At 62.0% G+C, this 55,098-nt stretch carries 56 protein-coding genes and 2 pseudogenes (2 of these 58 only partly in view); 24 read left to right on the top strand and 34 right to left on the bottom strand.

Annotation, left to right across the window (positions count from 1 at the left end):
- On the bottom strand, positions 1-716 hold the 5' portion of the coding sequence (locus tag N2A41_RS18310; protein WP_260109422.1) for a lytic murein transglycosylase. It extends 508 nt beyond the left edge of the window; 716 of the gene's 1,224 nt are visible here — the first part of the coding sequence; its start codon is at positions 714-716; its stop codon lies beyond the left edge, outside the window.
- A 204-nt stretch (positions 717-920) separates the two neighbouring features.
- Here N2A41_RS18310 and galU point away from each other — a divergent pair, with 204 nt between their 5' ends.
- Complete coding sequence (gene galU, locus N2A41_RS18305; protein WP_003542870.1) at positions 921-1,808, top strand: UTP--glucose-1-phosphate uridylyltransferase GalU; 888 nt, start codon at positions 921-923, stop codon at positions 1,806-1,808.
- A 215-nt stretch (positions 1,809-2,023) separates the two neighbouring features.
- On the opposite strand, the gene N2A41_RS18300 is transcribed toward galU, so the two are convergent.
- A complete protein-coding gene (locus tag N2A41_RS18300) occupies positions 2,024-3,565 on the bottom strand; it encodes an outer membrane beta-barrel protein (protein ID WP_260109421.1) in 1,542 nt (513 codons plus the stop codon).
- Between the two features lie 191 nt (positions 3,566-3,756).
- Here N2A41_RS18300 and N2A41_RS18295 point away from each other — a divergent pair, with 191 nt between their 5' ends.
- Positions 3,757-4,752, top strand: coding sequence for a KpsF/GutQ family sugar-phosphate isomerase (locus tag N2A41_RS18295; RefSeq protein ID WP_162116981.1), 996 nt, complete (start codon positions 3,757-3,759; stop codon positions 4,750-4,752).
- A gap of 14 nt (positions 4,753-4,766) precedes the next feature.
- Here the strand turns inward: N2A41_RS18295 and N2A41_RS18290 are convergent, their stop codons facing one another.
- The 12 genes and pseudogenes from N2A41_RS18290 to N2A41_RS18235 all read right to left on the bottom strand — a co-directional run bounded on the left by N2A41_RS18290 (position 4,767) and on the right by N2A41_RS18235 (position 16,423).
- Positions 4,767-5,222 (bottom strand): NfeD family protein, encoded by a 456-nt coding sequence (locus N2A41_RS18290; protein ID WP_017967853.1) that lies wholly within the window; start codon positions 5,220-5,222, stop codon positions 4,767-4,769.
- 3 nt (positions 5,223-5,225) lie between these two features.
- On the bottom strand, positions 5,226-6,266 hold the full coding sequence (locus N2A41_RS18285; RefSeq protein WP_260109420.1) for an SPFH domain-containing protein: 1,041 nt from the start codon (positions 6,264-6,266) through the stop codon (positions 5,226-5,228).
- Positions 6,267-6,551: 285 nt separating this feature from the next.
- On the bottom strand, positions 6,552-7,586 hold the full coding sequence (hemH, locus tag N2A41_RS18280; protein ID WP_260109419.1) for a ferrochelatase: 1,035 nt from the start codon (positions 7,584-7,586) through the stop codon (positions 6,552-6,554).
- A gap of 124 nt (positions 7,587-7,710) precedes the next feature.
- Positions 7,711-9,693 (bottom strand): 5'-nucleotidase C-terminal domain-containing protein, encoded by a 1,983-nt coding sequence (locus tag N2A41_RS18275; RefSeq protein WP_260111070.1) that lies wholly within the window; start codon positions 9,691-9,693, stop codon positions 7,711-7,713.
- A 186-nt stretch (positions 9,694-9,879) separates the two neighbouring features.
- Positions 9,880-10,070, bottom strand: a pseudogene (locus N2A41_RS18270) (hypothetical protein); the annotation flags it as partial.
- A gap of 64 nt (positions 10,071-10,134) precedes the next feature.
- Positions 10,135-10,503 carry an outer membrane lipoprotein Omp10 gene (gene omp10 / locus N2A41_RS18265; protein WP_017967851.1) on the bottom strand — a complete coding sequence of 123 codons (369 nt, stop codon included), beginning with the start codon at positions 10,501-10,503 and terminating at the stop codon, positions 10,135-10,137.
- A 171-nt stretch (positions 10,504-10,674) separates the two neighbouring features.
- Positions 10,675-12,126: a homospermidine synthase gene (locus N2A41_RS18260; protein WP_260109418.1), complete on the bottom strand. Its 1,452-nt coding sequence runs from the start codon at positions 12,124-12,126 to the stop codon at positions 10,675-10,677.
- An 84-nt stretch (positions 12,127-12,210) separates the two neighbouring features.
- On the bottom strand, positions 12,211-12,354 hold the full coding sequence (locus tag N2A41_RS18255) for a hypothetical protein (RefSeq protein ID WP_260109417.1): 144 nt from the start codon (positions 12,352-12,354) through the stop codon (positions 12,211-12,213).
- A gap of 17 nt (positions 12,355-12,371) precedes the next feature.
- Positions 12,372-12,656: a YciI family protein gene (locus N2A41_RS18250; RefSeq protein ID WP_260109416.1), complete on the bottom strand. Its 285-nt coding sequence runs from the start codon at positions 12,654-12,656 to the stop codon at positions 12,372-12,374.
- Between the two features lie 2 nt (positions 12,657-12,658).
- Complete coding sequence (locus tag N2A41_RS18245) at positions 12,659-13,288, bottom strand: aminotransferase class IV family protein (RefSeq protein WP_260109415.1); 630 nt, start codon at positions 13,286-13,288, stop codon at positions 12,659-12,661.
- Positions 13,285-14,472 (bottom strand): aminodeoxychorismate synthase component I, encoded by a 1,188-nt coding sequence (locus N2A41_RS18240; RefSeq protein WP_441005713.1) that lies wholly within the window; start codon positions 14,470-14,472, stop codon positions 13,285-13,287. The genes N2A41_RS18245 and N2A41_RS18240 overlap by 4 nt, the downstream gene beginning before the upstream one ends.
- A 97-nt stretch (positions 14,473-14,569) precedes the next feature.
- Positions 14,570-16,423 carry a M3 family oligoendopeptidase gene (locus N2A41_RS18235; RefSeq protein WP_260109413.1) on the bottom strand — a complete coding sequence of 618 codons (1,854 nt, stop codon included), beginning with the start codon at positions 16,421-16,423 and terminating at the stop codon, positions 14,570-14,572.
- A gap of 310 nt (positions 16,424-16,733) precedes the next feature.
- Between N2A41_RS18235 and N2A41_RS18230 the strand changes: the two genes are divergently transcribed.
- Together N2A41_RS18230 and N2A41_RS18225 are read left to right on the top strand one after the other, a co-directional pair.
- Positions 16,734-18,278 (top strand): sigma-54-dependent transcriptional regulator, encoded by a 1,545-nt coding sequence (locus N2A41_RS18230; protein ID WP_130701470.1) that lies wholly within the window; start codon positions 16,734-16,736, stop codon positions 18,276-18,278.
- A 178-nt stretch (positions 18,279-18,456) separates the two neighbouring features.
- Positions 18,457-20,298: a DUF882 domain-containing protein gene (locus N2A41_RS18225; RefSeq protein ID WP_162116987.1), complete on the top strand. Its 1,842-nt coding sequence runs from the start codon at positions 18,457-18,459 to the stop codon at positions 20,296-20,298.
- 161 nt (positions 20,299-20,459) lie between these two features.
- Here the strand turns inward: N2A41_RS18225 and N2A41_RS18220 are convergent, their stop codons facing one another.
- The 3 genes from N2A41_RS18220 to N2A41_RS18210 all read right to left on the bottom strand — a co-directional run bounded on the left by N2A41_RS18220 (position 20,460) and on the right by N2A41_RS18210 (position 21,941).
- The gene (locus N2A41_RS18220; protein WP_007631616.1) at positions 20,460-20,723 is read right to left on the bottom strand and encodes a DUF2312 domain-containing protein; all 264 of its coding nucleotides are present in this window, start codon (positions 20,721-20,723) and stop codon (positions 20,460-20,462) included.
- A 91-nt stretch (positions 20,724-20,814) separates the two neighbouring features.
- Positions 20,815-21,120 (bottom strand): DUF1244 domain-containing protein, encoded by a 306-nt coding sequence (locus tag N2A41_RS18215; protein ID WP_260109412.1) that lies wholly within the window; start codon positions 21,118-21,120, stop codon positions 20,815-20,817.
- Positions 21,121-21,152: 32 nt separating this feature from the next.
- On the bottom strand, positions 21,153-21,941 hold the full coding sequence (locus N2A41_RS18210; RefSeq protein ID WP_260111069.1) for an N-formylglutamate amidohydrolase: 789 nt from the start codon (positions 21,939-21,941) through the stop codon (positions 21,153-21,155).
- Positions 21,942-22,142: 201 nt separating this feature from the next.
- Here N2A41_RS18210 and N2A41_RS18205 point away from each other — a divergent pair, with 201 nt between their 5' ends.
- From N2A41_RS18205 to N2A41_RS18195, 3 genes are all read left to right on the top strand, one after another.
- The gene (locus tag N2A41_RS18205; protein WP_222384573.1) at positions 22,143-22,628 is read left to right on the top strand and encodes a DUF1036 domain-containing protein; all 486 of its coding nucleotides are present in this window, start codon (positions 22,143-22,145) and stop codon (positions 22,626-22,628) included.
- On the top strand, positions 22,628-24,067 hold the full coding sequence (pyk, locus tag N2A41_RS18200; protein WP_162116990.1) for a pyruvate kinase: 1,440 nt from the start codon (positions 22,628-22,630) through the stop codon (positions 24,065-24,067). Before N2A41_RS18205 ends, pyk begins: the two co-directional genes overlap by 1 nt.
- A gap of 123 nt (positions 24,068-24,190) precedes the next feature.
- A complete protein-coding gene (locus tag N2A41_RS18195) occupies positions 24,191-24,826 on the top strand; it encodes a LysE family translocator (protein WP_162116991.1) in 636 nt (211 codons plus the stop codon).
- A gap of 2 nt (positions 24,827-24,828) precedes the next feature.
- On the opposite strand, the gene N2A41_RS18190 is transcribed toward N2A41_RS18195, so the two are convergent.
- From N2A41_RS18190 to N2A41_RS18180, 3 genes are read right to left on the bottom strand one after another with little or no spacing between them, the layout of a single operon-like run.
- Complete coding sequence (locus N2A41_RS18190) at positions 24,829-25,380, bottom strand: DUF4865 family protein (protein WP_260109411.1); 552 nt, start codon at positions 25,378-25,380, stop codon at positions 24,829-24,831.
- On the bottom strand, positions 25,377-25,781 hold the full coding sequence (locus tag N2A41_RS18185) for a cupin domain-containing protein (RefSeq protein WP_222384575.1): 405 nt from the start codon (positions 25,779-25,781) through the stop codon (positions 25,377-25,379). Before N2A41_RS18185 ends, N2A41_RS18190 begins: the two co-directional genes overlap by 4 nt.
- On the bottom strand, positions 25,778-26,197 hold the full coding sequence (locus N2A41_RS18180; protein ID WP_162116994.1) for a tautomerase family protein: 420 nt from the start codon (positions 26,195-26,197) through the stop codon (positions 25,778-25,780). Before N2A41_RS18180 ends, N2A41_RS18185 begins: the two co-directional genes overlap by 4 nt.
- A 117-nt stretch (positions 26,198-26,314) precedes the next feature.
- Here N2A41_RS18180 and N2A41_RS18175 point away from each other — a divergent pair, with 117 nt between their 5' ends.
- Together N2A41_RS18175 and N2A41_RS18170 are read left to right on the top strand one after the other, a co-directional pair.
- Positions 26,315-27,247, top strand: a complete 933-nt coding sequence (locus N2A41_RS18175; protein WP_222384576.1) for a LysR substrate-binding domain-containing protein — start codon at positions 26,315-26,317, stop codon at positions 27,245-27,247.
- Positions 27,248-27,443: 196 nt separating this feature from the next.
- Positions 27,444-28,255: pseudogene (locus N2A41_RS18170) on the top strand (phytanoyl-CoA dioxygenase family protein).
- Between the two features lie 63 nt (positions 28,256-28,318).
- Here N2A41_RS18170 and N2A41_RS18165 read toward each other — a convergent pair.
- The 3 genes from N2A41_RS18165 to N2A41_RS18155 form a co-directional block, all read right to left on the bottom strand.
- Positions 28,319-29,293 carry a threonine ammonia-lyase gene (locus N2A41_RS18165; protein ID WP_260109410.1) on the bottom strand — a complete coding sequence of 325 codons (975 nt, stop codon included), beginning with the start codon at positions 29,291-29,293 and terminating at the stop codon, positions 28,319-28,321.
- Between the two features lie 155 nt (positions 29,294-29,448).
- Positions 29,449-31,185, bottom strand: coding sequence for a gamma-glutamyltransferase (gene ggt, locus N2A41_RS18160; protein ID WP_222280429.1), 1,737 nt, complete (start codon positions 31,183-31,185; stop codon positions 29,449-29,451).
- Between the two features lie 75 nt (positions 31,186-31,260).
- Positions 31,261-32,115, bottom strand: coding sequence for a helix-turn-helix transcriptional regulator (locus N2A41_RS18155; RefSeq protein ID WP_222280430.1), 855 nt, complete (start codon positions 32,113-32,115; stop codon positions 31,261-31,263).
- A gap of 116 nt (positions 32,116-32,231) precedes the next feature.
- On the opposite strand from N2A41_RS18155, the gene N2A41_RS18150 reads away from it, so the two are divergent.
- Positions 32,232-32,948 carry an SDR family oxidoreductase gene (locus tag N2A41_RS18150; RefSeq protein ID WP_170259793.1) on the top strand — a complete coding sequence of 239 codons (717 nt, stop codon included), beginning with the start codon at positions 32,232-32,234 and terminating at the stop codon, positions 32,946-32,948.
- A 50-nt stretch (positions 32,949-32,998) separates the two neighbouring features.
- Here the strand turns inward: N2A41_RS18150 and N2A41_RS18145 are convergent, their stop codons facing one another.
- The 6 genes from N2A41_RS18145 to N2A41_RS18120 form a co-directional block, all read right to left on the bottom strand.
- Complete coding sequence (locus tag N2A41_RS18145) at positions 32,999-34,075, bottom strand: alpha/beta fold hydrolase (protein ID WP_026154570.1); 1,077 nt, start codon at positions 34,073-34,075, stop codon at positions 32,999-33,001.
- Between the two features lie 114 nt (positions 34,076-34,189).
- A complete protein-coding gene (locus tag N2A41_RS18140) occupies positions 34,190-34,825 on the bottom strand; it encodes a tetratricopeptide repeat protein (protein WP_260109409.1) in 636 nt (211 codons plus the stop codon).
- Between the two features lie 112 nt (positions 34,826-34,937).
- The gene (ykgO, locus tag N2A41_RS18135) at positions 34,938-35,063 is read right to left on the bottom strand and encodes a type B 50S ribosomal protein L36 (protein ID WP_003566454.1); all 126 of its coding nucleotides are present in this window, start codon (positions 35,061-35,063) and stop codon (positions 34,938-34,940) included.
- A 164-nt stretch (positions 35,064-35,227) separates the two neighbouring features.
- Positions 35,228-36,304, bottom strand: a complete 1,077-nt coding sequence (locus N2A41_RS18130; protein ID WP_260109408.1) for a 5-(carboxyamino)imidazole ribonucleotide synthase — start codon at positions 36,302-36,304, stop codon at positions 35,228-35,230.
- Positions 36,301-36,795: a 5-(carboxyamino)imidazole ribonucleotide mutase gene (gene purE, locus N2A41_RS18125; RefSeq protein WP_017968169.1), complete on the bottom strand. Its 495-nt coding sequence runs from the start codon at positions 36,793-36,795 to the stop codon at positions 36,301-36,303. Before purE ends, N2A41_RS18130 begins: the two co-directional genes overlap by 4 nt.
- Positions 36,796-36,813: 18 nt before the next feature.
- Positions 36,814-37,017, bottom strand: coding sequence for a YdcH family protein (locus N2A41_RS18120; RefSeq protein WP_017968168.1), 204 nt, complete (start codon positions 37,015-37,017; stop codon positions 36,814-36,816).
- 227 nt (positions 37,018-37,244) lie between these two features.
- Here N2A41_RS18120 and N2A41_RS18115 point away from each other — a divergent pair, with 227 nt between their 5' ends.
- A complete protein-coding gene (locus tag N2A41_RS18115; RefSeq protein WP_003542831.1) occupies positions 37,245-37,418 on the top strand; it encodes a YdcH family protein in 174 nt (57 codons plus the stop codon).
- Positions 37,419-37,623: 205 nt separating this feature from the next.
- Here the strand turns inward: N2A41_RS18115 and N2A41_RS18110 are convergent, their stop codons facing one another.
- Both N2A41_RS18110 and N2A41_RS18105 read right to left on the bottom strand, forming a co-directional pair.
- A complete protein-coding gene (locus tag N2A41_RS18110) occupies positions 37,624-37,884 on the bottom strand; it encodes an ArsR/SmtB family transcription factor (RefSeq protein ID WP_003542830.1) in 261 nt (86 codons plus the stop codon).
- A gap of 137 nt (positions 37,885-38,021) precedes the next feature.
- Positions 38,022-38,786 carry a sulfite exporter TauE/SafE family protein gene (locus N2A41_RS18105; RefSeq protein WP_260109407.1) on the bottom strand — a complete coding sequence of 255 codons (765 nt, stop codon included), beginning with the start codon at positions 38,784-38,786 and terminating at the stop codon, positions 38,022-38,024.
- 107 nt (positions 38,787-38,893) lie between these two features.
- Here N2A41_RS18105 and N2A41_RS18100 point away from each other — a divergent pair, with 107 nt between their 5' ends.
- Complete coding sequence (locus N2A41_RS18100) at positions 38,894-39,547, top strand: thiamine phosphate synthase (protein ID WP_260109406.1); 654 nt, start codon at positions 38,894-38,896, stop codon at positions 39,545-39,547.
- Positions 39,548-39,557: 10 nt separating this feature from the next.
- Positions 39,558-40,640 carry a tetratricopeptide repeat protein gene (locus N2A41_RS18095; protein WP_260109405.1) on the top strand — a complete coding sequence of 361 codons (1,083 nt, stop codon included), beginning with the start codon at positions 39,558-39,560 and terminating at the stop codon, positions 40,638-40,640.
- A gap of 60 nt (positions 40,641-40,700) precedes the next feature.
- Here N2A41_RS18095 and N2A41_RS18090 read toward each other — a convergent pair whose 3' ends face one another.
- Positions 40,701-42,443, bottom strand: a complete 1,743-nt coding sequence (locus N2A41_RS18090; RefSeq protein WP_260109404.1) for a chemotaxis protein — start codon at positions 42,441-42,443, stop codon at positions 40,701-40,703.
- A gap of 340 nt (positions 42,444-42,783) precedes the next feature.
- Between N2A41_RS18090 and N2A41_RS18085 the strand changes: the two genes are divergently transcribed.
- The 11 genes from N2A41_RS18085 to N2A41_RS18035 all read left to right on the top strand — a co-directional run bounded on the left by N2A41_RS18085 (position 42,784) and on the right by N2A41_RS18035 (position 53,514).
- On the top strand, positions 42,784-43,113 hold the full coding sequence (locus tag N2A41_RS18085) for an STAS domain-containing protein (protein WP_260109403.1): 330 nt from the start codon (positions 42,784-42,786) through the stop codon (positions 43,111-43,113).
- Entirely contained in the window at positions 43,110-43,478 is a 369-nt protein-coding gene (locus N2A41_RS18080) for a response regulator (RefSeq protein WP_003552634.1), read from the top strand. The genes N2A41_RS18085 and N2A41_RS18080 overlap by 4 nt, the downstream gene beginning before the upstream one ends.
- Positions 43,475-45,517 carry a chemotaxis protein CheA gene (locus N2A41_RS18075; protein ID WP_260109402.1) on the top strand — a complete coding sequence of 681 codons (2,043 nt, stop codon included), beginning with the start codon at positions 43,475-43,477 and terminating at the stop codon, positions 45,515-45,517. The genes N2A41_RS18080 and N2A41_RS18075 overlap by 4 nt, the downstream gene beginning before the upstream one ends.
- Positions 45,514-46,023: a chemotaxis protein CheW gene (locus tag N2A41_RS18070; protein WP_260109401.1), complete on the top strand. Its 510-nt coding sequence runs from the start codon at positions 45,514-45,516 to the stop codon at positions 46,021-46,023. Before N2A41_RS18075 ends, N2A41_RS18070 begins: the two co-directional genes overlap by 4 nt.
- A gap of 31 nt (positions 46,024-46,054) precedes the next feature.
- Positions 46,055-47,743 (top strand): methyl-accepting chemotaxis protein, encoded by a 1,689-nt coding sequence (locus tag N2A41_RS18065; protein ID WP_260109400.1) that lies wholly within the window; start codon positions 46,055-46,057, stop codon positions 47,741-47,743.
- A complete protein-coding gene (locus N2A41_RS18060; RefSeq protein WP_017968158.1) occupies positions 47,740-48,222 on the top strand; it encodes a chemotaxis protein CheW in 483 nt (160 codons plus the stop codon). Before N2A41_RS18065 ends, N2A41_RS18060 begins: the two co-directional genes overlap by 4 nt.
- 27 nt (positions 48,223-48,249) lie before the next feature.
- Positions 48,250-49,104 carry a CheR family methyltransferase gene (locus N2A41_RS18055; RefSeq protein WP_260109399.1) on the top strand — a complete coding sequence of 285 codons (855 nt, stop codon included), beginning with the start codon at positions 48,250-48,252 and terminating at the stop codon, positions 49,102-49,104.
- A 61-nt stretch (positions 49,105-49,165) separates the two neighbouring features.
- Complete coding sequence (locus tag N2A41_RS18050; RefSeq protein ID WP_260109398.1) at positions 49,166-50,263, top strand: protein-glutamate methylesterase/protein-glutamine glutaminase; 1,098 nt, start codon at positions 49,166-49,168, stop codon at positions 50,261-50,263.
- Positions 50,264-50,460: 197 nt separating this feature from the next.
- Positions 50,461-51,261, top strand: a complete 801-nt coding sequence (locus tag N2A41_RS18045) for an inositol monophosphatase family protein (RefSeq protein ID WP_017968155.1) — start codon at positions 50,461-50,463, stop codon at positions 51,259-51,261.
- A gap of 111 nt (positions 51,262-51,372) precedes the next feature.
- On the top strand, positions 51,373-52,479 hold the full coding sequence (locus N2A41_RS18040; protein ID WP_260109397.1) for a flagellar motor protein MotA: 1,107 nt from the start codon (positions 51,373-51,375) through the stop codon (positions 52,477-52,479).
- A gap of 3 nt (positions 52,480-52,482) precedes the next feature.
- The gene (locus N2A41_RS18035; RefSeq protein ID WP_017968153.1) at positions 52,483-53,514 is read left to right on the top strand and encodes a peptidoglycan -binding protein; all 1,032 of its coding nucleotides are present in this window, start codon (positions 52,483-52,485) and stop codon (positions 53,512-53,514) included.
- 110 nt (positions 53,515-53,624) lie between these two features.
- Here the strand turns inward: N2A41_RS18035 and N2A41_RS18030 are convergent, their stop codons facing one another.
- Complete coding sequence (locus N2A41_RS18030; RefSeq protein ID WP_260109396.1) at positions 53,625-54,863, bottom strand: RNA polymerase sigma factor; 1,239 nt, start codon at positions 54,861-54,863, stop codon at positions 53,625-53,627.
- Between the two features lie 7 nt (positions 54,864-54,870).
- On the bottom strand, positions 54,871-55,098 hold the 3' portion of the coding sequence (locus N2A41_RS18025) for a YciI family protein (protein ID WP_222384593.1). It continues 111 nt past the right edge of the window; the window shows 228 of its 339 coding nt (coding positions 112-339); its start codon lies off the right edge, out of view — the gene reads right to left on this strand; its stop codon occupies positions 54,871-54,873.

The following is a 55,098-nucleotide window of genomic DNA, read 5'->3' as shown; positions in this document are numbered from 1 at the left end:
CCGTTTTTCATCAGGAGGTTGGCCGAGGTCGCCAGCGCGTCGGGGATCGAGTTCCAGATGTCGCGATGGCCGTTGCCGTCGGCATCGACGGCATAAAGCAGGTAGCTTGTCGGAATGAACTGGGTGTGGCCCATGGCGCCGGCCCAGGAGCCGGTCATCTCGCGTGCCGGCACATCGCCGTTCTGCAGGATCTTCAGCGCGGCGACCAGCTGCTTCTTGGCGAATTTGGCCCGGCTCGGATCGGCATAGGCAAGTGTTGCCAGGGCGCGCGGCACGTAATGCAGCCGGTCGTCCTTGTCGAGGACCGCGCCGTAATTCGATTCCATCGACCAGATGGCCAGCAATATGGTCTTGTCGACGCCGAACCGCTGCTCGATCGCAGCGAGCGTTCTTGCGTGCTTGACGGCCATTTCGCGGCCGATCTTGACCGTATAGGGATTGACGCGGGAATCGATATAGTCCCAGATCTTCGAGGTGAATTCCGGCTGGTAGGCCGCCTTTTCGAGCACGGTCGGATCGGGCTCGCTCACCCCGGAAAAGGCCTTTTGATAGGTTGCCTTACTGATGCCACTCTGAGCGGCAGTCTGGTAAAAATCCGCGATCCATTTCTGGAAGCGGGAATCAGCTTTCGCGTTGTCGGGGACCAGTGCCACCTGGGCGGCGACAACGAGGGCGAGAGCAAGACCACGAAGGGAGTTTTTGTGATTCTGGGTCATCGACAGTCGTATCCGTCATCTTCAGTTTCCGGTGCAGCGGGGCATCATGTCCGCCCAGACCCGAGACTACAGGAACGGAGTCAACAAATTCTTTACCATGGCGACCCGCTGCGGTCACCATTTGCAAAACAGTAGCAATTCTATACTAGTTAAAGCTAAAAAACTCCATTTCCAAAGCGATATGATCGAAGCAGGAGGCCGGGTGTGGCTCAACACAACAAAGTTCGTAAAGCAGTATTTCCGGTTGCCGGGTTGGGAACGCGATTCCTTCCGGCGACAAAGGCTGTTCCGAAGGAAATGTTGACCGTCGTCGACAAGCCAATCATTCAATATGTCGTCGATGAGGCGATCGAGGCCGGGATCGAACATCTGGTCTTCGTCACCGGACGCAACAAGCACGTCATCGAAGATTATTTCGACATTCATTTCGAGCTGGAACAGACGCTGCGCGAGCGCGCCAAGAAGGCGGAAATTACCCTTCTCGCCCAGCAATTGCCGAAGGCCGGGACGGTGAGCTTCACTCGCCAGCAAGAGCCTCTCGGCCTCGGCCACGCCGTGTGGTGCGCCCGCGAGATCGTCGGCGACGAGCCCTTCGCACTGCTGCTGCCCGATATGATCATGAAGGGCGACAAGGGCTGCATGAAGGGCATGATCGACCTCTATGCCCAGAGCGGCGGCAATATCATCGCCGTCGAGGAATGCGCGCCGGACCAGGCGCATAAATACGGCATCGTCGGCGTCGGCGAGGCGATCGGCGACGGCTTCCGCATCACCGGCATGGTGGAAAAGCCTGCCAAGGGCACAGCGCCTTCCAACTTCTTCATCAACGGCCGCTATATCCTGCAGCCGGAGATCTTCAAGATCCTCGAAACCCAGGAGCGCGGCGCCGGCAACGAGATCCAGCTCACCGACGGCATGCTGAAGCTGCTGAAGGAACAGGATTTCGCCGGCTACCACTTCCGCGGCGCGACCTATGACTGCGGCGCCAAGGACGGCTTCATCCTGGCAAACGTCGCCTTCGCTCTCGAACGCGCCGATATCCGCCCCTCCGTCGAAGGCGGCTTCAGGGAACTGCTGGCTGGCCTGAAGTAAGGTTGCTGCTCAGCGCAGATTCAAAGTGATAGAGCGCCGCGCTTCCTATCGGACGCGCGGCGCTTCCATTTTCCCGATGCAAACCGTTCCCGCACTTTTGCTGGAGTTGCTCTAAAACGCGTCGCGATCTTTCAGATTCGCTCCTCGCGATTTAGCTCTTTGTTTTTCCGCATGTCGTTGTCGCAAAACCGCGGCATACTTTTGCGCGACACGCTCTAGCGTTTCAGCTTGAGACCGACGCCGGCACGCCATTGCTGCGAATTGGTGCCTTCCTCGCGCGTCGTCAGCTCGTAGCCGAGCGTGCTGGTTAGATCGAGATAGCGGTTGATATTCCAGGTCAGGCCGGTTGCGGCGGTATAGACGAGCTCGTCGTTGATGGTGCTGTCGGTGGGATAATCGCGCCATATCACCCCGCCGATCATCGTCCCCACCAGATTGTCGCGCAGCTGGTGGGTGACCGTCGTCGTCAGCGCGTGCGAGACGTAGCCGCTTTCGCCTGCCGTGGTCGAGGGCTGGATGCTGGTCTGCAGGTCGAGATCGACATCGGTGCCGCGGATCGGCGACCAGAGCAGGCTCGCATCGAGCGTGGCGGTATCGATCGAGGACAGGCGGCTGTCTTCGAAATCCGCCATCTCGTAGCCGACGCCGACTTCACCTTTCAGCTTTTCACCGAGATCGACCTCGACGCCTGCCTTGGCGCCATAGCTATGGCCGGAACGCTCGTAGCCGGCGGAATCTTGCGTTTCGTCATAGACCGTGCGGCCGATGTTGGCCTCGATGAAGGGGATGAGCGCGGGCGACAGCTCGTAGCCGACACGGCCACGCAACGTGCCCGTCGTCTGATTGCGGTCGCTGAGGGAGACGGTCGTGCCGTTCGAAAGTTTAGCGTCCGAATAGATCGAGCGTGTCAGCGCAAGTGCAGTCGTGCCGCGCAGGATCCCGAAATCGCGCTGGACGGAGGCGCCGGCCGAAAATTCCTGGACGTCCGACTGCTGCGCGGCGTTGGTGATCGCGTCGGGATCATCGGTGTCCTCGCGGTAGAAATTATAGCCGGCGATGAGGTGCGCCGTGGTGTCGTCGGGAAGATCGAGCCTGAGATCGCTGTTGATCTTGAAGGAGGGCTGTTCCTCACCCTCGCCGCTGACATTCTTCTGCCAGGCGCCTTCCGAGGTCACGGTCAACTGATGCCGGCCCCAGTCCGAGGTCAGGGTCGCTGCTGCGTCCGTTTCAAGAAAGGCGCGCCGTTGCGTGGTATTGCCGTCCTTGGTGGTTTCAGTGTTGATGCTCTGGGTGACGCTCGGGCGGAGCACGAACGTGCCGATCGGGATTCCCGGCGTTTCCTCTTTCGAGGCGCTTTCGGCAGCCCTGCGGCGTGGCAGTGTCTCGTCGAGCGGCGCTTCACGGGTGTTCAGCCGGCGTATGTCCTCGTCGAGGATGGAACCGGTAATGTCGTCGCCCGCTTGTGCATCGGGTATGGCGGGCCGCTGCTGGGTATCGTCCGCGTTTGCGGTCGTGCCGTTTGCCGCGGGAGCGGCGGTATCGTCGGTCGCGTCATCGAAACCGGCGACGGATGCGGCGCTGTACGTGGTGCGATTGTCCTGGGAGGCGGCGGAGCGGCTGCTTGCCGGTTGCGCCGAGGCGGATTGCGCGAAGGCTGCCGTCTGACTGAGAAGCAAGCAGCCGAACGCAACAAAAGAGACGGCACGGCTCATGGCGCGGAGCGGCGTCACACTGCTCGTCTGGTTTGGCTGGGCCATGCAATTCGCGCCTGACATGCTTTCGGTTCTTACCCAAAGGTAAAGCCTCGTGGTTAATCATTCGTTGCTGTCGGCGGGTACTGTTCACAGTTCGGAAAGAGTGCGGGTCGGAAAGAGTGCGGGTCGGAAAGAGTGCGGGTCGGAAAGAGTGCGGGGTGGACTTGGAAAGTGAAAAGGTCTAACGCAACTTCATGAACAGTAGAGCGATAAACCTCGTTGAAAACAGCGTGCTCGAATCGGCAAAACGCACGATAGAGTCCGAAAGACGCGGTCTTGAAGCGCTCGAACAGGCCTTTGACAAGGGATTGGCCGGTCCTTTCACACGGGCCGTCGAAGTCATCGGCGACATCTCCGGACGGGTGATCGTCACCGGCGTCGGCAAGAGCGGGCATATCGGCGCCAAGCTCGCGGCGACATTCGCTTCGACCGGAACGCCTGCCTTTTTCGTGCATGCGGCGGAGGCCAATCACGGGGATCTCGGCATGATCGCGCGCGACGACGTCGTGCTGGCGATTTCCAAGGGTGGTGAGAGCGCCGAACTCAAGAGCATCATTTCCTTCACGCGGCGCTTCTCCATTCCGCTTATCGCGATCACCTGCAGCGAAGGGTCCTCGCTCGCGGCCGCCGCCGATATCGTCCTTCTGATGCCGAACGAGCAGGAGGCCTGCCCCAATGGGCTGGCGCCGACCACCTCGACGCTGATGCAGCTTGCCATCGGCGACGCGTTGGCGGTGGCGCTCCTGGAGGCGCGCGGCTTTACCGCCACGGATTTCCACGTCTTCCATCCCGGCGGCAAGCTGGGCGCGAGCCTGATGCATGTCGCCGACATCATGCATACCGGCGAGCGGCTGCCGCTCGTTGCCAAGGGCACACCGATGCCGGAGGCGATCACGGTGCTGTCGCGCAAACATTTCGGCTGCGTCGGCGTGCTGGACGAGGATGGGCGGCTCTGCGGCATCGTCACCGAAGGCGACATGGCGCGCAATCTGACACGCAATCTTTCAGAGCTTGCCGTCGATGACATCATGACGAAGACGCCGAAGACGGTGAAGCAGACGGTGCTGGCGACCACAGCCCTGGCGCTGCTTAACCAGCATCACATCGGCGCGCTGATCGTCATCGACGACGACTGCCGGCCGGTCGGGCTGGTGCATTTCCACGACCTGCTGCGGATCGGCGTCGCCTGATCAGGCTCGTTTGATCAGACGGGCTCGACCGTCAGGTCGCGGCCGTTGCTCGAAACCACCTTCACTTGCGTTCCGGCGGGCAAGTCGGGTCCCATCACCTGCCATAGCGTATCGTCGAGACGAATGCGGCCGCGGCCTTCGCGGATCGGTTCGTGCAGCGTCGCCGTGCGGCCGACGAGGCTCGCACCGCGCTGATTGAGGAAGGGCTCGTCGGTCGTCGCATTGCGCAGCGTCAGCCGGCGGCCGGCGAAGGTCGTGGCAACGGCGAGAAGCGCAAAAAGGATCGCCTGCAACTCCCAGACCCAGAAGGCGCTGTCCCAGAAGAGCAGCGACAGTGCACCGACGATCAAGGCAGCAAGTCCGATCCAGACCAGGAAGAAGCCGGGAACGATCAATTCCGCGGCGAGCAGCACGAGGCCTGCGACCCACCAGCTCCACGGACCGAGTTCGGCGACGATCTTCGCCAGCATGGCTTATCGCTCCTGCTCGGGGTTGAAAGGATTGGGGGTCGACGGATTGATCGGCGGCGCCGAGCGCGCCGGTGCGGGACGCGGACGCGGCGGTACCGGCAGCGGCGTTGACGGGCTGTTGCCGGCATCGCCGAAGACTTCGCGGGCAATGGCGCCGATGCCACCGAGCGAGCTCAGGATGGAAGAGGCTTCCATCGGCATCATCACGATCTTGGAATTGGGCGCCGAACCGATCGAGGTGAGCGCCTCGGTATATTTCTGGGCGACGAAATAATTGATCGCCTGAATGTCGCCGGCGGCGATCGCCTCGGAGACCATCTTCGTCGCCTTGGCTTCGGCCTCGGCCAGACGTTCGCGGGCTTCAGCGTTGCGGAAGGCGGCTTCGCGCTGGCCTTCGGCCTGCAGGATGGCGGATTGCTTGGCGCCTTCGGCCCTGAGGATCTGCGCATTGCGCGAGCCTTCGGCCTCCAGCACCTGGGCGCGCTTTTCGCGCTCGGCCTTCATCTGGCGGGCCATCGCATCGACGAGGTCGCGCGGGGGTTGGATGTCTTTGATCTCGACGCGGGTGACCTTGATGCCCCAGGGATGCACGGCCTCGTCGACGACGCGCAGCAGCCGGTCGTTGATCGCATCGCGGTTGGAGAGCAGTTCGTCGAGATCCATCGAACCCATGACCGAGCGGATGTTGGTCATGGTCAGATTGAGGATGGCGTTTTCGAGGTTGGAGACCTGATAGGCAGCTTGGGCGGCGTTCAGCACCTGATAGAAGGAGACGGCATCGGCCGAAACCGAGGCGTTGTCCTTGGTGATCACCTCCTGGGTCGGCACGTTCAGCACCTGCTCCATCACGTTCAATTTGGCGCCGACGCGCTCGATGAAGGGGGTGATGAGGTTGAGGCCTGGCTCCAGCGTGCGGGTATAACGCCCGAAGCGCTCGATCGTATAGCGGTAGCCCTGCGGCACGGTCTTGATCCCGGCAAAGAGCACCAGGATGACGAAGATGACCAGCACGATCACGACGATGTCGAAGCCGCCGAACAGCATGAAAATTCCTCCTATCGGCGCATGCGCGCCTGCCCAACTCATGTGGTGAGTTAGCACGTTCTTTGCGAAGAAGAAATGATGGCACAACCGGCTGACCTCCAAGCGAAAAGGAGGTTCCGTTTCGTCTAAGTCATTGGGCTGTCGCTAAAGCGCGTCGCGATCTTTCAGATTCGCTCCCGCGCTTTAAGTCTTTGTTTATACGCATGTCGTTATCGCAAAACCGCCTCACACTTTTGCGCGACATGCTTTAGCTCCTCGTCGGATGCCGCTTTCTGAGGGAGGCCCTCAGACCCAGCCCTGCAATTCGCGGCGGACGACCTTTTCCAGCACGTTCATTCCGTCCTCGCCGTCGTTGAGGCAGGGAATATGCGCGAACTTCTCGCCGCCATTCTCGTGGAAGGAGTGGGCGGCCTGTTCGGCAATCTCCTCCAGCGTTTCCAGACAGTCGGAGACGAATCCGGGATTGATGACGGCGATGCGCTTGACGCCGCCCCTGGCGAGCTTCTCCACCGTCTTGTCGGTGTAGGGCTGCAGCCATTCCTCCGGCCCGAAGCGGGACTGGAAGGTGACCATGAAGTTTTCCGCGTTCAACCCGAGCCGCTCGCGCAGCAGCCGGCCGGTCTTCTGGCATTGGCAGTAGTAGGGGTCGCCTTGCTTGAAATAGGACATCGGTATGCCGTGGAAGGAGGCAAGCAGCATCTCGGGCTTCCAGTCGAGGGTCGAAAGATGCCTTTCGACTGACGCGGCGAGCGCCTCGATATAGGTCTCGTCGTCATGATAGGCGGGAACGGTGCGCAGCGCCGGCTGCCAGCGCATCGAGAGCAGTTTCTGGAAGGCCTTGTCGTTGACAGTGGCGGTCGTCGCCGCCGCATATTGCGGATAGAGCGGGAAGAGCACGATCCGGTCGCAGCCCTCTTCTTTCAGCGCGTCGATGCGCGAGGCGATCGACGGCGTGCCATAACGCATGGCCCAGTCGACCTTGACGTTATCAAGATCCTTCAAGCGCTCGGCCATCAGCTGCGACTGGTTGCGGGTATAGGTTCGCAGATAACTTTCGTTCCTCTCCTTGTTCCAGATCAGCTGATAGGCCTTGCCGACCTTCTGCGGGCGGGTGTTGAGCACGATGCCGAACAGGATCGGATACCACTTCCAGGGCGACCATTCGATGACGCGGCGATCGGTCAGGAATTCCCTGAGATAGCGGCGCATCGAGGTATAGTCGGTGCCATCAGGCGTGCCGAGATTGACTAGCAGGACACCGATCTTGCCTGACTTGACGGCCGGATGGTCCGTCGGGCGGAGTGAAATATCTGCTGTCATTCTGGCCCCAACACTCTTTGGTCCCGTCGGCTCATACGCAGCCTCGAGATCGTGGTTCACCCTATAGAAAGAAAAACCGGCCCGGGAAACCCCGGACCGGCCAGTGGCATCGGGACAAATCGTCTTACTTGGCGGGGACCTCGATCTCCTTGCCAACCGACAAGCGACGCGGGTTCGGCTTGCCATTGGCATCCGAAAGCTTCCGCCACATCGTGCCGTCGCCATAGAACGTCACGGCGAGATCCCAGAAGGTGTCGCCCGCGGCGATGACGTGGGTGGACGGCGTCGCTGCGGCAGGTGCGGAGGCTGCCGGTGCCGGCGCTGGTTCAGTAGTGGGTGCCGGGGCAGCAGGTGCCGGTGCAGCGGGTGCCGGTGCAGTGGGTGCAGGAGCCGGCTCGGTGGATGGAGCAGGAGCAGCGGGCGCGGGGCTGGGTTCGGCAGAGGGGGCCGGAGCAGCCGGTGCGGCAGGCGCCGGCTCGGAAGCGGAGGGAGCAGGCGCTGCCTGCGCCAGTTCGGTGACGCGGCCATCCGTGTAGGGCTTGTAGGGCGAATGCGCGGCGACATATTCGGCGGTCACGTCGGCAAGGTCCGGACCGTAATCATAGGCGTTCTTGCCGTCCTTGAAGATCGAATAGCCGTCGCCGCCTGATCGCATGAAGTTGTTGGTGACGACTTTGTAGGTCTTGGCGGGATCGATTGGAGCGAAATTGTCGCCCTCCTTCACCTGGACCTCGACGACGCGGCTGCCGACAGGCTTCGACTGGTCGAAGGAGAACTTCAGGCCGGCGACCTGCGGGAAGCGCCCGGCGCCCTGGTCGATCTGGCTGACACCATTTTCGAGCGCTTTAACGACATCTGCGCCGGTCGCCTCAAACGTGGCGAGCGTGTTCTGGAAAGGCAGGACGGTGATGACCTCGCCCTGGGTGACCTCGCCGCCGTCGATCGAAGCACGCAGGCCGCCGCCGTTCTGGACGGCGATGGTGACGCCCTGGTTCCTGGTGCGATCGAGCATGGCGTCGGCCACCAGATTGCCCATGGAGCATTCCTTGACGCGGCAGACCTTGCGGTCGCCTTCGATCGGGCTTTCGGAGGAGCCGATCACCTTCTTGCGCAGTTCTTCGATCGGTTTTGCCAGTTCGGCAATGCGGGCAATGAGGGCAGGATCGGGCGTAAAGGTGGAATCGATCAGGATCGGATCGCCCTTGGCATCTTTGACGACACCACTATCGTCGAAATTGACGACGAGATCGCCGAGATACTTGCTGTAGGAGGCAGCCTGGACGACCGGCACTTTATAGCCGCCGGGATTGTCGACCATGGTCGGATAGGGGCCTTCGGCCTTGGGGTCAGTGTTGGAGAGCAGGCTATGGGAATGGCCGCCGACGACGACGTCGACATCCGGGATCTTGGCGATCAGGGCGAGATCCCGGGGGTAACCGACGTGGGTCAACGCGATGATCTTGTTGACGCCCTGGCCCTTCAGATCCTGAACGGCCGCGGTAATGCTCTGGACGTCATCGGCGATCGTGACGTTCGGGCCGGGGGAGGAAAGCTCTGGCGTGTCATTTGTGACGGCGCCGACGATACCGATCTTCTGGCCGGCGACATCGAGCACCAGCGAGGGCTTGATGCGGTCGCCGAGCTTGGAGGCGGCTGTCGCCTTGACATTTGCCGTCACGACAGGGAACTGCACCTTGTCGAGGAAGGTCGCAAGCCCGTCCTCGCTGTCGTCGAATTCATGATTGCCGACGGTCATGGCGTCGAACTTCATCAGGTTCAGGAACTCGGCTTCGGCTGCTCCCTTGTAGGTCGTGTAGAAGAGCGAGCCCTGGAAATTGTCGCCGGCATTCAAGAGGAGGACGTTCTTGCCGGATAGCGCCTGGCGGCGCTGATCGATCGCGGTCTTCAGGCGGCCAGCACCCCCGAAGCATTCCTTCTTGCCTTCCTCTTCGGCCGAGCAGGTGGAGTCGAACTTGTTGATCGATTCGATGCGCGAGTGGAAATCGTTGATATGAAGAATATTGAGTTCGTAATCCGCAAAGGCGGCGCCCGTGCTCAGCGCCAGCATGGACGCGGTCAAAAGACCGAAGCTGAAAGACTTCGTCATCGCTATTCTCCTGATTGAGGCGAAAGATCCCCCTGATCCCTCGCTGATCCCTTTCATCGTGCGCCGGGGCGGTTTCCCGGCCTGCGGATGTTCCATCAGACGATGCACGACCGCAAGAGAAAGCTGGGCCAGGCGAGGCGCTTTCCAAGGGGGCAGGGCAAAAAAGCCGGGTTGCTTATCCCCGGCATTCGCGGCGTTTCGGTAGAGTTCGTGCACGGCCTCTGCAATATTCGGGACCGTGGCGAGCGCGATGGTCAAGCAGAGAAGGGAGACGAGGCGATGAAAGCGCCGGCCGACCCGTCGCAATCGGGAGCGGCGATGCCCTGGGCACGATATTCGTTGGCCGGCGAAACGACCGCAAATGCGGCAAGCGGCATGGCGAGCAGCAGGACGAGGTATGAGGCGAGGCCCGTATGCTGTGCTTAGCCTACCGCCTCATCTTCAGCCGCGGCGGGAGAGCGTGAACTGTGCGCCGGAATCGGAGGTGCAATTGAGCTGGCTCGGGTTGACGAGGGCGCAATTGACCTTGGACTGCGTCTTGCGCACCAGTGAGGTCATGTTGATCTCCACCAGGGTCGGTGAGGTGTTGATATAGGTGCCCGAGGCAAGAAGTTGGTTGCTGTCGGTCGTGCGGGTGGTGAAAGTACCGCCCTGGAAGGTCGAAACGATGCCATTCGGATCGCTCCAGTTGCCTTCGACACCAGTGGCGGCGGGCGCGGTCGCAATCGGCAGGCGACGCGGCTCAGATGAAACGCAGGCGGCTAGAGCGGCCGCTGCACCGACAAGAACGAGACCAGTTCTGATTTTCATAAGGCTTCTCCCGGCGAATCGGCGCGGCGGACAGCCGCCAAGTTCGGGCAAAACATGCCGCGCGCCCGGCATGAAGGCAAGCCTTGGTGGGGTGGCGTGCGGCATTTAGACAGCCGGCGTTACAAAAATGCCCGCCTTGCGGCGGGCATTGTCAAAGCCGTGCAGGCGTCCTCAGCGAACCAGAACGTTCCTGAACTGCCACGGATCCTTGGTGTCGATATCCTCGGGGAAGAGGCCCGGACGGCCGTCGAGCGGGGTCCAGTCGGTGTAGTGGCCCTCGACCGGGCCGAGATAGGGCATCTGCACTTCGAGGCAGCGCTTGTAATCGATCTCGTCGGCTTCGACGATGCCGGCATTCGGGTTTTCCAGCGCCCAGACCATGCCGGCGAGGACGGCTGATGTGACCTGCAGGCCCGTGGCGTTCTGATAGGGCGCGATACGGCGGGTTTCTTCCAGCGACAGGCGCGAGCCATACCAATAGGCATTCTTCTCGTGGCCGTAGAGCAGGACGCCGAGTTCGTCGATGCCGTCCTCCAGCTCGTCCTCGTCGAGAACGTGATGGACTGGTTGCGAGGTGCCGCCATTGCCGAACATTTCATGCAGAGAGAGCACGGCGTCGTTGGCCGGATGGTAGGCATAGTGGCAGGTCGGGCGGAAGGTCACTTCGCCGTCCTTGTCGCGAACGGTGAAGAAATCGGCGATCGAGATCGACTCGTTGTGGGTGACGAGGAAGCCATATTGCGGGCCGGGCGTCGGGCACCAGGTGCGCACACGGGTGTTGGCGCCCGGCTGTTCCAGGTAGATCGCCGCCTTGTTGCCCTTCTTGTGTTTCTTGGCGTTCTTCGGCATCCATTCTTCATGCGTGCCCCAGCCGAGTTCGGCCGGCTGCAGGCCTTCGGAGATGAAGCCTTCGACGGACCAGGTGTTCCAGAAGACGTTGAGCGGCTTCGGATGCTTGGTGCGCTGGGTGTCGCGCTCGGCAATGTGGACGCCCTTGACGCCGAGCTTCTTCATGAGCTTTGCCCAGCCTTCGCGATCGTGCTGGCCCGGTTCCTCGAATTTAAGGCCGGTATCGTTGGCGAGGTTGACGAGCGCCTGCTTGACCAACCAGGAGACCATGCCCGGATTGGCGCCGCAAGTGGAGACGGCGGTAGCGCCGCCGGGGTTCTTCGCCTTTTCCTTGCGCATGGTTTCGCGTAGCGCATAGTTGGTGCGGTCGGCATTGCTCATGCTCTTGTCGAAATAGAAGCCGAGCCAGGGTTCGACGACGGTGTCGATATAGGGAACGTCGAGTTTGCGGCAGAGCTTGATGATGTCGAGCGAGGAGGTGTCGACCGAGAGGTTGACGCAGAAGCCCTGGCCTTCGCCTTCCGTCAGCAGCGGCTTCAGCAGTTCCTTGTAGTTGTCTTTGGTGACATATTCCCGGATGTGGCGAACGCCGTGCTTCTTCAGGATCTCCATGTCGGAGGGCTCATCCCGCGGATCGATGACGACCATCCGGCTCTTGTCGAATTTGAAATGGCGCTCGATCAGGGGCAGGGTGCCGCGACCGATGGAGCCAAAGCCGATCATCACGATCGGACCGGTAATTTCGGCATATACCGGATAGTGTTGTTCCGTCATTCTTTTCTCCTGTGGAAGGCGACGAAGGCGTTCAGCCCGAAGAATTAATTTGAAATTGCCGCAGAAAGTGCGAGGTGACCGGCTCTAATCATAAAACGGCGTCACAATAAAGAGCGTTGACGGGGAAAGGCCAGATATCGAGCGGCAATAGAGGCCGGCGAAGCTGTCCTGGGGATCGGCAGCCCGCCTGGATTCGAGCTCTTTCAGATGGGCTGCGAGATCATCCATGATCGGCTCCTCTAAAATCAGCCCTTCAGGATTTCCAGTCCTTCGACCGCCGTCGTGACGGCAAGCTCGGTGATTTTGTATTCAGCAACGCCATTGAGGGTGAAGGGATCGGCGGCGACATAGGCCTCAATCGCGGTGCGATCGCCGATCGCGAAGATGACGCCGCCGGTGCGCGGCACCTTGCGGCCGGACGCCAGAAACCAGCCCTTGGCATAACCCTCCTTCACCCATGCCATGTGCGGCTCCATGTGCCTGTCGGCTTCGTCGTTGGGTTTCACATAGGTGAGGGAGAGGATGAACATCGTCAGTTCCTGATGAGGTTTGCGCGGATCAGGCCGCGCAGCGAGTTGCCGATATAAAACGTGCCGGCATCGAGATCGGCAAGCGTGATGCGGCCGACACGGGCTTGGCGCCGGCAGATGAGCTCGGTGCGCAGCACGCCGGCGAGCAGGCCGCAGGAGATCGGCGGGGTGCGCAGAATGCCGGTTCCATCGTCCAGAAAGATCGAGGTGATGGTGCCCTCGCAGACTTCATCGCGTTCGTTCAAAAGGATGACTTCATCGGCCTGATCAGGCCTGTATTCGGCCCGTGCGGCCTCGTAGGCGGCACGGCGCGTGGTTTTGACGCGCAGCAGCTTGTCGGCGGAATTCAGACGGGTTTCGGCGAGACGGACAGTCCAGGTAGTGTCGGGTGTCAGGGGCACGAAAGCGGCGCTCGTCACCTCTATACGGCCTTGCGCATCGAGGGTGAGGCGGATGCGCAGCGGACCGGCAGCGCCTGCAACGGCTTCGTCGAGTTTGGCCGCCGCCGCGATCGGTTGCGGGAAGCCAAGGCGACGGGCGGAGCGGGAAAGCCGGGCGAGATGCAGCCGCAGCCGGATGAAGCCCTCGCCGGGCTGCCAGCGCAGCGTCTCGATCAGCGAAAAATCGATCATCGCGCAATCCATTGGTCGCCGACGGCGAAGCGGGCCTTGAGCAGGCATTCCTCATATTCGGCCTCGGCTGTGGAATCAAAGACGATGCCGCCGCCGACGTTGAAGACGGCCCTGCCGCCCTCAAAAAGAGTAATCGTGCGGATGGCGACGGAAAAACGCATGGCGCCGGTCGGCGAGATCATGCCGATCGCGCCGCAATAGGCGTCGCGCGGGACATCCTCGAGCGCATGGAGGATTTCCATTGCCCGTATCTTCGGCGCGCCGGTGATCGAACCGCAGGGGAAGAGCGCGGAGAAGATGTCGCGGACCGAAATATCGGGGCGGAGCCTCGCCTGGACATGGCTCACCATCTGGTGGACGGTCGGATAGGTCTCGACGTCGAAGAGCTTCGGGACGTCGAGCGTGCCGACTTCGGTGATGCGGGAGATATCGTTACGCAGGAGATCGACGATCATGCGGTTTTCCGCCTGCGTCTTGATATCGCTGCGCATCGCCTCGATGATCTCGGCATCCTCGGCGGCAGTGGCGCCGCGTCTTGCCGTGCCCTTCATCGGATGGGTCTCGATCCAGCCCTGTTCATCGGTGCGGAAGAAAAGTTCGGGCGACCGCGAAAGGATGACCGGGCCGCCAAGATCGACCAGCGCGCCGTATTTGACCGGCTGGCGTTCGATCAGCGACCAGAAGGCGGCACTGGGATCGCCGTTCCAGCGGGCTTCGATCGGCATGGTGAGGTTCGCCTGATAGGCGTCGCCGAGCCGCAGGTGCTGGTGGAGGCGATCGAAGCGCTCTTTATATATTCGGAAATCCCAGGCGGCTTTCGGAGCGGTGAGGAATTCCTCGTTTTCGAGACGCTGTTTTGGCTGGGCAAGCGGATGCGTATCGGCCTGCGGAGCGTCGAAGACGCCGAAACAGATGAGCGGCGTGTCGCGATGTTCCCCGGCGAAGGGAGCGAGTTTTTCCTCGAAGAGGTATCCGGCCTCATAGGCCATGTAGCCGGCAAGCCATTTGCCTGCGGCCTTGGCTTCTTCCATCCGGGCAAGGCCTGCAAAGAACTCGGCGCGCGTCCTGGCAACGATGATCTCTGCCGGCTCGGCGAAAAGCATCACCTGTCCGGTCGTGTCGTCGCGGAAGAGGATGTAGGGTTGGTCAGCCACGCCACGCTTTCGGTTTGTTCTGTTCCTCATTGCTCAAAATCTGATTGGGAGCGTGAAGCATTTTCCCGCTTCTCCCCGAGGGGAGAAGTGACCCGTTGCGGCCCGTCCGCCTTTGGAGGAGAGGCTCTCAGCCCCTATCCAACGCTTCCAACTCGTCGATCAGCCCTTCGATCATCGACAGGCCCTGGCTCCAGAACGACGGATCGGTGGCGTCGAGGCCGAAAGGCTTCAGCAGTTCCGAGTGATGCTTGGTGCCGCCCGCCCTCAGCAGCTCGAAATACTTCTCCTGGAAGCCTTTCTCGGCTTTCTGATAGACGGCATAAAGCGAATTCACCAGGCAATCGCCGAAGGCATAGGCGTAGACATAGAAGGGCGAGTGGATGAAGTGGGGGATATAGGCCCAGTAGGTCTCGTATCCTTCCGAAATGCTGATCGCCGGCCCGAGGCTTTCCGACTGGACGGAGAGCCAGAGTTCGCCAATGTCGTCAGCTGTCAGTTCTCCTGATTTGCGGGCGGTGTGCAGCTTGCGCTCGAATTCGTAAAAGGCGATCTGGCGCACGACCGTGTTGATCATGTCCTCGACCTTCTGGGCGAGCATCGCCTTGCGCTCGCGTTTGTCGGTGGTCTTTTCCAGCAGCGCGCGGAAGGTCAGCATCTCGCCGAAGACGGACGCGGTTTCGGCAAGCGTCAGCGGCGTCTGGCACATCAGCGCCCCTTGCGCACCGGCGAGAACCTGATGCACGCCGTGGCCGAGTTCATGGGCAAGCGTCATCACATCGCGCGGCTTGCCCATATAATTGACGAGCACATAGGGATGGGCCGAAGGAACCGTCGGATGGGCGAAGGCGCCCGGCGCCTTGCCGGGACGAACCGGGGCATCGATCCATTGTTCGTCGAAGAAGCGCCTGGCGATATCCGCCATCTCAGGGGCAAAATTGCCATAGGCCGACAGCACCGTATCCTTCGCCTCCGGCCAGGAGATGATGGCGCTGGAGGTTTCCGGAAGGGGCGCGTTGCGGTCCCAGAAATTCATCTGCTCCATGCCGAGCCATTTCGCCTTCATCTTGTAATAGCGATGCGAAAGGCGGGGATAGGCTTCGCGAACGGCCGCGGCCAGCGCGTCGACGACCTCGCGCTCGACACGGTTTGCCAGGTGGCGGCTGTCGGCGATGTCCTCGAAGCCGCGCCAACGGTCGGCGATCTCCTTGTCCTTGGCAAGGGTGTTGGTGATCAGCGTGAAGGTGCGGATATTTGCCTTGAAGGTTTCAGCGAGCGCCATGGCTGCCTTGCGGCGCACTTCAGGATCTTTTTCCTGCAGCCTGTTCAGCGCCACTTCGAGCGGCACTTTCTCGCCATCGATGTCGTAGCGAAGTTCCGCCATGGTTTCGTCGAAGAGGCGGTTGAAGGCAGCGGCCGATGTCATCGACTTCTCGAGGAAGAGCTGTTCCAGTCTGTCGTCGAGCTGGTAGGGCTTGTCCTTCCTGAGGTCGAGCAGCCAAGGGCGATAGTGCCCGGCGGGGGGATCATTCACCATGCAGGCGTCGATCACCGTGTCGTCGATGCGATTCAGTTCCAGCGCAAAGAACAGGAGATGGCCGGAAAATTCGGTGATCTTAGCCTGCACGTCGCCGTAGAGCTTGCCGTTTGTCGGGTTGGTGGTGTCGGAGAAATAGGTGAGGCCGGCAAAGGAGCCGAGGCGGCCGACGACGTCGTCCAACGCCTCATATTCCTTCAGCGCCGCGCCGATGCCCTCAGGGCCCGTCTTCGCTGCCGCCTCCGTGAGTTTGCCCTTCCACTTTTCTTCAAAGGCGATTGCGGCCTTGCCGGCTTTTTCCATGTCGGCGACAAAGGCGGTGGAGGTTGCGGAGGGATAAAGATCCTGCAGCTTCCAGACCGGCAGATCGCCGAGCGCCGGGTCGGCGGCCCCAGCTGGCACTGCTGGAGATAAAAGAAGACCGACGTGCGGGAGCTTGATTTTCATGAGCGCAATTCCTCTCCACTTTCATAACAGGTCTGATTGTCTAGCGCATCGGCCCGAAAATCGGAATCGATTTTCGGAAAGCACGATGCGAGGATTGAAAGTGTTACAGCGTCCTTTGCGCGCCTGAAAAGACGCGCGGCGCTGTAAGCGTGCGAAGGCCTCGCATCAAGGTTTTTCGGCGCATGAAAGGCGTCGCTTCGGCACGAAAATGACCCGTTCCAATCGTTAAAATGCAATTGTTTCTCAAAACTGGATGTTCAAGCCTTCCTGTCAGAGTGCGCTTTATGGTTTCGCATGAAGTGAGGCGACAATGACCGGTTACAATGAGCTCAAGGGAGCAGGGCAAATCCTCGTGGTCGAAGATGACCCCGTGCAGCGCCGCCTGCTCAAGAACGCAATCGAGCGTCACGGCCATGTCGTGCACCAGGCGGAAAACGGCCGCATCGGCCTGGAAATGGTCAAACGCGACAGCGGCCTTTTCAACGTCATCGTCCTCGACCTGATGATGCCGGAGATGACCGGCCTCGAATTCCTCGATGCGCTTCACGAATTCGGCACGCAGATCCCGGTCATTGTGCAGACGGGGCAGGGCGGGATTGAAACGGTGGTGCAGGCAATGCGCGCCGGCGCCTTCGATTTCGTCGTCAAGCCGGTCTCGCCCGAACGCATCGCCACTTCGATCTCGAACGCGATGAAGCTCGACCAGCGCGAAGTCAAGGCGCGAGCCGGACGGCGGTCGCGCTCAGGGTCGGTCGGCTTCGACGATATCGTCTCGGCAAGCCCGGCGATGCTCCGCGTCATCGATCTCGCCCAGCGGGCGGCTCAGTCCAACATTCCCGTCGTGCTCGAAGGCGAATCCGGCGTCGGCAAGGAGCTGGTGGCGCGCGCCATCCAATCCGGCGGCGACCGCTCGAACAAGCCCTTCGTCACCGTCAATTGCGGGGCGATCCCGCATAATCTGGTCGAGAGCATTCTCTTCGGTCACGAGAAGGGCGCGTTTACCGGCGCGACCGAGCGCCATATCGGCAAATTCATGGAAGCCGATGGCGGCACCATCTTCCTCGACGAGATCGGCGACCTGCCGCTCGAGGTGCAAGTGAAGCTCTTGCGTGCCGTGCAGCAGGGCGAGATCGAGACCGTCGGTGCACGTACCGCACACAAGGTCAATGTCCGACTGATTTCGGCGACCAACAAGGATCTGATCGAGGAGGTCAAGAACGGCCATTTCCGCGAGGATCTCTATTATCGCCTCAACGTCTTCCCGATCACCATTCCGGCGCTGCGCAAACGCAAAGAAGACATTCCCAATCTGGTGCGCGTCTTTGCCGAGCGCTTCTCCAGCGAGCAGAAGAGTGGTCGCCGCATGACGGTGAATGCCGGCGCGCTGGCGTTGCTGACCGCCTATGACTGGCCGGGCAATATCCGCCAGCTTGAAAACGCCATCTTCCGTGCGGTCGTTCTGGCCGAAGGGCCGGAGCTGACCGAGGCGGATTTCCCGCAGATCGCCGCCCAGCTTCCTGAATACGATGTGGTGGATCACCTGGCGCTCGTTGCCGACAATACCGGCCTCGATCCCGACGATGGCTATGGCGAGGATTTCAGGGCGTCGATGTCGGGAGAGGTGCACCACCGCCTGTCCGAGGCCCCGGAAAACGCGATTGCCAGCGTCAATCCTGCCGGAGACGTGCGCAGGCTTGCCGATGTCGAGGAGGAGCTCATCCGATTCGCGCTCAAATTCTATCGCGGACAGATGAGTCAAGTCGCGCGCAAGCTCGGTATCGGCCGGTCCACACTTTATCGCAAGCTCAAGGATTACGGCATAGACCCTGACAATCCCCAGAAAGATGCGGCTTAAGCGCTTTTCGTTAAGATTAAGGCAACCACGTTTTGTTACTAGTCATAAACCACTTGTTAGTGGCGCGTTCACTATGTAAAGAAAAGGTTGATCATGTGTGGCATTTTTGCCATCGTGTGACCGCATTTGACAGTCATCTGAGGCAGTACGGGACATTGTCTGTCTGACGGGGATCGAGTTGCCGAATCTGAATGGGAATTCCAAGCCTTCGCGCTTGAGCTGGCGCTTGTTGTGCGCCGACATCTGCGGAAAGGCAATAAGGACGGTAGCGGCCGCCCTTCTTGCACTCGCGGTTTCCTCACCGGTATTCGTTAGTACGCCTTCGCAGGCAGCGGGCGACACCCGCAGCCTCAAGCTCTACTTCATTCATACCGGCGAAAAAGCCGTCATCACCTACAAGCGCAATGGCAAGTTCGACCCGAAGGGTCTGGAGCAGCTGAATCGCTTCCTGCGCGACTGGCGCAAGAACCAGCCGACGAAAATGGACCCGCGGCTGTTCGACCTGATCTGGGAAGTCTATCGCCAGAGCGGTTCGAGGGACTACATCAATGTCGTCTGCGGTTTCCGTTCGCCGGGAACCAACGAGATGCTGCGTGGCCGCTCGCGCAATTCCGGCGTCGCCGAAAAGAGCCAGCATATGCTCGGCAAGGCGATGGACTTCTTCATTCCCGACGTCAAGCTGGCGACGCTGCGCGGCATCGGCATGAAGATGCAGGTCGGCGGCGTCGGCTTCTATCCGAAGTCGGGCTCGCCCTTCGTGCACATGGATGTCGGCGGCGTTCGCGCCTGGCCGCGCATGAGCCGCGACGAGCTGGTTCGGCTCTTCCCGAACGGCAATACCATCCATATTCCGGCCGACGGCAAGCCGTTGCCGGGCTACCAGCAGGCGATGGCCGATTATAAGCGCCGCGTCAGCGGCACGCAGATCCAGATCGCCAGCGCTTCCGAATCGGCGCCGAAGCACAAGACGCTGTTTGCCGCGCTCTTTGGCGGCGGGGCCGACGAGCAGGAAGACGAGACCGACGATTCCACCCCTGTTGCCGTTGCCAAGGCGACGCCGCCGAAGGCCGAGCCTGCTCCTGTCGAGCCGCAGCAGACCGAAGTCGCCGATCTGAACGCGCCGGTGCCGCAGGTTCGCCCGGCGTTCAGCAACCAGCCCGCCGGCAGCGAAGTCGCGAGCGCGCTCGTAGCGCCGCCTTCGGGTAATGCCGCACAGCAGGCTCTTACGGCCCTTCCGGTCGATCAGGCCCAGCCGCAGCAGTTCGCCGACCTCAGCGCCTACAGCATTCCGGTTCCCTCGCTTCTCGGCCAGCGCCGTGCGCCTGGTGACGCCGAGGTCGCGTCGACCGATCCCATGCTGACGGGCGCAAATGGGCTGCCGGTTCCGACGCCGATCGAACGCCCTGCCGTTGCCGAGAACCTTCTTGCTGCGGCCGAGGCCGATCCGGAGGCAGAAGCCGACGAAGCCGATCAGGACGCGCTGTCTCCTGCCGTGGCCGACGCACTCGACCAGCAGCGGAACGATGGGGAAAGCCAGATCGCGTCGAAGGCTCCGCCGCAGACGGTTGAGCAGGCGATCAACGCCGCGATGACGCAAAAGGCGCCTGCCGCAAAGCCGCCGCTCGAACTCGCGGCATTGGCACCGATGACCAAATCGGCAAGCTTTGGCGATAGTTTCGACGAACCGGCCGCCGAAAGCGCCGTGGCGCAGGGCCTTCCTGCCAAGGGTGGTCGCCCGACGCAGAAGGAAGCCGCCGCAGCGGATGCCAGCCGCACGACGGTGCGCACCGAGCCGAAGCTGACGGAAAAGATGATCTCGCAATGGGCGCTCACCAATGCCCGCCTGGAAATGGCCTCCAGGCAGGTCAAGGCGCCGCGGTTCGTCAGCCAGACGATGCGCGCCCAGCCGACCGCCGTCTATGCCGAGGGCTTCAACGTCAAGACCGCTTCGGTCGACCCGGCCCGCTTCAGCGGCACGGCTGTGAACTTCATGGAAGTGCGCAAGTTCAACACGAACTGAGCCTGCCGATCACGTAATATCGAAAACCGCCGGAGCGATCCGGCGGTTTTTCTTTGGCCGCTTCGACAGGTAAGGCCGCTGTTTAACCCGGCACGTTCTCCGCAAAAGAAAAGCCGCCGGAGCGGCCCGGCGGCTTGTCGATATCGGGCGGTGTGGACGGATCAGCCTTCCGGCGGCGATTCGATCATGCCGAGCGCAAGCAGGTAGGTGTCGAGGATTGCTTCCTCTTCCATGCGCTCCTGCTCGTCCTTCTTGCGCAGCGCCACGACCTTCTTCAGGATCTTGGTATCGAAGCCCGTTCCCTTGGCTTCGCCATAGACGTCCTTGATATCGTCGGCGATGGTCTTCTTTTCTTCTTCCAGCCGTTCAATGCGCTCGATGAAAGCGCGAAGCTGATCGCGGGCGACGCCGTGAGCATCAGACATCGTGTTCTCCTGGTTTTTCGGTGATCGATTTTGGATGCCAGTGACTGCCGCGAAGCGGCGTCACGGTCAAGCCTGTTCGCGGCCAGCCAAGCTATTTGTGTGGATTGTTCAGTTCAAAAGCAGCCTTTTGCACAGGCGAGGCCTCGTTCTGGTGAAGATTCTTCCAGTCCTCATAGGGCATGCCATAGACCATCTCGCGCGATTCTTCCCTGGTCACCGGGACACCCTCGGCCTCGGCGGCTTCGCGATACCAGTTCGACAGGCAGTTGCGGCAGAAGCCGGCCAGATTCATCAGGTCAATGTTCTGAACGTCGCTGCGTTCGCGAAGATGTGCAACGAGGCGGCGAAAGGCGGCAGCTTCGAATTCGATCTGTTGTTCCTTGCTGAGCGCGGTCATCTCGCTTCCTTTCGTTAAAGTGGGGCCTTCGTTCAATAGGGGCCGGTACGCGACGGGTGAACGTCATATTCGTGCAAGGCGGGATCGGCATTCATCGCCGCGAAGATCGGCGCCAGGCGTTCGGCCCAGGCCGATATGCCGGTCTCGTCTCCGATCAGATCCTGGCGCACTTCGAGCAGCGCATGCGGAATGCCTGTGATCATGCAATGGCGGTACATGGTATCGCCCTTCAGCGCGCCGTCATAGGGTTCGTTGTCGCCAACGGCGAGATCCGGATCGGTGCGCAGCATGTCAAGCAGCGGACCGACGGCGCGATGGTCGCTGTCCCAGAGGACGGCAGCGTGCCAGGGACGGGGAATACCTTTCCAGGCCGGCGTGAAGGAGTGCAGCGACAGCACCAGCGGTGCCCTGCCGGTGGCATTTGCCACGCTGTCGATCGTTGTGGCCACGGCATGGTGATAGGGGCGATGGAAGGTTTCGATGCGGTAGTCCCATTCCTGCGGCGTGATCGGATGATTGCCTGATATGACGGCGCCGTCGGAGATCTTCATGATCAGCGTCGGATCGTCTTCGCCGCGATTGGGGTCGATCAGCAGGCGCGAAAAGCCGCCAAGCACGGCGGGAACGCTGAGCCTTGCCGAAAGCTGCCGCGTCAGGCCCTCGATGCCGATGTCATAGGCGATATGTCGGGCGAAGGCCGCGTCGGGAAGTCCGAGCCGGCCATATCGCGCGGGAAGGCGGTTCATCGCGTGATCTGCGAGGATCACCATGCCTTTGTCATGTTTGCCGGATAGGATTTCGAAGGATTGGAAGTCGTCCATCAAGGAATTGCCGTTCGTCATTGCGCCATCGGGCGCAGTGATCGCATGCGGCTACGGCGGGTTCAAGCGCGACAGGCGGCGAGAGGTTGAGCCGGACCCTCGACGGGTGGTTATGAAAGGAAATATAATCGATTAGCATTGCGTTGACTTTCGCTTGACGGCGGCGCAAGAAGACACGGATACGAATAACCGTGGAGCTATTTGGGAGCCGTGTTGATCCAAGCCGCGCCAAGTTTCCTCACGCGGTCCGGGCCGCTGGTCCGTCTCGCTCTATTCGCCCTTGCAGCCGCCATGCCGTTTTTCATCGCAGATGCTGCACGCGCCGATTTTCGCGTCTGCAACGGAACGCAGAACCTCGTCGGCGTCGCGATCGGATACCGGGCCAAGGATGGCTGGGTGACGGAGGGCTGGTGGCAGGTGCCGGCAACGACCTGCGCCGTGTTGATCGAGGGAGAGTTGCAGTCGCGTTATTATTACCTCTACGCAGAGGACGCCGCCCGGGGAGGCCGATGGACGGGTGACGTGCAGATGTGCGTGGCGGAAAACGAATTCAAGATCACGGGTGTGCAGGATTGTTATGCCCGCGGTTACCAGAAGATGGGATTCAAGGAATATGATACGGGCCGCCAGGGTAGCTGGATGGTTCAACTCTCCGACACCCCAGGGACGCAAGAAAGCCAGAATTGATGAAGCGTAATCGCAAAATTAAAATCCTCGCCACCCTCGGGCCAGCCTCCTCCGAGGAATCGATGATCGAGAAGCTGCACCAGGCCGGTGCCGATGTCTTCCGCATCAATATGAGCCATGCGAGCCACGACATGATGCGTACGCTGATCCAGCGCATCCGCTCGGTCGAAGCGCGCTCCGGCCGGCCGATCGGCATTCTCGCCGACCTGCAGGGACCGAAACTGCGTGTCGGCAAGTTCGTCGACGGCAAGGTGGACCTGAAGCCCGGCCAAACGTTCACGCTCGACAACAACGAAGCGCTCGGCGACCAGAGCCGCGTCTACCTGCCGCACCCCGAGATCCTGGAATCGGTGCAGCCTGGCCACCGCCTGCTGATCGATGACGGCAAGCTCGCCCTGCGCGCAGAAAAATGCGACGGCAAGAGCATCGTCACGACTGTTATTTCGGGCACGCGCATCTCCGACCGCAAGGGCGTCAGCCTTCCCGACACGCTGCTCGGCGTCGGCGCGCTGACGGACAAGGACCGCGCCGATCTCGACGCAGTGCTTGCCACCGACGATGTCGACTGGGTGGCGCTTTCCTTCGTCCAGCGTCCCGACGACCTCGCCGAAGTGCGCAAGATCGCCCGCGGCCGCGTCGGCCTGATGTCGAAGATCGAGAAGCCGCAGGCTCTCGAGCGCATCGAGGAAATCATCGAACTGTCGGACGCATTGATGGTCGCCCGCGGCGATCTCGGCGTCGAAATGCCGCTCGAATCGGTTCCCGGCATCCAGAAGCAGCTGATCCGCGCCTGCCGCCGTTCGGGCAAGCCGGTGGTCGTTGCCACGCAGATGCTGGAATCGATGATCTCCGCGCCGGTGCCGACACGCGCCGAAGTTTCCGACGTCGCGACCGCCGTTTTCGAAGGTGCGGATGCCGTCATGCTTTCGGCCGAATCGGCCTCGGGTGACTATCCAGTCGAAGCTGTCACGACGATGGCGTCAATTGCCACCGCCATCGAGCGCGAGCCGCATTATCCCGGTATCATCTATGCCCAGCGTGCCCAGCCGGAAGCGACCGGTGCCGATGCGATCTCGCTGGCCGCCCGTCAGATCGCCGAAACGCTGAAGCTGTCGGCGATCGTCTGTTACACTTCGTCGGGCACGACGGGCCTTCGCGCCTCGCGCGAGCGTCCGCAAGTGCCGATCCTGGCGCTGTCGCCGATCATCAAGACGGCGCGCCGTCTTGCCGTCGTCTGGGGCCTGCACTGCGTCGTCACCCATGACGCGACCGATCTCGACGACATGGTCAACCGCGCCTGCCGTATCGTCGCGGACGAAGGTTTCGGCAAGCCGGGCGACCGCATCATCATCTCGGCCGGCGTACCGCTCGGCACGCCCGGCGCCACCAACATGATCCGCATCGCCTATATCGGTTCCGACGGCCAGAGCGGCATCTGATCCGATCGCATGCATCCGAAAGCCCGCTGCCTGAGAAGGCGGCGGGCTTTTTTCGTTGATGGGCCGGCATTGCCAATGGCAATGGCGCATGCAAGTTTCGATCTCTGGATGGGGAGGATCGTCATGGATTTCGTCACGCTTCTGGCTTTTGCAGCGGTTTCCTTCGTTGGTATCGCGACACCGGGGCCGACAGTGCTGCTGGCGCTGACTAACGGTTCGCGGCACGGCCTGCGCCGGGCGGTTGCCGGCATGATCGGCGCGGTGCTGTCCGATTTCGTGCTGATCGGCGCCGTGGCGATCGGGCTCGGTGCGCTGCTCGCCGCATCGGAATTCTGGTTCTCGATGCTGAAATGGGCGGGTGCCGCCTATCTCGCTTTTCTCGGTATCATGCTGCTGCGTTCGAAGGGCACGATCGATGCGGCGTTGAAGTCCGGAGCGCCTGCGGGCGCGACATCGCCCCTCTCGATCGGACTGAAGAGCTTCATGGTCGCGGCGACCAATCCGAAGGGTTATCTCTTCTTCTCGGCTTTCCTGCCCCAGTTCATCGACCCGATCCTGCCGCAGGCGATGCAATATATGCTGCTCGCCCTTGTCTTTGCCGCGCTCGATTTCCTCATCATGTTCGGATACGCCTTCTTCGGCTCGCAGGCGGTGCGTTTCCTGAAAACCTCAGGCGCCATGTGGCTGGAGCGAGCCTGCGGTGGCGCGCTGCTGGCGCTTGCCGGCTCGCTGGCCTTCTATCGCCGGGCAACCGTCTGAGCTCAGGGCAGGGATAGGTGGCCGACGCGATAGGCCTGGGTGTGCTCGCCGATCTCGGGAATCTCTCGCCATAGCCTGAAGCGTACCCGCGTCCAGCTCGTCGGTTCGAAGCCGGAAATGGAGGCGAGTGCGCCGCCTGCCGCCAGGTCTGCTTCGGCCGCCGCGCTTTCGGCGCGGCGAATGTCGGAGAGCGGCGCATAAGGCTCCGTCTGCAGGACATCGCGTGTGGCGAACCTGGCTGCGGCGATGTCGGATGAGACTTCCGACCGCCAGACGATCCAGCTCCTCACCTGCGGCCAGCCGAAGGCGCGGGTGAGCGTCTCAAACCCCGGACCGCAGAGGAAGTCGCTTGCCCCTTGCGGCGTCTGCCAGAGATAGAAGGGCGCATAGAGATTGTCGTGGCTGCCGAACTCTCCCTTGCGGGCGCTGAGATAGGCTTTGACGCCGAGATTGGGAAAGCCGTCGAGCAGTGGACCCTTGTCGCGGATGCGGCGGTCGATGATCGACATGTCGTAATCGGCAGGCAGGGTGAAGCTGTATTGCATGGTGATCATGACTGTGCCTCCACCGGTTGCAGCCATTCGACGATGCTGCCGTTTTCGGTCGGCTGGACGCTGATATAGCTGAAGGTGCTGTCATCGGCCGCTCCATGCCAGTGACGCTCGCCGGGCGCAAACCAAGCGGCATCGCCGGGACGCAATGTTTCAACCGGGCCGCGCTCGTTCTGCGCCAGCCCATAGCCCGAAAGTACATAAAGTAGCTGGCCTCTGGGATGCGTGTGCCAGCGGGTGATGGTGCCGGGATCGAGCATGGCGCGCATTGCGGTGTTCTCGCCATCGGCGCTGCCTTCGAGCAGCATCTCGACCCAGAAAGGCGAAGTTGCGACGCCCTCAGGCGAGCGGACTGCCCTGCCGGGGCGCCTGATGGTCATGGTCTTCGGGTTCGAGGCACTCATCGCCGGGCTCCAGCCAGACGAAGCCGCCAGTCTGGGTCGGTCATCTGGGCAATACCATTACCGAAGGACCAGTCTTCCGGTGCGCTGGTGCTGATGACGATCATCACGTTCTCGGGCCGAAGGCCCGGCGATTGCGCAAGGAGTTCGGCGAGCCGCCGATAGAGTGCTGCCTTCATCTCGCCGGTGCGAGGCCTGCCGATGGTGACCGAGATATAGACGAAATCGTCGGAGCGCGGGCCGGCGAGATAGCTGCGGTCGAAGATCAGCTCGTTGTCGTCGTGCTGGTGAATGGTCTGGAAGCGGTCGTTTTCGGGCACGTCGAAGGTCTCGACCAGGGCGCGCTGGATGTTGTCGGCCAGCGCCGCGAGGTAGTCCGCCGACTTGCCTTTGCGAAGGGAAATGCGAACGAAGGGCATCGGGATCTCCATGGTTCAGGCCGTCCGTCGGCCTTGACAGCAGAAGCATCGCACGGCACCATGATGCTGAAAATCAGAATTTTATGGATTAATGATCCTGAAAAATGGGATTATCTAATGCGACGGACGATCTTCGATCTCGATGTGCTTCGAACCTTTTCGACCGGCATGGAGCTTGGCAATTTCGCCAAGGCGGCCGAGCGGCTCGGGCGTTCGACCTCGGCAGTGAGTGCGCAGCTGAAGAAGCTGGAGGAACAGGCGGGCACGCCGATCTTCCGCAAGGTGGGTCGCGGGCTGGCGCTGACCGATGCCGGCGAGACGATGCTCGGTTATGCCAGGCGGCTGCTGGAACTCAACGACGAGGCGGCTGCCGCCGTCAACAGCGTCGAGCTGGAAGGCTGGGTGCGGCTCGGCCTGCAGGAGGACTTCGGCGAGACCCTGCTGCCGGATGTGCTCGGCCGCTTTGCGCGCGCGCACCCGAAGGTCCGAATCGAAGCGCGGGTGGTGCGCAATGCCGAGCTGCTTGAGCGCGTCACATCGGGCAAGCTCGATCTGGCGCTTGCCTGGAGCGATGGCACGCTGACGGCGCATTGCGAGCGGATCGGCGAAGTGCCGATGCGCTGGATCGGACCTGCCGAGGGGCAGCCGGGCTGGCAAGCGGCAAGCGGCGAGCCGATGCCGCTCGCTTCGTTAGAGGCGCCGTGTCTGTTGCGGAGCGCGGCGACCAAGGCGCTTGATGAGGCGGGGATCTCCTGGCGGCTCGCCTTCGTCAGTCCCAGTCTCGGCGGTCTCTGGGCCGCGACGGCGGCGGGCCTCGGCCTTACCATCCGCACGCCGATCGGCCTGCCGGCGAAGGTCCGGCCGCTGGCGCCGGGAGCAATCGGCCTGCCTGATTTGCCGAAGCTCGGCCTGGTCCTGCATCGGGCGGAAGCCGAACAGCAACCGGCTGCGGCGCGGCTTGCCGAACTCGTGCTTCAGTCGGTGCATGGCGCGTTGCATGGGGTGGTGGCCCGAGATCTCAGCATTGACCGTTCGGACGCGTGGCTGTAGCTTTCGGCCGCTATGAAGATGATCACTCTCAATATCGCTATGGCCTTCTTCTTGAGCCTCTAAGGCTCCGCCTTCGGGCATCAGAGGATGCGGTCGCTAACCAGCCTTTGCGGCTGGCCCGTTGCCGTGGACCGTAATGACCCTGCGTCTGGCCAAAGACAGAGCCGGCAGGATTGGCGATAGAGAGTGATATATCATGACATCAGATGTTTATCCGGCAGCGCTGCGTGCTGCGCAGATCGAGCGATTCATCGAGAATGGTTTCGTCAGGATCGACGACGCTTTTCCCCGCGAATTGGCCAGGGAAGCCCGTGCCATCATGTGGCGCGACATTCCCTTCGCTGCCGATGATCCAAGCACGTGGACGGAGCCGGTCGTGCGGCTTGCCGGCTATGGCGGCGGGCCGTTCGAGAAAGCCGTCAACACGCCGGTATTGCATTCGGTCTTCGACCAGCTCGTCGGCAAAGGGCGCTGGGAGCCGCGCAATGGACTTGGCAGTTTCCTGTCCGCTTTCCCCATCCCGATGATCCCGGCGATGCCGGTTGGCATGTCGATCTGAGCTTTCCCGGCGAGGATTCCGATCCGGATGAGCAGCGGGACTTTTCCGCCTGGCGGGTGAATATCAACTCGCGCGGGCGGGCGTTGCTCATGCTCTTCCTGTTCTCGGATGTCGGGGAGGAAGATGCGCCGACCCGTATCCGTGTCGGTTCGCACAAGGATATCGCTCGCCTTCTGGCGCCGGCGGGCGAAGCGGGAATGGCGCATCTCTGGCTGGAGCATGTCGGGGAAGAGCGGCCGCTGGCGTTGGCAACAGGGCAGGCGGGCACAGTCTATCTATGCCATCCATTCCTCATCCATGCGGCGCAGATGCATCGCGGCCAGGAGCCTCGTTTTATGGCGCAGCCCGGCCTTGTGCCTTCCGAACCTCTTCGGCTTGAACGGCAGGACGGCGCCTATTCGCCGGTCGAGATCGCAATCCGCCGGGCGCTTCACGATCACTCTATCTGATCGCTGATCTGGCATCCGGCTCGATGAGCCGGATGCCTCACGAAGACGCGCCGGCGTGACGTCTCAGCCGAACCGTTCCAGAGCCATGGCGAAGATATCGGCATCGACATTGCCGCCGGAGGTGACGGCGATGACCGTGTCGCTTTCCAGAGCATCGCCATGGAAGAGGGCGGCGGCAAGTGCCACCGCGCCGCCGGGCTCGACGACGATCTTCAACCGCGAGAAGGCGAGTGCCATGGCGCGCAGCGCCTCCTCGTCGGTAACAACAATGCCGGCGCCGGCGAGGCGCTTGAGGATCGGGAAGGTGATGTTGCCCGGCTGCGGCGTAACGATCGCATCGCAGATCGAGCCCGATACCGCCTCGTTGCGTTCGATCTTGCCGGAGGCCAACGAGCGGGTGGTGTCGTCGAAATCCCTGGGCTCGCAGGGACGGACGCGAAAGCCGGGAGAACTGGCTTCAAGGGCGAGCGCGATGCCGGAGGTCAATCCGCCGCCGCCGCAGGGAACCAGGACTTCGGCTGATGTCACGCCTTCCTCTTCCGCCTGCTCGGAGATTTCAAGACCAGTCGTGCCCTGACCGGCAATGACAAGCGGTTCGTCAAAGGGCTTGATCAGCGTCAGCCCACGCTCGGCCGAAAGTCTCGCGCCGATCTCGTCGCGATCCTCGGTGACGCGGTCGTAAAGCACCACTTCGGCGCCGAAGGCGCGGGTGTTGGCGATCTTCAGCTTCGGCGCATCGCTCGGCATGATGATGACAGAGGGGACATTGTGCAGCTTGGCCGCAAGCGCAACACCCTGGGCGTGGTTGCCGGAGGAGAAGGCGATAACGCCTTTCGAGCGCACGGCCGGATCGAGGCCGGAGACGGCCGACCAGCCGCCGCGAAACTTGAACGAGCCGGAATGCTGCAGACATTCCGCCTTCACGAACAGGCGCCGGCCGGCGATCTCATTGAGGAAAGGGGAGGAGAGAAGCGGCGTACGCCTGATATGACCGCGCAGACGGGCGCGGGCTGCGACAATCATTTCAATGCTGGCCATTCGGGAATCTTTCTGCTTGTGGGTTCGCCCATGCATAGGGCGAGGCAAGCCAATTGTGAACGGCGACTTTGTCACGGTGACATGAATGGTACCACCGCTGCTTCTTCAGCCGTGCTGCGCTTCTGCCGACTGTTTGATCAGGCGATCCCGAGGCGTCAGTAGCCGCTTGCCGAACCTTCCGCTGCGCGGCTGTCCATGGCGCCGTTGTAGCGGGCGCCACCGCCTTTTTTGATGGCAGCAAGGCTTTTGCCGCCGACGAGGATGCCGGCGGCCTGGCCCCATTGCGGCGCGTCATTGCCGCCATCGAAGCTGTAGCCCATCGCGGCGAGGGTCTTTTCCGTATCCGGCGAAAGTGCATAAGGCTCGAGAAAGACCTTGTCGGGCTGCCATTGGTGGTGGAGACGCGGGGCGTTGACCGCCTGACTGATGTCCATGCCGAAATCGACGACATTGAGGATTGCTTCCAGCGTGATGGTGATGATGCGCGAGCCGCCGGGGCTGCCGATCACCATGAAGGGCTTGCCGTCCCGGGTGACGATCGTCGGGCTCATCGAGGAGAGCGGCGTCTTCTTCGGGACAATGGCATTGGCCTCGCCCTGCACCAGCCCGTAGAGGTTCGGCACGCCGGGCTTGGAGGTGAAATCGTCCATCTCGTTGTTGAGCAGGACACCGGTGCCGGGTGCCACCACGCCGGCGCCGAAGGAGCCGTTCAGCGTATAGGTGACGGCGACCGCATTGCCCGCGTCGTCTATGATCGAATAATGCGTCGTCTCGGTGCTTTCCTTGCCGCCGAGCGGTTTCAGATTCGCCGAGGTGCCGGCCTTGTAGGGGTCGATCTTGGCGGCAATTTCCGAGGCATATTTCTTATCGAGCAGTTTCTCGACCGGGTTCTCGACGAAATCGGGATCGCCGAGTGCTGCATTGCGGTCGACATAAGCATAGCGCATCGCCTCGACCATGATGTGCACGGTTTCGGCCGAGTTATAGCCGAGATAGGAGAGCGGATAACCTTCGAGAACGTTGAGGATCTCGCAGATGATGACGCCGCCGGAAGACGGCGGCGGGGAGGAGATGATGTCGTAGCCGCGATAATTGCACTCGATCGGCTTCAACTCGCGCACGGCATATTGCTCGAAATCCTCCTTTGCAAGGATGCCGCCCATGGCTTGGCTCGCCTTGACGATCGCCTCGGCGGGGGCGGCTTTGTAGAAGGCGTCGGGACCTTTTTCGGAGATGGCTGTCAGGACTACGGCAAGATCCGGCTGCTGGAGTTTTTCGCCCGATGCATAGGGTTTGCCATCCGGTTTCAGGAAGATTTTCGCTGCCGCCTCATCCCTGGCGAGGCGCTTGGCGCTGCCGGCAAAGCTTGCGGCATCGCCCTGTTCCAGCGTGAAGCCCTCCTTGGCGAAGCGGAGCGCCGGTGCGATCAGCTCCTCGCGCGGTTTGGTGCCGTATTTCTCGCGTGCCGTCTCGAAGCCCATCACGGAGCCCGGCACGCCGACGGCGAGATAGCCGTCGAGGCTGGCGCGTGGCACGACATCGCCCTTGGCATCGAGATACATGGTCTTTGTCGCGGCAAGCGGCGCGCGTTCGCGAAAATCGAGAAAGGTCTTGGTGCCGTCCTTCAGGCGAATGGTCATGAAGCCGCCGCCGCCGAGGTTGCCGGCCGTGGGATAGACGACCGCCAGCGCATAACCGACGGCGACCGCTGCATCGACGGCATTGCCGCCGCCTTTCAGCACCTCGACGCCGACATCGGTCGCCAGATGCTGGGCGGTGACGACCATGCCGTGCTCGGCTTCAACGGGTGCAGGCGAGGCGGCGAAAGCCGCGGTCAGGCTCAGCGACAATGCTGCGATGATGGAGATCGTCCCGATATGCAGGCGGCCCATGATTTCCCCTCCTATGGACAATGATGGAAAAACATATGGGACTGCGGCAGCCCGAGGCAATGCAAAGTATTTGCCTTATGCGAGAAGTTCGGCGAGTTTCCGGTTGGTATCGTCGTCATCGAGCGGCGTGTAGACGATGAGCTTCATCTCCGGCCGGTTTGTCAGCGTCAGGCCGGTATGTTCGAAGGACATGCGGCCCTTGATGGGATGGTCGATCCGCTTGATGCCGGACAGCGGGCTGATGACCTCGTGGCGCTGCCACCAGTGGCGAAATTCGTCGCTTGCCTGCTTCAGCAGCGCGATCAGCCGTTCGAAATCCGGATCGCCGGCATAACGCGCGCTGTCGGCGCGGAACATTGCCAGCGAGATGCGGGCAACCGATTCCCAATCGACGAGCAGCCGGCGATGCGCCGGGTCGGCGAAGAGACGATGCATGATGTTGCGCTCGTCGCGGTCGAGCGTGTCGTAACCACCGAACAGCATGTCGGCGGCGCGGTTCCAGGCGAGCACGTCCCACCGGCGGCCGAGCACATAGGCCGGTTGGTGGGTCAGGTTGGCGAGCATGCGTTGCAGCGGCTCGTCGACGCATTCGGGTGCGGAGGATACAGCCTGCGGCGCATGGCGATTGTTGAGGGTGAAGAGATGCCGGCGTTCGGCCTCGTCGAGGCGCAGTGCATCGGCAAGGGCGTTCAGCACCTGTGCGGAGGGCCTGATGTCGCGGCCCTGTTCCAGCCAGGTGTACCAGGTGGTGCCGACGCCGGCGAGCATGGCGAGCTCCTCGCGCCGGAGACCTGGCGTGCGCCGCCGAAATCCCTCGGGCAAGCCCACCTCGGACGGCGTCAGCCGCTCGCGGCGAGAGCGCAGAAAGGCTGCGAATTCACGGCGGCGGGCTTCGAATGTGTCGGCTCTCTGGTCCATGGCGGTAATCATATCAGTATCGATACCAGGATAAAACTGGAACTGTTTGCCGTTTCCAGGCCGCGCATGATGCCGGCGCCGCGGGTGATTCAAACGCCTGCGGATCGATCAATTCAAGGAGCAGCATCATGTCTTTGCAGCATGTGGTCGTCATCGGCGGTTCTTCCGGCATCGGCCTCGCCACGGCGAAATTACTTTTGAAACAGAGATATACGGTCACCATTGCAGGCCGCGACGGTGAAAAGCTTGCCGCCGCGAAGGCATCGCTCGATGGCGATCTGCGCAGCCTCGTGCTTGATGCGGCGGAGCTTTCCACACTCGGGGAAGCTTTTGCCGGGATCGGCGCATTCGGTCATCTCGTGCTCGCGATGGGCAGCGGTCACGGCGCCGGACCTTTTGCGACGCTCGACATGACGGACCTGCTTGCCGGTTTCCAGACCAAGCTCGTTCCGCATGCAGCGGCAGCCCAGGCGGCACTGCCGCTGCTGCAGCCGGGCGGCAGCATCACCTTCGTTTCGGCGGTCAGCGCGCAGGCTGCGATGCCTGGCACGGCTGGGCTTGCGGCCGTCAATGCCGGCATCGAGGCGATGGTGCCGGTGCTTGCCGCCGAATTGAAGCCGCTGCGCGTCAACGGCGTTTCCCCCGGGGTCGTCGATACGCCGTGGTGGAGTTTCCTGCCGCCCGAGCAGCGCGGCAGCGTCTTTGCGGATTTCGCCGGCCGCACGCCGGTCGGCCGTGTCGGCAGGCCGGAGGATATCGCGCAGGTGATTGCCTTCCTGATCGGAAACGGCTTCATGAGCGGCCACGTCGTCACCTGCGACGGCGGCATGCGTCTCGGCGCCTGAGGCAGGTTTCCTGCAATGCTGAGGACAAAATTATGCAGCAATTCAAAGTGCTACAGCGTCCTCTGCGCGTCTGAAAAAACGCGCGGCCCGGTCGACCCCAACGACTGTACGGCCGCGGCCGTCCGATCGCGTGAGGAGGCGGCAAGCCTCTCTTCGGCCCTGCGGGCGATCGCTTGCAGGTCGCGCGGCTTGCCTGATAGCTTCTCCATGGCGGCGATGGCGACATCGGTTGCGAGATAATCCGGCTTGTGGCCGACGCCGCTGACGGTGATGAGTTCGGAGCCTGATATATCGCGGGCAAGGCCGCGCGAGTGCAAGTGTTCCCAGACGATCTCGTCGCTGTCACCTGTTATGATGACGGTCGGTGCGGTGATCTGCGAATAGAGCAGCGACTGCTCCTTCACATAGGCGAGCAGCCTTTTGAAATCGGCGGCGTTGTTATGGAAAGCGTTGGGTCGCAGCACCAGCGACGGCCCGGTTTTTTCGATGTAGTCGGCCGGGCGCGGATTGGGACGGAAGACATTCAGCGTGCCGCGCTCCAGCCGGCTCAGACCGAGAGGCACGACGATCGCGTGGTTGAAGAGCCATCCGACGATCGGCACGGTTGCCACATGATAGTACCAGTCGATGCCACCCGGCCATGGATGGGTGGCGGGCGCGAGGAAGAGCAAGCCCGCGGTCTTATCAGGATGACGCAGGCCGAAGGCGGCGGTGATCGCGCCGCCGAAGGAATGGCCGACGATAACAGCCTTTTCGATGCCGCGCTTCTCCATCAGTCTGGCGATCGCATCGGCCTGGCCGGAGGGGACGGCGTTCTCAGGGCCGCCGCGCTCGGAATAGCCATGACCGGGGCGGTCGACGAACAGCATTTCCGCCCGGCCTTCGAGTGCGGCGCGGAAGGCAACGACCTGGTCGAGCAAATTGCCGCTGGCGCCGTGAATGAAAACCAGGGCGGGCAGATCCGCATTTTCGGGACGCTCGATGTGGACGGCATTCATGCGGTAGCCGCCGACATCCGTCAGTTCGCCGATATTCGGATAGGCGTGTTCGAATTGCCGCGCCTTATAAGTGGAGTAACCGATGGCGGCGGCGAGCGGGGCGAGAAGAGCGGAAACTTCTGCAAGCATGATCTCAACGAGCGATAATTGCGGAACGACCTGCTGGCGGACAACCGCCATGTCGTTCCCTCCATATGCTAAAATTGCGCGGCGAGATCCGACGTCAAGATATCAGTCCAGGAATCAGGTGCGGTTGCCGGCGAGTTTTTCCGCAAGCGTGTTGGCCTGTTCCTGTGCAGTGCGCTCGGCGGGATAGACGTCGAGGAAACGCTCCCAAGCCTTCAAGGTCAGCTGATCGTTGCCGGAATTACTGAGGATCGCCGCCATGCCGGAGAGCGCGCCGAAATGGCGTGGCTCGAGATCGAGCACACGTTCGATGTCGGACATCGACTTGCGATAATTGCCCATGACGAAATTCAGCGTGGCGCGGCGGTTCCAGCTTTCGGCATAATCGGGCTTCAGCGCGATCGCCTCATCGAGGAAATCGAGGGCCGCGGGATTGCGCTTTTCCTCGATCGCCTTGTCGGCCCACTGCATCAGCAGATTGACGGTGGCGCTGCCGGAATCGTTCCATTCCATGCGGATTTCATTGGCGATGCCGCTGGCCTTTTCGGGATCGCGTTCACGCTTCAGCTGGCCGAAGAGCTGGTCGAGGTGCTGCTTTGGCGAACTGTCGGTATCCGCCTGCTCGACGATAACGTCCTTTTTCGCGGCGGCAGCGGGCTTTTCCGCGGCGGCGGCCGGAAAGGAGGCGGTGAGGAGAATGAGGGCGAGCGGCAGCGCCGCTGATGTCAAAGCAAAAAAACGCATGGCGGACATATTAGCCCGCCAGCGCCGAAGATCAAACAAATTTGACGTGATCACCGCAGCGACCCACCGGATATATCTGCCGGCGCAAGCTCACGCGGCAGGGCGATCCGGACGCGCGAAATCAGCCCTGACGAGCCTTGAAGCGCGGGTTCAGCTTGTTGATGATGTAGATGCGGCCCTTGCGGCGAACCAGACGGTTGTCACGGTGACGAGCCTTAAGCGACTTGAGCGAATTCTTGATCTTCATTTTTCTGATCCGCGATCTCTATGGGGGAATTCACATTCGCCCGTATCTTTAACAATCAAAAGCGCGCCATCGGGCGCGCTGTTTAGGTGGGGGAGCAGATACCCCGCCACCTTTTCCGTGTCAACCACATGAAGGTGTTTTTCCGAAGGCGCAGGGGTGTTTTCTCAGGCCAAAACCGGCGATTTCGGAGTCAAGGTGGTGACGTGACCCATCTTGCGGCCGGGGCGCCACTCGATCTTGCCATAGAGATGAACCAGCGTATCGGGGCGCCTCAGCCAGTCGGGAACGGCAAGGATATCATCGCCGATCAGGTTCTGCATGATACAGTCGGAATGGCGTTCAGAACTGCCAAGCGGCAGGCCGGCGACGGCGCGGATATGCTGCTCGAACTGGCTGACGACGCAGGCCGCTTCCGTCCAGTGACCTGAGTTGTGGACACGCGGCGCCATCTCGTTGGCGATCAGGCCACCATCGGCAAGCATGAAGAATTCGATACCGATGACGCCGACATAGTTCAACGCGGCAAGGATCTTTTCGGCCGATTGGCGCGCGGCGTCCGCCGTCGATGCAGAGATCGCGGCTGGAACCGTCGACGTGTGAAGGATACCGTCGCGGTGCACATTCTCGGCGGGATCGAAGCAGACGACTGTCCCGTCGGTGGCGCGCGCGGCGATGATCGAGACCTCGCGCTCGAACGCGATGAAGCTTTCGAGGATGAGCGGTACGCCGCCGAGTGCGGCATAGGCGCCATCCGGGCTGTCGGCCGCCGAGCGGAAAACCTTCTGGCCCTTGCCGTCATAACCGAGGCGGCGGGTCTTCAGCACGCCCTGGCCGCCGAAATCCTCAAGTGCCGTCTCAAGATCGGCCTGGCTATCGATCGCGTGGAAGCGGGCGGTTGATATGCCGCAGTCATTGAGAAAGAGCTTTTCGAGGAGGCGGTCCTGGGCAGCTTCCAGCGCCTTCGGTGGCGGAAAGACGGATACGTTTGCTGAGAGCCTTTCGGCGGCTGCAACGGGCACGTTCTCGAATTCGTAAGTGACGACATCGCAAATATCAGCAAGTTCGGCCAGTGCCGCCGGATCGTCGTAGGCGGCGGTAATCTGCCGGTTGGCGAGCTGGGCGGCCGGGCAGTCCGCCTGCGGCTCGAGAATGACCGTACGAAAATTCAACCGGGCGGCGGCAATGGCCAGCATGCGGCCGAGCTGGCCGCCGCCGATAATGCCGATCGTTCTTGCCGTCATAGGTTGTCCATCGGGTATTCGGCGACGGCAGCACTCTGGCGCTCGCGCCATTCGTCGAGCCGGTCGGCGATTTCTTCGTCGGAAAGGGCAAGTACGGCAGCGGCGAGAAGCGCGGCGTTGACCGCGCCGGCCTTGCCGATGGCAAGCGTGCCCACGGGAATACCGGCCGGCATCTGCACGATGGAAAGAAGACTGTCCTGGCCGGACAGGGCTTTCGACTGGACCGGCACGCCGAAAACCGGCAGCGGTGTCATCGCGGCGGTCATGCCCGGCAGGTGGGCGGCGCCGCCGGCGCCGGCGATGATGACCTTGAAGCCCTCCGCGCGTGCGCCCTTGGCGAAATTGACCAGCCGGTCCACTGTGCGGTGCGCCGAAATAATGCGCGCGTCATAGGGAATTTCCAGCGCCTCCAGCGTGTCGGCGGCGTTTTTCATGGTCTCCCAGTCGGACTGGCTGCCCATGATGATGGCGACGGGTGGTCTGTCTGTCATCGATGCTGCTATTCCCTCTCAGGCGATAATGTCAGGGATGATCTGATCTTCCAGCTTGGAGAGCCTGTCCTTGATGACAAGTTTTTTCTTTTTCATTCGCTGGATTCGCAGAGCATCGCATCCGGTCTGGATCATGGCGTTGATCGCGGCATCGAAATCCTCATGCTCCTGACGCAGGCGCGCCACCGTGAGCCTGATTTCCGCCTGTTCCTGATCGGCCATATGCATTCCCCGTTACCGTCCCTGGACCTTGTCCGATCTGGCGATGATTTCCGCAAGCTCCTATCACCAAATACGGGTAACGGCTAGTTAGTCTTGATCATGAAATTGCCATCCAGTCTTCATCTTTTGGCCTTCGACAAGCCTTCAAAAATATGTCACAGTCCGGCCGTTGACACCTTGATCCCCGACGATGTTGGCCGGGGAGGGTAAGAGGAAGGAAGGGTCATATGACTGTTCAAGCTCATCTTGAGTCACTCCAGAAAAAGCATGTCGCTCTCGAGGAGGAGTTGCACGCGCTCAGAACATCTCCCTCTATTTCCGATACGGAACTTGCCGAATGCAAGCGCCGCAAGCTGCGCATCAAGGACGAGATTCAGCGTCTTAAATCATCCGTCCACTAATCTTCCCAAGGGTCGCCGGGCGATCATCTTGCGCAAGAAGGTAAATCCATCCATTCCGCCAAGAATTAGCAAGAACCGGTGATTTGACACCATATTTGCGCCAGTCCGATGCATCCGGCATCGTGGCTGGCGCTTTTGGGTCCGCCACGTCTCGCATCGCATTCTTATGATTCACATCGTATCCCAGATCTTATGGGAACCTGCATCAGGCCCAGAACTGATCCAGCCATAAATTGAGCTTGTCGAAGCCGCGGTTGTTGACCGTATAGATGCGTTTGGTGCCTTCCGAGGTCACGGAGACCAGATTGCTGTCGAGAAGCGCCTTCAGGTGCTGTGAAACAGCTGGACGGCTGATCGGCAGGCCTTCGGCGAGCTCGTTGACCGTCCGTGGCGCGCGACGCAATTCCTCCAGCAGAAACCGCCGGTTCGGATCGGCAATTGCAGAGAAAGGGTCCGTGTTCGACATGGCGGGAACGCTACGTCAAACCGGCCGCGCCAGCAAGGAAATTGTGCATTGCAGCGTGCCGCGCTTTAGGTCTTTGTTTTTACGCATGTCGTTAGCGTAAAACCGCCGCACACTTGCGCGACATGCTTTAGCGGTTTCTACCAGCCAAGGCCCTCGCGCACGATCAGGAAGGCGGCGATCAGCGCCATCGCATACATGAAGGGATAGAAGATCTGTGGCTTCATGCGGCGCACGCACCAGGCGCCGGCAATGGTGGCGAGCGGGGCAAAGGGTAGAAGCGTCGCGGAGGTCGCAAGATTCTGGTTGTCGAGTTGGCCGAGCGCAAAATAGGGGATCAGCTTGATGGCGTTGAGGATCGCGAAGAAGCGCACGCTGGTGCCGGTATATTCGCGTGGCTGCAATTTGAGCGGCAGGGCATAGATCTGGAAGGGCGCACCGCCCGCATGAGCAACGAAGCTGCCGTAACCGGAAAATGTCCCCCAGAGGCTGGCGGCCACCGGTCGCTGGCCGCGCGGCGGGATCACCTTGTCGGCGCCCGGGCCGAAATTGTTCCAGAAATAGCGCAGGCAGAACAGGATGGTCACCGCGCCGATGACGATGCGCAGCATGTTGCCCGGAACCAGCGCCGAGGTCGCCCAGCCCAGCGCAATGCCGAAGACGGCGCCCGGCAGCATGATCTTCAGCGTCGCCCAGTCGCCATGCTTGCGCCAGATGACGAGCGAGATCATGTCCATGAAGACCAGAATCGGCAGCAGGATGGCGGCCGCCTCAACCGGCGAGACGACGAGGGCAAGGAAGGGCAAGCCGATCAGCGACAAAGCGTCGCCCATGCCGCCTTTTGCGAGGCCTACCAGCAGAACGGCGGGCACGGCGGCGTAGTAGAATGACAAATCCTGCGGCATGCTTTCGACGTCCTCCTCTTGCAAGCCTCGTCTAACGGAACTACTCACACAAAACGAGTGCGGATCCCTCATTTCGAAGGGGAATTCGCAGGAAACGGAAAGACCTCATGACCGAACCGGAAAACCGCTGCCGCCTTGTGCTCATCGTACCTGATATCGCTGATGCCGATGAACAGGCAAAGGTCGTCGCCGACGCGCTGAAGGGCGGCGATGTCGCTTCGGTGATCGTGCCGCAATATGGGCTTGACGACGGCAGCTTCCAGAAACATGCCGAAAAGCTGGTGCCATTGATTCAGGATGCTGGAGCAGCCGCGCTCATTGCAGGCGACAGCCGTGTCGCAGGCCGCGCGAAAGCCGACGGCTTGCACATTTCCGGCAATGTAGCGGCGCTTTCGGAAGCGATCGACAAACACGCGCCGAAGCTGATCATCGGCGGCGGCAACGCGGCCGACCGGCACCATGCGTTGGAGATCGGCGAAGCCAGGCCGGACTATATCTTCTTCGGCAAGCTCGATGGCGACATCAAGCCGGAGGCGCATCCGAAGAACCTTGCGCTCGGCGAATGGTGGGCCTCGATGATCGAGATCCCCTGCATCGTCATGGGTGGCGCCGATCCGGCCTCGGCGCTCGCCGTCGCCGAGACCGGAGCGGAGTTCGTGGCGCTGCGGCTGGCGGTCTTCGCCGAGCCCGCCCGGGCACCGTCTGTCGTCGCCGAGATCAATGCGTTGCTTGACGAAAAAGCGCCACGGTTTGAGGATTGAAATCGCGCTCATGCCGATCCCACCCGTCCGCTTCCTGAAATATATCCTTGCCAGCATGGCCGTCCTCGTTGCGGCCGGACCGGATGTCGTCTTGGCGCAGGCGCCGGACAGCGTCGTCAGCCAGCCGGGCACGGCGCCGGCTTCGACCTTCCGCACCGACCGGCCTTCCGCCTCGGGCGCGGGGCCCTCCGATGGCGTCGGCGTGTTCGACCGCATGGGCGCGAAGCTGCCCGATCTGCCGCCGGAGAAGGATTACAAGGGGCCGATCGACGAGGCTTACGGTGCCTTCCAGCGCGGTTATTACCTGACGGCAATGGACAAGGCGCTACCGCGCGCCCAACTCGGTGATCCGGCGGCGCAGACACTGATCGGCGAAATCCTGTCGCAAGGCCTCGGCGTCAAGAAAGACGTGAAGAATGCTGCCTTCTGGTACGGCAAGGCGGCAGAAGGTGCCGATCCGGCGGCAATGTTCAAATATGCACTGATCCTGATGGAAGGCGAGGGCGTCCCGCGTGACAAGGTCAAGGCCGACGACTACATGCGCAAGGCGGCCGAGGCCGGCAATCCTTCAGCGGAATTCAACTGGGCGCAGCTTCTCATCGCCGACAATCCCGGCGACAAGGGACTGAAGCTCGCACTGCCGTTCTATGAGAAATCAGCCGAGCAGGGCATTGCCGATTCGCAATATGCCGTGGCGCAGATCTATGCGACGCTGAAAGACCTGCCGGAGGAAAAGAAGAAGCTCGCCCGCGAGTGGATGGTACGCGCGGCGCGCGCCGGCTTCGACACGGCCCAGCTCGATCTCGGCATCTGGCTGGTCAACGGCGTCGGCGGGCCGAAGGATTACGTCAAGGGCTTCGAATGGCTGAAACTTGCCGCCAATGGCGGCAATGTCGCCGCGCAGAACAAGCTCGCCCATCTCTATATCAATGCCATCGGCACGCCGCCCAATCCGATCGAGGCGGCGAAGTGGTACGTGCTGTCACGCCGGGCCGGGCTCGCCGATCCGGCGCTCGAGGATTTCTATCTCGGCATCGAAGAGGATCAGCAGAAGGCGGCGATCGAGGCTGCCAACAAATTCCGGCGGCGTTAGCGGCCGCGCGGTTTACTGGAGTTGCCCCAAAGCGCGCTACACACTGTTGCGCGACGTGCTTTAGAAAAGCGCGTCGGCGAAAAGATCCTCGTCGTTTTCGGCTTTGGCGATCTCGGCGAGAGCAGGGGGGCTGTCCTCGCTTGCCGGGATGATGTCGCGATGAATGTTGCGCTCCTGGACCATCGTATAGTGCTTGAAGATCTTGCGGTCGAGCGGCGCGATCATCTCGGCGAGATCGGAAATATCGGCGACATCGGTGCCGGCGACGCCTTCGAGCAGATCGGCGCAGCCGGCAAGGACTTCGCCGAGGTCATGCTGGAAATCGAGCTTGCCGATCAGCAGGCTGATCTTGGTGGCGACCTCGCGACCGTTCTCGGCGAGCACCTTCAGCTCGTTTTCCATCAGGTTGGCTGCAGAGCGGATGTTGCCGACGGCCGATGTCAGGCTCTCTCCCAGGTTGCCGGCTCCGGCATCGGCGGCGGGGGCGACGCGCCCGGCCGCGGCTTCGAGCGCCGGCAGGCCATTGACGATGGCGTCGGCGGAATCGTCGAGCTTGCCGGCGAAAATGCGCAGCTCGGCGGTGACGACGTTGATCGACCTGCCTTCTTCACCGAGGCGGCTGCAACGCAGGTTGGTATTCAAAGCCATATAGTGAATATCGGTCTTGACGGCGCGGATGTTGCCGATCGCTTCGGAGAGCTTGGCGGCCGTGCCGATCGTCGACTGGCTGACCTGGTCGGCCTGGCGGCTTGCCGCGTCGACCTGCCTGACGATTTCATGGGCGGCCGAAACGCTGGATTCCAGCGCGCGCATGAAGTTACCGCCGGCCTCGCCGCTCTCACCGCTCATCTGATCGCGCAGCTTGAGGATCTCCCGCATGTCGTGGTCGAAACTCGCGATCGTCTTGACGACGTTCTCAGAATCCCGCTGGAAATTTGCACACATGTCGCTCATCTGCGCGGCGGTCAGATGGTGAATGACGTTCTGGAGGCGCCGGCGCGCGCCGGCGTCGAGCTTTGCCCCATCCTCGCCAGCAAAGAAATCTTCAAGCAGCGAAAAAGTGGCCTGTACATGCTCGATACGCTGCCGGGTGATATCGCCGATCTGCAGGGCAGACAGCGTCGAGGCGACCTTGCTCTGCACGGCGCGGGCAATCGCGCCGACCTCGCGCGCAATGACGCCGAGATCCTTGCGGTGTTCGGCGATCTTGGCGGCATCATCACGCAAGGCCCCGGCGACGGCCGGAACGGTATCGGCATAACCCTTGGAAACGCTGGCGCCAAAGGAGGCGGCGAGCTTGACCTCCTTATCGAGACTGTCGAGGTGTGTGGCGAAACGGTTGACCTCATCGGTGCCGGAATAGATACGCTCCAGAATCTCCTGGGCGAAGCCGGCGAATTCGGCAATGCCGGCGCCGGTGATCTTCACGGTCACTGCGAAGGTTCTGAGATAACGCATCGTCTCCTGCATGTCAGCGACATGCTTGCGCAGCTCCCTGCCGGTATGCGCCAGCGAGACGAGCGCCTGCTGGCGGCCTTCCTCGCTGATCGGCAGCGCCGTCAGGCTCGCCACCGTGGCCCGAAGATCGGCACCGGTGTCGCTCGCCTCTTTATTGTCGAGCGCCGTGGTGACGCTCTCGAGCGAGCTCAGCAAGCGGTTGAGAACATCCATAACCGACAGCAGCACGGTGCCGCCTTCGAGGAAACGTTCCTCGACCTGGCCGCGGGCGGATTCCAGGGCCTGGCTGATGTCCCGTCCTGATGTGTAGGCTGCAGCGTTCGGCGATACCAGAGCGTGTGCCACTTTTATACCTTTTGTTAAAATTCAGGCAATTCCACTCTATTTTTACGGGTAGGATGGAAACGTCCGGTAAATGCGCCGGACTCGCTAGCGTTGTGATTAACGAAAGATGTTGATGGCGTGTCGGTGAAAGCCCAACGCTCGTCTTGATGATTCAACATATTGTTTTTATTTTATTTATTTCTAAATTTTGAGAGAAAAATACAACTTATCCCGGATGAGAATTGGGAGTCCCCGAGCTCGCTATACGGCAGTTTCCTACAACCGCTGTTTACCCCGCATTAACGCTGCCGTGAGAGTCCTTTTAGGGTTATCAAGTATTTCTCTGGCCCGGGAGGCTGCATTGGATACTCAAAAGCAATATTACGAATCTATAAATTTGCCGGACGTACTCAGCATTCGTAACGTGCCCGAACTATATTCCAAGCTTAACGACGTATTTCATAACCGTGATACAATCATCATCGGCATTCCCGACGGCGCGGAAGCGGATCTGAGTTTCATTCAACTCATCGAATCGTCGCGCCGCCAAGCAAAGGCCAAGGGAAAGACGTTCAAACTTTCTTCGCCGGCCAGTGGCTCCGTTCTGAAGGTACTTGAACGCGCAGGTTTCATCGAATCTTTCGATCACGAAGACGCAAATTTCTGGTTGCATAAAGAGGTGACTTTATGAGTGCAAATATCCTGACTGTCGACGATTCCGCCAGCATTCGTCTGACCACCAAGGTCACGCTGACCAATGCCGGCTATAGCGTCACCGAGGCGGTCAACGGGGCGGAGGGCCTCGCGACGGCCAAGGGCAGCAGCTTCGATCTGATCGTGACCGATCTCAACATGCCTGTCATGGACGGGCTGACGATGATCGAGGAACTGCGCAAGCTGCCGGCGCAAGCCGGCGTTCCGATCATCTTCCTGACGACGGAATCGGACGCCGATCTCAAGGCGCGCGCCAAGGCCGCCGGCGCAACCGGCTGGCTGACCAAGCCGTTCGACCCGGAAAGCCTGGTGAAGATCGTGAAGAAGGTTCTCGGACGATGAGTACGCTCGATCCCGTCGCCGTATTCCGCACGGAGGCTGCCGAATGCCTCGAAGCGATCGAGGCCGGTCTTCTCGACCTGACTCACCAGCTCGACAACAAGGATGTCGTCGACGCCGTGTTCCGCGGGCTCCACACGCTCAAGGGCTCCGGCGCGATGTTTGGCTTCGAGGCGCTCGCCGCCTTCACCCATCATTGCGAAACAGCCTTCGATCGCGTCCGCAAGGGTGAGGTTTCGGCGACCAGCGAACTCGTCGCCGCCGTCCTTGCCGCTCAGGACCATATGCGCGCCCTCGTCGACCAGCCGGACGCCGATCATGGCAATATTGGGCATAAGCTGCTGGCGCAGTTGCAGGCCGCCGTCGGCGGCAAAGAAGCGGCGCCGGCCGCTGTTCCAGTACCCGCAGCCGTGCGCGAGGCACCGGCGAAGGAGAACAGCTGGCGCATCCGCTTTAGCCTGCCCGCCAATTCGATGGCCAACGGCACCAACCCGCTCGGTCTGCTGGACGAGCTGCGCGATCTCGGCGAATGCACCGTGCGCGCCAATACCTCGGCCATTCCGGCCCTCGACGAGCTCACTCCGACGGATCTCCATATTTCCTGGGACGTGACGCTGACCAGCGAGCAGGACCGTTCGGCGATCGACGACGTCTTCATCTTCGTGCTCGATGACATGGAACTCAGTGTCGAGGAGATCGACGGGCCGACAGCGGCAGTCGTTGCTCCGGCCGATGAAAAGGCAGCCCCTGCGCCTGTCGCCGTGGCATCGGCGGCGCCCGTTCCGCCGGCGGCCGTCCCGGAATTCCGTCCCGTCGAGGCGGTTCCGGCCAAGCGCGAGGCGCCCGCCGCCGTCAGCCAGGCGAAGGCGGCCGAGAATGTCCGCGTTCCGGCCGAACGTCTCGACGAGCTGATGGATCGCGTCGGCGAGCTCGTCATCGCGCAATCGCGCCTCAGCCAGCTCGCCAGCGCCAGCACCGATATCGCGCTACGCTCCGTTTCGGAAGAAATCGAACGTCTCTCCGGCGAATTGCGCGACACGATGATGGTGTTGCGCATGGTGCCGGTCGCCACACTGTTCTCCCGTTTCCGCCGCCTCGTCCATGATCTCGCCCGCGAAACCGGCAAGGTGATCGAACTGGTGACGGAGGGCGAGAGCACAGAAGTCGACAAAACAGTCATCGAGCGTCTGGCCGATCCGCTGGTGCATCTGGTACGCAACTCGATCGATCACGGGCTCGAAACGCCCGCCGATCGGCTTGCCTCCGGCAAGATCGAAGCCGGTATGGTGACGCTTTCGGCCCGCCAGGCCGGCGGCGAAGTGATCATCTCGATCAAGGACGACGGCCGCGGCATCAATCGTGAACGGGTTCGCGCCAAGGCGGAATCCTCCGGCCTCATCCAGCCCGGCCAGCCGCTTTCCGACTCCGAGCTGCTGCAGCTGATCTTCGCCCCTGGCTTCTCGACGGCTGCCGCGATCACCAATCTGTCCGGCCGCGGGGTCGGCATGGACGTGGTGAAGAAGACGGTCGAAGCGCTCCGCGGCGCGATCGACATTGTCAGCGTGCCGGGACAGGGTTCGGAAGTGTCGCTGCGCATTCCGCTGACGCTCGCCATCATCGACGGGCTGCTGGTGCGCGTCGGTTCCGGCCGCTACGTCATCCCGCTCTCGGCGGTCGAGGAATGCCTCGAACTGTCGCTCGAGGAAGATCTCCGCTCGCGCGGCCGCAGCTTCATCTCGCTGCGCGACAGCCTGGTGCCGTTCCTGCGCCTGCGCGATCTCTTCCGCACCGGCACCAAGCCCGACGTGCACCAGAAGGTCGTCGTCATATCCACAGGCACGGAGCGCGTCGGTCTCGTCGTCGACCAGATCATCGGCGACCACCAGACGGTCATCAAGTCGATGTCGAAACTGCACAACAACGTTGCGACCTTCTCGGGCGCGACCATTCTCGGCGACGGCAGCGTCGCGCTTATTCTCGACGTCGGGCACCTGGTTGCCGCGGGTCAGCAACAGGAGGCGCAGTTGCGTGTAGCAGGATGAGTGCAAGAGCAGCAGCCGAACGATTCGACAATCACTGGAGCTATGCCGAGGAAGTCGAGGTCCTGACCTTCGATCTCAACGGCGAAACCTTTGCGCTGGAAGCCGTCATCGTCCAGGAAATCCTGGACCTGCTTCCCGAGACCGCCGTGCCGGGCAGCCAGCCCTTTGTCGCCAGCGTCATCAACTTTCGCGGCAAGGTCATTCCGCTCGCCGATCTGCGTCTCGCCTTCGGGATGGAAGCAGCGGAGGCGACGATCGACAGCCGCATCATCGTCATCGAGATCGATCTGCAGGGCGAGCAGACGCTCGTCGGCCTCAGAACCGACAAGGTGAACGAGGTGACGACACTTGCAAAGTCCGCGAGCGAGGCGCCGCCGAGCATCGGCATGCGCTGGCGCGCCGACTACATCAACTGCCTGGTGAAGAGGGGCGGAGAATTCATCATTCTCCCTAATTTGCAGGCGATTTTTTCATCGAGGCACAATGCGGCCGGAGCCGCCAGCTGATGTCGGCTGAGTTCAAATTGGAGTTAGACCGATGCGATTGACAATCAAGACAAAATTGGTGACCGCGTTCACCTTCATCATCCTCATGCTCATGGGCACCGCTGCCTACGGAATCGTCAGCCTTGGATCGCTGAACGACACGATTGGCAATCTCCTCGCCGGTCCGGCAGCCCGCCTCGACCTCGCCCAGCAAATCAACATTGCCCAGCTCGAGGCCATCCGCCAGCAGAAGAACCTGCTCACCGCCCGCACTGCCGACGAAACCGCGGCTGCGATCGCCAAGGGCAATCAGGCCCGCAAGGACTTTACCGATGCCTTCGGCCAGGTGCTGGCGCTGGCAACGGACGAAGGCAAGGCGCGCTGGGCGCGCATCGCCGAACTTTCCAAGACCTTCAATGCGGCTGACGATCAGATCCGCGACTATGTGAAGGCCGGCAATGCCGAAGGCGCAAATACGATTTCCGTGACGGCTGCGCGGGCCGCTGCCAACGATATCGACTCGACGCTTGGCGAAATCCTGGCACTTGAAAAGCAGCGCATGAAGGCTGCCGACGACGGCGCCGAGGCACAGTACACGACGACGCGCACAATGATGGTTGCCGTCGCCGCTGTCGCTCTGCTGGTCGCCGCCATTACCGCTTTCTGGATCGCCAGCACGATCAGCAAAGGCCTCAGCCGGGCCAACACCGTGGTTCGCGAAGTGTCGGAAGGCGATCTGACGAAAATGGCCGACATCACCAGCCGCGACGAAATCGGCGAGCTTCTCAGTAACGTGAACACGATGATCGAACGCTTGCGCGGCGTCGTCGCCGACGCACTGTCGGCCGCCGACAATGTCTCATCCGGCAGCCAGGAACTTTCGGCGAGTTCGGAACAGGTATCACAGGGCGCAACCGAACAGGCCGCTTCGGCCGAGGAGGCTTCTGCCTCGATGGAGCAGATGGCCGCCAACATCAAGCAGAACGCCGATAATGCGGCCCAGACCGAAAAGATCGCCCGCCAGTCGGCCAAGGACGCGGAGATGAGCGGTGAAGCGGTGACCCGCGCTGTCGACGCCATGCGGACGATCGCCCAGAAGATCGGCATCGTCCAGGAGATTGCCCGCCAGACGGATCTGCTGGCCTTGAACGCCGCCGTCGAAGCCGCGCGTGCCGGCGAACACGGCAAGGGTTTTGCGGTGGTCGCCTCCGAGGTACGCAAGCTTGCCGAACGCAGTCAGTCGGCCGCTGCCGAAATCAGCGCGATGTCGAGCGACACGGTCAAAGCTGCCGCCGATGCCGGCGACATGCTCGGCCGGCTGGTGCCCGACATTCGCAAGACGGCGGAACTGGTCTCCGAGATCAGTGCGGCCTGCCGCGAACAGGATATCGGCGCCTCGCAGATCAACGAGGCGATCCAGCAGCTCGACAAGGTGACACAGCAGAATGCCGGTGCTTCCGAGCAGATGTCGGCAACCTCCGAGGAACTCGCCTCCCAGGCCGAAGAGCTGCAGACGTCGATTGCCTTCTTCAAGGTCGATACGGCAGGCCATCGCCAGCATCGCGTGCCGGCCGCCAAGGTCACGGTCCGCAGCGCGGCTCCCGCCGGCCGCAAGCCTATCTCCAAGAAGCCGGCTGCCAATAGCGTCGCCGGCCAGCAGGCGCGGGCGAAAGGCTTCGCTCTCGATCTCTCCATGGGCGGTCCCGATGACGGGGACGCCGAATTCAAGGAAAGCGCATGATCATGGCCACGACATCTCTGGAAGCGCAGTTCGTGACCTTCAGCCTCGGCGAGGAGATTTTCGCCGTACCGGTTGAGGTGGTGCGGGAAATCCTCGACTATGCGGAAGCTTTCAAGATTCCGAATGGTCCCGACTATCTGCTCGGCCTGCGCGACGTGCGCGGGCAGGGCGTGCCGACAATCGATCTTCGATTGAAGCTCGGCATGACGAAGACCGTGCCGACGCCGCACACGCGGGTGCTCGTCCTCGACGTGCCAATGGAAAGCCGGCTCCTGACCCTTGGCCTCGTTGCCGACCGCGTCTTCGAGGTCACGCCATTCCGGCGCGAGCAGATCGAGGCTGCGCCTGATATCGGCGTGCGTTGGCGCTCGGACTATATCGCCGGCGTCGTTCGTCGTGAAAACGGCTTCGTCGTCGTCATCGATCTCGCACGGTTGCTGTCGCGCGAGGACGCCTCGGCACTGCAATCAGCGGCCTGACCGCATCAACTCGGAGTATTGCGTTCTATGAGCATGGCAGCGGTGGAAACCCAATTGCCGGGCGACCGGATCAGCAAGCGCAATTTCGATAAGCTTGCCCGGTTCATCTACGATTATAGCGGCATCAAGATGCCGTCGACCAAGCTGACGATGCTTGAAGGGCGGCTGAGGCGCCGCCTTCGCGCAACCAACCATGCGACCTTCGACGATTATTGCGACTTCCTCTTCAATCATGACGGCCTCGACCAGGAAACCGTCTACCTGATCGACGTGGTGACGACGAACAAGACCGACTTCTTCCGCGAAGCCAAACATTTCGACTATCTGCAGACGGTCGCGCTGCCAACGATCGCCAATAGTGGCGTTCGGACCATCCGCACCTGGAGTTCGGCCTGCTCGACGGGAGCCGAGCCCTATACGATGGCGATGGTGTTGGCGGAATTCGCTGAAAGCCGCAATAACGTCTCCTACAGCGTGCTGGCCACCGACCTTTCCACCGATGTGCTGCAGACGGCGCGCCGGGGCATCTATCCGGAAGATCTTATCGCGCCGGTGCCGTGCAACCTGCAGCGCAAATATGTGCTGACGGCCAAGCAGCCGGGTCGGCGGGAGGTGCGCATCACGCCGAAACTGCGCAGCAAAGTCGGCTTTGCCCGCATGAACCTGATGGACGAGAAATACCCGATCGGCGAGTTGATGAACGTCATCTTCTGCCGCAACGTGCTAATCTACTTCGACAAGCAGACTCAGGCCGGCGTGCTCAACCGCCTCTGTGCCTGCCTGGCGACGGGCGGCTACATGTTCATCGGCCATTCCGAATCGATCACCGGCTTCGATCTGCCGTTGAAACAGGTCTCGAATACGGTGTTTCAGCGTATCTAAAGCGCATCGCGTCATCCCAAAACCGCTGCGCACTTCTGGACGGCATGCATCAGGGGCATTCATGGCTAAGAAAATCCGCGTCCTTATCATCGACGATTCCGCGAGCATCCGCCAGACGCTGACCCATGTGCTGGAGCAGGATCCCGATATCGAGATCATGGCGGTCGCATCCGATCCCTTCATGGCGGCGCGGAAGCTGCAGGAAGAGATCCCGGATGTCATTACGCTCGATGTGGAGATGCCGCGCATGGATGGCATCACCTTCCTGCGCAAGCTGATGGCGCAGCGGCCGATCCCCGTCGTGATGTGCTCGTCACTGACGGAGGCGGGATCGGAAACGCTGCTCCAGGCACTGGAGGCAGGCGCCGTCGACGTCATCCTGAAATCGAAGATCGGCGCCGCCGACAGCCTTTCCGACGACGCGATGCGCATTCGCGAAGTCGTCAAGAGCGCCTCGCATGCACGGCTTTCCAACGTCCGCCGCGCCGCCGGAACTATCCGCTCCGCTTCGGCGGAGGGGCCGGCCAAAAAACTGACGGCGGATGTGATGCTGCCGCCACCGACGGGGCGGGCCATGGCGAAGACGACGGAGATGGTCGTCTGCGTCGGCGCCTCCACCGGCGGCACCGAAGCACTGCGCGAGTTCCTGGAGGAACTGCCGGCCAATGCGCCTGGCATGGTGATCGTCCAGCATATGCCGGAGAAATTCACCGCCGCCTTCGCCAAGCGGCTGAACGGGCTCTGTGAGGTAGAGGTCAAGGAAGCCGGCGATGGCGATCCGGTGCTGCGCGGTCATGTGCTGATCGCGCCCGGTGACAAACATATGCTGCTCGAGCGCCAGGGTGCGCGCTACTATGTGAGTGTGAAGACCGGGCCGCTGGTGTCGCGCCACCGGCCTTCGGTCGACGTGCTCTTCCGCTCGGCGGCGCGCTCGGCCGGCTCGAACGCCATGGGGATCATCATGACCGGCATGGGCGATGACGGCGCGCGCGGCATGCTGGAAATGCATCAGGCCGGCGCCTACACGGTGGCGCAGGACGAGGCGAGTTCCGTTGTTTTCGGCATGCCGAAGGAGGCGATCGCCAAGGGCGGTGTCGACCGAATCCTGCCGCTCGATCAGATCGCTCGCGAAGTGCTGATGACACAGCAGAAGTTCTGAGATCGATTTCGACGAAACGGAGCATAGCCGCCGGTTTCCGGCACCGCAGGGCAGCCATGCGTGGCTCCCCTTGAAATTTCCGCGATTTTGTGGTCTTGAGGCCGCCAATCAATGCAGCGCTGCATGTCTTGCATGTTCAGGGACACTTCCCGCCCCTGGCAGCGCGCACCTCGTATCAGTCCCAAGGAAAATGCCCGATGGCTCGTTCAGCTCTTCTCAATGTCATGGTTCAGGCTGCCCTCAAGGCAGGAAAGTCGCTGGGGCGTGATTTCGGCGAAGTGCAGAACCTGCAGGTTTCCGTGAAGGGACCGGGCGACTTCGTTTCCACCGCCGACCGCAAGGCCGAAAAGATCGTCAGGGAAGAGCTGCTCAAGGCGCGTCCGACCTATGGCTTCCTCGGCGAGGAAAGCGAAGAGATCAAGGGCACGGACGGAGCGCATCGCTGGATCGTCGACCCGCTCGACGGCACGACGAACTTCTTGCATGGCATCCCGGCCTTCGCTGTCTCGATCGCGCTCGAACGCAACGGGGAGATCGTTGCCGCCGTCATCTTCAATCCGGCGACCGACGAGCTCTATACCGCCGAGCGCGGCGGCGGCGCCTTCCTCAACGATCGGCGCCTTCGCGTTGCCGCGCGCCGGGCGCTGTCGGATTGCGTCATCGGCTGCGGCGTGCCGGCGCTCGGCAAGCGCAATCACGGCAAGTTCCTGGTCGAGCTTCGCCACGTGATGGGCGAAGTGGCGGGCATCCGCCGCCTGGGTTCGCCGACGCTCGATCTTGCCTATGTTGCTGCCGGGCGATTCGACGGCTTCTGGGAAGCGGAGCTTGCGCCGTGGGACATGGCAGCCGGCATCCTGCTCATCCGCGAAGCCGGCGGTTTCGCCACCGACTGGGACGGTGGCGCAACGATGCTGGAGAGTGGCACGATCGTCGCCGGCAACGAGATCATCCACAAGGCGCTGATCGAAGTCGTCAAGCGGCCGGTTCCCGCCAAGTGACCGAACGAAAATCTGGCTGTTGTAAAGTCACGGTTTTCGCCCCGGCATACTTCAATTCGGCACAATGTTGCTCTAGTCTCCGCCAGCAGTGACTCCGGAGGCAGCGACCCTATGGAAAATGTGAATGTGGCGGAGATCGGCTCCACCGAAAAGACGGCGGGCACTTATGCCTACAGGCTTTCGAGCCCAATGCCCTTCCTCTGGACGATGCTGCTTTTCCTCGTCATCGTCGGGTTTATCGCCGCCATCCTCTTCCGGCAAACGCAGACCGCCTTCATGCACAATCCGGGCCTCAACGGGTTGATCGTCGGCGTTCTCGCGGTCGGAATCATCCTTGTTTTCAATCATGTACTGGCACTTCGCCCCGAGGTGCGCTGGTTCAATTCGTTCCGCGCCGCGGGCAGTGCCGACAAGGTCAACCGCAATCCGCGGCTGCTTGCGCCAATGCGGGCACTGCTTGGCAGCCGCAAGTCCTCATTGGCGCTGTCGACGACGGCGCTGCGCTCGATCCTCGATTCCATTGCCACCCGCCTCGACGAATCGCGCGATGTTTCACGCTACCTGATCGGCCTCTTGGTCTTTCTCGGCCTGCTCGGCACCTTCTGGGGCCTCATTGGCACGATCGGTTCGATCAGCGTCGTCATCCAGTCGCTCGATGCCGGCTCGAACGGCACGGGGGACGTGCTCTCGGCGCTGAAGGAAGGTCTTTCCACGCCGCTTTCGGGCATGGGCCAGGCCTTCTCCTCCTCGCTGCTCGGCCTTTCAGGTTCGCTCATTCTCGGCTTCCTCGACCTGCAGGCAGGCCGCGCGCAAAACCGCTTCTACATGGAGCTGGAAAACTGGCTGTCCTCGGTCACGGATGTCGGCTCCGATCTTGCCCCGGCTCTCGACGCCGTTTCCGGTGCTTCCTCGGACGACATGCGCGCGCTCTCCGATTATTTGCGCAAGGTCGCCGAAGAGGGGGGCGCCGGCAGCCAACGTTCCGTCGCCGCTATGGCGAGCCTTGCCGAAGGTATTCAGGGCCTCGTCAAGAACATGCGCAACGAGCAGCAGATGCTGCGCGACTGGATCGAGGCACAGCAGGACGAGGCGAAGGCGATGCGTCGCACGCTCGATCGGCTTGCCGAACGCATCGGCGTCCAGGAGCGCGGAGGGGAGAGGGGGGAGCGCATGCGCGACCGCGCCGCCAGCCATGCGGAAAAGAGCGAGGGCAAGTAGGCCATGGCTCTTGCCCGCAACCGGCGCCGCGAACGCACGGTGGATTACTGGCCGGGTTTCGTCGACGCGCTGTCGACGCTGCTCATCTCGATCATGTTCCTGCTGACGGTCTTCGTCGTCGGGCAGTTCATCCTCAGCCGCGAGATCACCGGACGCGATGAGGTGCTCAATCGCCTCAACAGCCAGATCAACGAGCTGACGCAGCTTCTCGCGCTCGAAAAGGGCAGCAACCAGGATCTCCAGGACTCGGTCGCCAACCTGCAGGCGTCGCTTGCCAGTGCCGAAGGCGACCGTTCGCGGCTGCAGGCGCTGCTGAATGCCGGTTCGGGCGGCCAGGATGCGGCGCAGAAGCGGATCGGCTCGATGACGCAGGAGCTTGACGAGCAGAAGCAGGTGAGCGAACGGGCGCTCAGTCAGGTCGAACTGCTGAACCAGCAGATCTCAGCGCTTCGCAGCCAGATTGCCGCCGTCGAAGCAGCCCTTCAGGCGTCGGAGGAGAAAGACCGGGTCTCGCAGACCAAGATCGCCGATCTTGGCAGCCGCCTCAACGTAGCGCTCGCCGCACGGGTGCAGGAGTTGAACCGCTACCGTTCCGACTTCTTCGGCCGTCTGCGCGAGATCCTCTCGGATCGCGAGAATATCCGCATCGTCGGCGACCGGTTCGTCTTCCAGTCGGAAGTGCTGTTTCCCTCGGGTGGTGCCGATCTCAACCCGCAGGGGCAGACCGAGATGGCCAAGCTTGCCGCCGCCCTTCTCGATCTCGCCAAGGAAATCCCGCCGGAGATCAACTGGGTGCTGCGCGTCGACGGGCATACCGACAATGTGCCGCTTGCCGGAACGGGCCGCTATCGCGACAATTGGGAGCTCTCCTCGGCGCGCGCGATTTCGGTCGTCAAGTTCCTGATCGCACAGGGCGTGCCGGCCGATCGGCTGGTTGCCGCCGGCTTCGGCGAGTTCCAGCCAATCGCGCCGGGCGATACGCCGGATGCGCGCTCTACCAACCGCCGCATCGAGCTGAAGCTGACCGAGAAGTGATTACAGCGCCGTGCGTCTTTGAAGACGCGCAAACGACGCTATAACACTTTGAAAGACTGCATAATTCCTCAAATCGATTCCGATTTAAGGAATTATGCAGTGGGCTGCCATTACCGCTGGACGGTCTTTAACCGGCCGGCGAGAAAGTTGCGTACGGCGGGGCTGTCGCTGAGGCCGATCGCCGTCATATAGGCGTCGGCCGCGGCGGCCTTGTCGCCGGCTTGCGCCTGAAGATAGGCACGCACTGCCCAGTAAGGCTGATAGGCTGCGACGTCGCGCCGATCGAGCTTGTCGAGCTGCTCCAGCCCGGCAGCGGCGCTCGAGGCCCTGCCGATTACAGCAGCCTGGCTGACGCGTGCACCCAGCGTCGGCTTCATCATCACCAGCGCCGCGTAGAGCGTCGTCAACGCCTGCCAGTCAGTCGTTCCTGACAACCGGCGCGCCGCATGCACGGACTGGATTGCAGCCTGGCACTGGAAGGGGCCGAAACGGTCGAAGTTTCCGGCTTTGCGCAGCAGCGCATCCGCCTCTGCAATCATGATCGCGTTCCACGCGGCCGTATCCTGCTCGTCCAGCGGCACATATTGGCCGTTGCTGTCGCGCCGGGTGCTGCGGCGGGCTTGGCAGTGAAGCATCAGCGAGAGGAGGCCTATCGCCTCCGGTTCGTCCGGCAGCACCGCCAGGAGCGCACGGCCGAGCCAGATCGCCTCGCCGGCCAGCGAATGGCGTTCGTTCTCCCCGTCGAGCCCGTCCCATCCGAGACCGTAGGCGGCGTAGATCGCCGAAAGCACGGCGGCGAGCCGCCCGGGCAAGTCGGGGCGAGGGGGGACGGCGAAGGGAATGCCGGCGTCGCGGATCTTTGCCTTTGCGCGCACCAGCCGCTGGCTCATTGCCTCTGGTGCGACGACGAAGGACCGCGCGATGGTCTTTGCCTCGATGCCGAGAACGGTCTGCAACATCAACGCCGTATGCACGGAGCTGTCGATGGCGGGATGGGTGCAGGCGAAGAGCAGCTTCAGCCGCTCATCGGGAAAGACGGCGTTGCCGGCTTCGTTCATGCGTTCCTCCGCTTCCTCGAAGGCGACCGATATCGTCGTTTGCGCATTGGCCTCGACGGTGCGGTGGCGGGCCGCCTGCATGAGGTTGCGGCGGGCGGCCACCAGCAGCCAGGCTTCCGGATTGCCGGGAACACCGCGCTCCGGCCAGACGCGAAGCGCCGAAGCCAGCGCTTCCGACAACGCATCCTCTGCCGCCGGCACGTCGCGCGACCGGGCGGCGAGGAAGGCGATCAGCTTGCCGTAGGACTGACGCGCCACCTTTTCGGCAACGCGTCCGGCATCGGGCGGCATTGCCGCCTCACATCTGCAGGCGCGGGCGCACCTCGACCGAACCCTTGTCAGAGATCGGGACGCGGGTCGCCCATTCGAGCGCGGTATCGATATCGGGAACATCGATCAGATAGAAGCCGCCGAGCTGTTCCTTGCCTTCCGGATAAGGCCCGTCCTGAACATCGTGTTCCTCGCCTTTGCGGCGCACGATCGTGCCGGTCTCCGGGCCAGTCAGCCCGGCGCCACCGGTCATGAT

This window comes from Rhizobium sp. SRDI969 (assembly GCF_025152725.1).
Taxonomy (GTDB): domain Bacteria; phylum Pseudomonadota; class Alphaproteobacteria; order Rhizobiales; family Rhizobiaceae; genus Rhizobium; species Rhizobium leguminosarum_I.
Note: the sequence above shows the minus strand (reverse complement) of the source record. Positions and strands in the feature narration are given on the sequence as shown.

Coding starts and splice junctions, on each gene's coding strand:
- N2A41_RS18140 (WP_260109409.1), bottom strand. CDS start 34,825: ATGTCCGCCATGCGTTTTTTTGCTTTGACATCAGCGGCGCTGCCGCTC.
- N2A41_RS18035 (WP_017968153.1), top strand. CDS start 52,483: ATGGCTCTTGCCCGCAACCGGCGCCGCGAACGCACGGTGGATTACTGG.
- N2A41_RS18250 (WP_260109416.1), bottom strand. CDS start 12,656: ATGTTCATCCTCTCCCTCACCTATGTGAAACCCAACGACGAAGCCGAC.
- ggt (WP_222280429.1), bottom strand. CDS start 31,185: ATGGGCCGCCTGCATATCGGGACGATCTCCATCATCGCAGCATTGTCG.
- N2A41_RS18130 (WP_260109408.1), bottom strand. CDS start 36,304: ATGACGGCAAGAACGATCGGCATTATCGGCGGCGGCCAGCTCGGCCGC.
- N2A41_RS18115 (WP_003542831.1), top strand. CDS start 37,245: ATGACTGTTCAAGCTCATCTTGAGTCACTCCAGAAAAAGCATGTCGCT.
- N2A41_RS18100 (WP_260109406.1), top strand. CDS start 38,894: ATGACCGAACCGGAAAACCGCTGCCGCCTTGTGCTCATCGTACCTGAT.
- N2A41_RS18095 (WP_260109405.1), top strand. CDS start 39,558: ATGCCGATCCCACCCGTCCGCTTCCTGAAATATATCCTTGCCAGCATG.
- N2A41_RS18065 (WP_260109400.1), top strand. CDS start 46,055: ATGCGATTGACAATCAAGACAAAATTGGTGACCGCGTTCACCTTCATC.
- N2A41_RS18055 (WP_260109399.1), top strand. CDS start 48,250: ATGAGCATGGCAGCGGTGGAAACCCAATTGCCGGGCGACCGGATCAGC.
- N2A41_RS18060 (WP_017968158.1), top strand. CDS start 47,740: ATGATCATGGCCACGACATCTCTGGAAGCGCAGTTCGTGACCTTCAGC.
- N2A41_RS18080 (WP_003552634.1), top strand. CDS start 43,110: ATGAGTGCAAATATCCTGACTGTCGACGATTCCGCCAGCATTCGTCTG.
- N2A41_RS18155 (WP_222280430.1), bottom strand. CDS start 32,115: ATGATTACCGCCATGGACCAGAGAGCCGACACATTCGAAGCCCGCCGC.
- pyk (WP_162116990.1), top strand. CDS start 22,628: ATGAAGCGTAATCGCAAAATTAAAATCCTCGCCACCCTCGGGCCAGCC.
- N2A41_RS18295 (WP_162116981.1), top strand. CDS start 3,757: ATGAACAGTAGAGCGATAAACCTCGTTGAAAACAGCGTGCTCGAATCG.
- N2A41_RS18255 (WP_260109417.1), bottom strand. CDS start 12,354: ATGGATGATCTCGCAGCCCATCTGAAAGAGCTCGAATCCAGGCGGGCT.
- N2A41_RS18230 (WP_130701470.1), top strand. CDS start 16,734: ATGACCGGTTACAATGAGCTCAAGGGAGCAGGGCAAATCCTCGTGGTC.
- omp10 (WP_017967851.1), bottom strand. CDS start 10,503: ATGAAAATCAGAACTGGTCTCGTTCTTGTCGGTGCAGCGGCCGCTCTA.
- N2A41_RS18040 (WP_260109397.1), top strand. CDS start 51,373: ATGGAAAATGTGAATGTGGCGGAGATCGGCTCCACCGAAAAGACGGCG.
- N2A41_RS18070 (WP_260109401.1), top strand. CDS start 45,514: ATGAGTGCAAGAGCAGCAGCCGAACGATTCGACAATCACTGGAGCTAT.
- hemH (WP_260109419.1), bottom strand. CDS start 7,586: ATGACAGCAGATATTTCACTCCGCCCGACGGACCATCCGGCCGTCAAG.
- N2A41_RS18045 (WP_017968155.1), top strand. CDS start 50,461: ATGGCTCGTTCAGCTCTTCTCAATGTCATGGTTCAGGCTGCCCTCAAG.
- N2A41_RS18185 (WP_222384575.1), bottom strand. CDS start 25,781: ATGAGTGCCTCGAACCCGAAGACCATGACCATCAGGCGCCCCGGCAGG.
- N2A41_RS18180 (WP_162116994.1), bottom strand. CDS start 26,197: ATGCCCTTCGTTCGCATTTCCCTTCGCAAAGGCAAGTCGGCGGACTAC.
- N2A41_RS18120 (WP_017968168.1), bottom strand. CDS start 37,017: ATGGCCGATCAGGAACAGGCGGAAATCAGGCTCACGGTGGCGCGCCTG.
- purE (WP_017968169.1), bottom strand. CDS start 36,795: ATGACAGACAGACCACCCGTCGCCATCATCATGGGCAGCCAGTCCGAC.
- N2A41_RS18220 (WP_007631616.1), bottom strand. CDS start 20,723: ATGTCTGATGCTCACGGCGTCGCCCGCGATCAGCTTCGCGCTTTCATC.
- N2A41_RS18275 (WP_260111070.1), bottom strand. CDS start 9,693: ATGACGAAGTCTTTCAGCTTCGGTCTTTTGACCGCGTCCATGCTGGCG.
- N2A41_RS18050 (WP_260109398.1), top strand. CDS start 49,166: ATGGCTAAGAAAATCCGCGTCCTTATCATCGACGATTCCGCGAGCATC.
- N2A41_RS18150 (WP_170259793.1), top strand. CDS start 32,232: ATGTCTTTGCAGCATGTGGTCGTCATCGGCGGTTCTTCCGGCATCGGC.
- N2A41_RS18110 (WP_003542830.1), bottom strand. CDS start 37,884: ATGTCGAACACGGACCCTTTCTCTGCAATTGCCGATCCGAACCGGCGG.
- N2A41_RS18190 (WP_260109411.1), bottom strand. CDS start 25,380: ATGATCACCATGCAATACAGCTTCACCCTGCCTGCCGATTACGACATG.
- N2A41_RS18195 (WP_162116991.1), top strand. CDS start 24,191: ATGGATTTCGTCACGCTTCTGGCTTTTGCAGCGGTTTCCTTCGTTGGT.
- N2A41_RS18300 (WP_260109421.1), bottom strand. CDS start 3,565: ATGGCCCAGCCAAACCAGACGAGCAGTGTGACGCCGCTCCGCGCCATG.
- N2A41_RS18175 (WP_222384576.1), top strand. CDS start 26,315: ATGCGACGGACGATCTTCGATCTCGATGTGCTTCGAACCTTTTCGACC.
- N2A41_RS18260 (WP_260109418.1), bottom strand. CDS start 12,126: ATGACGGAACAACACTATCCGGTATATGCCGAAATTACCGGTCCGATC.
- N2A41_RS18075 (WP_260109402.1), top strand. CDS start 43,475: ATGAGTACGCTCGATCCCGTCGCCGTATTCCGCACGGAGGCTGCCGAA.
- N2A41_RS18240 (WP_441005713.1), bottom strand. CDS start 14,472: ATGAGGAACAGAACAAACCGAAAGCGTGGCGTGGCTGACCAACCCTAC.
- N2A41_RS18210 (WP_260111069.1), bottom strand. CDS start 21,941: ATGGACGACTTCCAATCCTTCGAAATCCTATCCGGCAAACATGACAAA.
- N2A41_RS18215 (WP_260109412.1), bottom strand. CDS start 21,120: ATGACCGCGCTCAGCAAGGAACAACAGATCGAATTCGAAGCTGCCGCC.
- ykgO (WP_003566454.1), bottom strand. CDS start 35,063: ATGAAGATCAAGAATTCGCTCAAGTCGCTTAAGGCTCGTCACCGTGAC.
- N2A41_RS18105 (WP_260109407.1), bottom strand. CDS start 38,786: ATGCCGCAGGATTTGTCATTCTACTACGCCGCCGTGCCCGCCGTTCTG.
- N2A41_RS18285 (WP_260109420.1), bottom strand. CDS start 6,266: ATGCTGTTCGGCGGCTTCGACATCGTCGTGATCGTGCTGGTCATCTTC.
- N2A41_RS18030 (WP_260109396.1), bottom strand. CDS start 54,863: ATGCCGCCCGATGCCGGACGCGTTGCCGAAAAGGTGGCGCGTCAGTCC.
- N2A41_RS18245 (WP_260109415.1), bottom strand. CDS start 13,288: ATGATCGATTTTTCGCTGATCGAGACGCTGCGCTGGCAGCCCGGCGAG.
- N2A41_RS18290 (WP_017967853.1), bottom strand. CDS start 5,222: ATGCTGGCGAAGATCGTCGCCGAACTCGGTCCGTGGAGCTGGTGGGTC.
- N2A41_RS18145 (WP_026154570.1), bottom strand. CDS start 34,075: ATGCTTGCAGAAGTTTCCGCTCTTCTCGCCCCGCTCGCCGCCGCCATC.
- N2A41_RS18235 (WP_260109413.1), bottom strand. CDS start 16,423: ATGAAAATCAAGCTCCCGCACGTCGGTCTTCTTTTATCTCCAGCAGTG.
- N2A41_RS18165 (WP_260109410.1), bottom strand. CDS start 29,293: ATGGCCAGCATTGAAATGATTGTCGCAGCCCGCGCCCGTCTGCGCGGT.